The 53,793-nt window shown below is 62.9% G+C and carries 59 protein-coding genes and 2 pseudogenes (2 of these 61 only partly in view); 22 read left to right on the top strand and 39 right to left on the bottom strand.

The annotated features are described in order from the left end of the window. On the bottom strand, nucleotides 1-326 hold the 5' portion of the coding sequence (locus tag ACI2I1_RS13330) for a hypothetical protein (protein WP_404679482.1). Its footprint begins 226 nt before the window's first position; 326 of the gene's 552 nt are visible here — the first part of the coding sequence; the start codon lies at nucleotides 324-326; its stop codon lies beyond the left edge, outside the window. A gap of 13 nt (nucleotides 327-339) precedes the next feature. Then, entirely contained in the window at nucleotides 340-2,604 is a 2,265-nt protein-coding gene (locus tag ACI2I1_RS13325) for an NADP-dependent malic enzyme (RefSeq protein WP_404679481.1), read from the bottom strand. A 126-nt stretch (nucleotides 2,605-2,730) separates the two neighbouring features. Between ACI2I1_RS13325 and mutS the strand changes: the two genes are divergently transcribed. Continuing rightward, complete coding sequence (gene mutS, locus ACI2I1_RS13320) at nucleotides 2,731-5,355, top strand: DNA mismatch repair protein MutS (protein ID WP_404679480.1); 2,625 nt, start codon at nucleotides 2,731-2,733, stop codon at nucleotides 5,353-5,355. Between the two features lie 26 nt (nucleotides 5,356-5,381). After that, a complete protein-coding gene (locus ACI2I1_RS13315) occupies nucleotides 5,382-5,753 on the top strand; it encodes a hypothetical protein (protein WP_404679479.1) in 372 nt (123 codons plus the stop codon). Between the two features lie 108 nt (nucleotides 5,754-5,861). Here the strand turns inward: ACI2I1_RS13315 and ACI2I1_RS13310 are convergent, their stop codons facing one another. The 5 genes from ACI2I1_RS13310 to gluQRS are packed head-to-tail and all read right to left on the bottom strand — an operon-like array spanning nucleotide 5,862 to nucleotide 8,882. Further along, nucleotides 5,862-6,221: a hypothetical protein gene (locus ACI2I1_RS13310; RefSeq protein WP_221543615.1), complete on the bottom strand. Its 360-nt coding sequence runs from the start codon at nucleotides 6,219-6,221 to the stop codon at nucleotides 5,862-5,864. 53 nt (nucleotides 6,222-6,274) lie between these two features. Beyond that, nucleotides 6,275-7,147 (bottom strand): 3-hydroxyacyl-CoA dehydrogenase NAD-binding domain-containing protein, encoded by an 873-nt coding sequence (locus ACI2I1_RS13305; protein ID WP_221543616.1) that lies wholly within the window; start codon nucleotides 7,145-7,147, stop codon nucleotides 6,275-6,277. A gap of 60 nt (nucleotides 7,148-7,207) precedes the next feature. Beyond that, on the bottom strand, nucleotides 7,208-7,786 hold the full coding sequence (locus tag ACI2I1_RS13300; RefSeq protein WP_404679478.1) for a cob(I)yrinic acid a,c-diamide adenosyltransferase: 579 nt from the start codon (nucleotides 7,784-7,786) through the stop codon (nucleotides 7,208-7,210). A 13-nt stretch (nucleotides 7,787-7,799) separates the two neighbouring features. Continuing rightward, complete coding sequence (locus tag ACI2I1_RS13295) at nucleotides 7,800-8,030, bottom strand: hypothetical protein (RefSeq protein ID WP_404679477.1); 231 nt, start codon at nucleotides 8,028-8,030, stop codon at nucleotides 7,800-7,802. Nucleotides 8,031-8,039: 9 nt separating this feature from the next. Next, nucleotides 8,040-8,882 carry a tRNA glutamyl-Q(34) synthetase GluQRS gene (gene gluQRS / locus ACI2I1_RS13290; protein ID WP_404679665.1) on the bottom strand — a complete coding sequence of 281 codons (843 nt, stop codon included), beginning with the start codon at nucleotides 8,880-8,882 and terminating at the stop codon, nucleotides 8,040-8,042. A 128-nt stretch (nucleotides 8,883-9,010) separates the two neighbouring features. Between gluQRS and ACI2I1_RS13285 the strand changes: the two genes are divergently transcribed. From ACI2I1_RS13285 to ACI2I1_RS13270, 4 genes are all read left to right on the top strand, one after another. Further along, the gene (locus ACI2I1_RS13285; protein WP_404679476.1) at nucleotides 9,011-9,619 is read left to right on the top strand and encodes an HNH endonuclease; all 609 of its coding nucleotides are present in this window, start codon (nucleotides 9,011-9,013) and stop codon (nucleotides 9,617-9,619) included. A gap of 332 nt (nucleotides 9,620-9,951) precedes the next feature. Next, nucleotides 9,952-10,479: a hypothetical protein gene (locus ACI2I1_RS13280; protein ID WP_404679475.1), complete on the top strand. Its 528-nt coding sequence runs from the start codon at nucleotides 9,952-9,954 to the stop codon at nucleotides 10,477-10,479. 277 nt (nucleotides 10,480-10,756) lie between these two features. After that, nucleotides 10,757-10,969 carry a hypothetical protein gene (locus ACI2I1_RS13275; RefSeq protein ID WP_404679474.1) on the top strand — a complete coding sequence of 71 codons (213 nt, stop codon included), beginning with the start codon at nucleotides 10,757-10,759 and terminating at the stop codon, nucleotides 10,967-10,969. A gap of 1 nt (nucleotide 10,970) precedes the next feature. Further along, a complete protein-coding gene (locus tag ACI2I1_RS13270; protein WP_404679473.1) occupies nucleotides 10,971-11,780 on the top strand; it encodes a hypothetical protein in 810 nt (269 codons plus the stop codon). Here the strand turns inward: ACI2I1_RS13270 and kynU are convergent. The 7 genes from kynU to dksA all read right to left on the bottom strand — a co-directional run bounded on the left by kynU (nucleotide 11,773) and on the right by dksA (nucleotide 17,500). Next, nucleotides 11,773-13,017: a kynureninase gene (gene kynU / locus ACI2I1_RS13265; RefSeq protein WP_404679472.1), complete on the bottom strand. Its 1,245-nt coding sequence runs from the start codon at nucleotides 13,015-13,017 to the stop codon at nucleotides 11,773-11,775. The two genes, ACI2I1_RS13270 and kynU, sit on opposite strands and share 8 nt — an antisense overlap. Continuing rightward, entirely contained in the window at nucleotides 13,010-13,657 is a 648-nt protein-coding gene (kynB, locus tag ACI2I1_RS13260) for an arylformamidase (RefSeq protein WP_404679471.1), read from the bottom strand. Before kynB ends, kynU begins: the two co-directional genes overlap by 8 nt. Beyond that, a complete protein-coding gene (locus tag ACI2I1_RS13255; RefSeq protein WP_404679470.1) occupies nucleotides 13,654-14,445 on the bottom strand; it encodes a tryptophan 2,3-dioxygenase in 792 nt (263 codons plus the stop codon). The genes kynB and ACI2I1_RS13255 overlap by 4 nt, the downstream gene beginning before the upstream one ends. 36 nt (nucleotides 14,446-14,481) lie before the next feature. Further along, nucleotides 14,482-14,952, bottom strand: coding sequence for a DUF4112 domain-containing protein (locus ACI2I1_RS13250; protein WP_404679469.1), 471 nt, complete (start codon nucleotides 14,950-14,952; stop codon nucleotides 14,482-14,484). 5 nt (nucleotides 14,953-14,957) lie between these two features. Next, nucleotides 14,958-16,421 carry an ABC transporter substrate-binding protein gene (locus tag ACI2I1_RS13245; protein ID WP_404679468.1) on the bottom strand — a complete coding sequence of 488 codons (1,464 nt, stop codon included), beginning with the start codon at nucleotides 16,419-16,421 and terminating at the stop codon, nucleotides 14,958-14,960. A gap of 44 nt (nucleotides 16,422-16,465) precedes the next feature. Further along, entirely contained in the window at nucleotides 16,466-16,834 is a 369-nt protein-coding gene (locus tag ACI2I1_RS13240; RefSeq protein ID WP_221543627.1) for a PilZ domain-containing protein, read from the bottom strand. Nucleotides 16,835-17,041: 207 nt separating this feature from the next. Beyond that, nucleotides 17,042-17,500, bottom strand: coding sequence for an RNA polymerase-binding protein DksA (gene dksA, locus ACI2I1_RS13235; RefSeq protein ID WP_221543628.1), 459 nt, complete (start codon nucleotides 17,498-17,500; stop codon nucleotides 17,042-17,044). A gap of 277 nt (nucleotides 17,501-17,777) precedes the next feature. Between dksA and ACI2I1_RS13230 the strand changes: the two genes are divergently transcribed. After that, on the top strand, nucleotides 17,778-18,107 hold the full coding sequence (locus ACI2I1_RS13230) for a hypothetical protein (protein WP_404679467.1): 330 nt from the start codon (nucleotides 17,778-17,780) through the stop codon (nucleotides 18,105-18,107). A gap of 1 nt (nucleotide 18,108) precedes the next feature. Here the strand turns inward: ACI2I1_RS13230 and ACI2I1_RS13225 are convergent, their stop codons facing one another. From ACI2I1_RS13225 to ACI2I1_RS13205, 5 genes are read right to left on the bottom strand one after another with little or no spacing between them, the layout of a single operon-like run. Continuing rightward, the gene (locus ACI2I1_RS13225; RefSeq protein WP_404679466.1) at nucleotides 18,109-19,245 is read right to left on the bottom strand and encodes a GNAT family N-acetyltransferase; all 1,137 of its coding nucleotides are present in this window, start codon (nucleotides 19,243-19,245) and stop codon (nucleotides 18,109-18,111) included. Beyond that, entirely contained in the window at nucleotides 19,242-20,003 is a 762-nt protein-coding gene (locus ACI2I1_RS13220) for a glycerophosphodiester phosphodiesterase family protein (RefSeq protein WP_404679465.1), read from the bottom strand. Before ACI2I1_RS13220 ends, ACI2I1_RS13225 begins: the two co-directional genes overlap by 4 nt. Before the next feature lie 41 nt (nucleotides 20,004-20,044). Further along, complete coding sequence (locus ACI2I1_RS13215; protein ID WP_221543632.1) at nucleotides 20,045-20,500, bottom strand: RidA family protein; 456 nt, start codon at nucleotides 20,498-20,500, stop codon at nucleotides 20,045-20,047. Next, nucleotides 20,497-21,126 (bottom strand): HAD family hydrolase, encoded by a 630-nt coding sequence (locus ACI2I1_RS13210; protein WP_404679464.1) that lies wholly within the window; start codon nucleotides 21,124-21,126, stop codon nucleotides 20,497-20,499. Before ACI2I1_RS13210 ends, ACI2I1_RS13215 begins: the two co-directional genes overlap by 4 nt. Then, nucleotides 21,123-21,413, bottom strand: coding sequence for a DUF3572 family protein (locus ACI2I1_RS13205; protein ID WP_404679664.1), 291 nt, complete (start codon nucleotides 21,411-21,413; stop codon nucleotides 21,123-21,125). Before ACI2I1_RS13205 ends, ACI2I1_RS13210 begins: the two co-directional genes overlap by 4 nt. A 53-nt stretch (nucleotides 21,414-21,466) precedes the next feature. Between ACI2I1_RS13205 and ACI2I1_RS13200 the strand changes: the two genes are divergently transcribed. The 5 genes from ACI2I1_RS13200 to ACI2I1_RS13180 all read left to right on the top strand — a co-directional run bounded on the left by ACI2I1_RS13200 (nucleotide 21,467) and on the right by ACI2I1_RS13180 (nucleotide 25,631). Continuing rightward, on the top strand, nucleotides 21,467-21,835 hold the full coding sequence (locus ACI2I1_RS13200) for a response regulator (RefSeq protein WP_224812932.1): 369 nt from the start codon (nucleotides 21,467-21,469) through the stop codon (nucleotides 21,833-21,835). Nucleotides 21,836-21,948: 113 nt separating this feature from the next. Further along, nucleotides 21,949-22,194 carry an acyl carrier protein gene (locus ACI2I1_RS13195; RefSeq protein WP_221544132.1) on the top strand — a complete coding sequence of 82 codons (246 nt, stop codon included), beginning with the start codon at nucleotides 21,949-21,951 and terminating at the stop codon, nucleotides 22,192-22,194. Beyond that, a complete protein-coding gene (gene spt, locus ACI2I1_RS13190) occupies nucleotides 22,191-23,441 on the top strand; it encodes a serine palmitoyltransferase (RefSeq protein WP_404679463.1) in 1,251 nt (416 codons plus the stop codon). Before ACI2I1_RS13195 ends, spt begins: the two co-directional genes overlap by 4 nt. 44 nt (nucleotides 23,442-23,485) lie before the next feature. Continuing rightward, on the top strand, nucleotides 23,486-25,141 hold the full coding sequence (locus ACI2I1_RS13185; RefSeq protein WP_404679462.1) for a hypothetical protein: 1,656 nt from the start codon (nucleotides 23,486-23,488) through the stop codon (nucleotides 25,139-25,141). 58 nt (nucleotides 25,142-25,199) lie between these two features. Continuing rightward, on the top strand, nucleotides 25,200-25,631 hold the full coding sequence (locus ACI2I1_RS13180) for an OsmC family protein (protein WP_404679461.1): 432 nt from the start codon (nucleotides 25,200-25,202) through the stop codon (nucleotides 25,629-25,631). Nucleotides 25,632-25,752: 121 nt separating this feature from the next. Here ACI2I1_RS13180 and ACI2I1_RS13175 read toward each other — a convergent pair whose 3' ends face one another. Both ACI2I1_RS13175 and ACI2I1_RS13170 read right to left on the bottom strand, forming a co-directional pair. Continuing rightward, nucleotides 25,753-27,384 carry a hypothetical protein gene (locus tag ACI2I1_RS13175; RefSeq protein ID WP_404679460.1) on the bottom strand — a complete coding sequence of 544 codons (1,632 nt, stop codon included), beginning with the start codon at nucleotides 27,382-27,384 and terminating at the stop codon, nucleotides 25,753-25,755. A 94-nt stretch (nucleotides 27,385-27,478) separates the two neighbouring features. Next, entirely contained in the window at nucleotides 27,479-28,099 is a 621-nt protein-coding gene (locus ACI2I1_RS13170; RefSeq protein WP_404679459.1) for a TetR/AcrR family transcriptional regulator, read from the bottom strand. A 48-nt stretch (nucleotides 28,100-28,147) separates the two neighbouring features. Between ACI2I1_RS13170 and ACI2I1_RS13165 the strand changes: the two genes are divergently transcribed. After that, on the top strand, nucleotides 28,148-28,993 hold the full coding sequence (locus ACI2I1_RS13165; protein ID WP_404679458.1) for an oxidoreductase: 846 nt from the start codon (nucleotides 28,148-28,150) through the stop codon (nucleotides 28,991-28,993). Between the two features lie 40 nt (nucleotides 28,994-29,033). Here the strand turns inward: ACI2I1_RS13165 and ACI2I1_RS13160 are convergent, their stop codons facing one another. Together ACI2I1_RS13160 and ACI2I1_RS13155 are read right to left on the bottom strand one after the other, a co-directional pair. Then, nucleotides 29,034-29,687: a YqaA family protein gene (locus ACI2I1_RS13160; protein ID WP_224812924.1), complete on the bottom strand. Its 654-nt coding sequence runs from the start codon at nucleotides 29,685-29,687 to the stop codon at nucleotides 29,034-29,036. 65 nt (nucleotides 29,688-29,752) lie between these two features. After that, nucleotides 29,753-30,115, bottom strand: coding sequence for a hypothetical protein (locus tag ACI2I1_RS13155; protein ID WP_404679457.1), 363 nt, complete (start codon nucleotides 30,113-30,115; stop codon nucleotides 29,753-29,755). 266 nt (nucleotides 30,116-30,381) lie between these two features. Here ACI2I1_RS13155 and ACI2I1_RS13150 point away from each other — a divergent pair, with 266 nt between their 5' ends. The 6 genes and pseudogenes from ACI2I1_RS13150 (at nucleotide 30,382) to ACI2I1_RS13125 (ending at nucleotide 33,927) form a co-directional block, all read left to right on the top strand. Continuing rightward, complete coding sequence (locus ACI2I1_RS13150; protein ID WP_404679456.1) at nucleotides 30,382-31,089, top strand: hypothetical protein; 708 nt, start codon at nucleotides 30,382-30,384, stop codon at nucleotides 31,087-31,089. Between the two features lie 130 nt (nucleotides 31,090-31,219). Next, nucleotides 31,220-31,621 (top strand): annotated as a pseudogene (locus tag ACI2I1_RS13145) (terminase large subunit domain-containing protein); the annotation flags it as partial. Next, nucleotides 31,617-31,844: pseudogene (locus ACI2I1_RS13140) on the top strand (DUF2793 domain-containing protein); the annotation flags it as partial. The pseudogenes ACI2I1_RS13145 and ACI2I1_RS13140, both read left to right, overlap by 5 nt. Nucleotides 31,845-31,847: 3 nt before the next feature. Then, a complete protein-coding gene (locus tag ACI2I1_RS13135) occupies nucleotides 31,848-32,018 on the top strand; it encodes a hypothetical protein (protein WP_404679670.1) in 171 nt (56 codons plus the stop codon). Nucleotides 32,019-32,218: 200 nt separating this feature from the next. Beyond that, a complete protein-coding gene (locus tag ACI2I1_RS13130; RefSeq protein WP_404679455.1) occupies nucleotides 32,219-33,307 on the top strand; it encodes an OmpA family protein in 1,089 nt (362 codons plus the stop codon). Nucleotides 33,308-33,402: 95 nt separating this feature from the next. After that, nucleotides 33,403-33,927, top strand: coding sequence for a superoxide dismutase family protein (locus tag ACI2I1_RS13125; protein WP_404679454.1), 525 nt, complete (start codon nucleotides 33,403-33,405; stop codon nucleotides 33,925-33,927). Here the strand turns inward: ACI2I1_RS13125 and ACI2I1_RS13120 are convergent, their stop codons facing one another. The 7 genes from ACI2I1_RS13120 to ACI2I1_RS13090 form a co-directional block, all read right to left on the bottom strand. Continuing rightward, nucleotides 33,928-35,520, bottom strand: a complete 1,593-nt coding sequence (locus tag ACI2I1_RS13120) for an MFS transporter (RefSeq protein ID WP_404679453.1) — start codon at nucleotides 35,518-35,520, stop codon at nucleotides 33,928-33,930. Between the two features lie 29 nt (nucleotides 35,521-35,549). Further along, complete coding sequence (gene queC / locus ACI2I1_RS13115) at nucleotides 35,550-36,245, bottom strand: 7-cyano-7-deazaguanine synthase QueC (RefSeq protein WP_404679452.1); 696 nt, start codon at nucleotides 36,243-36,245, stop codon at nucleotides 35,550-35,552. A gap of 37 nt (nucleotides 36,246-36,282) precedes the next feature. Then, entirely contained in the window at nucleotides 36,283-36,693 is a 411-nt protein-coding gene (locus ACI2I1_RS13110) for a hypothetical protein (protein ID WP_404679451.1), read from the bottom strand. A 111-nt stretch (nucleotides 36,694-36,804) separates the two neighbouring features. Continuing rightward, nucleotides 36,805-37,710: an Hsp33 family molecular chaperone HslO gene (locus ACI2I1_RS13105; RefSeq protein ID WP_404679450.1), complete on the bottom strand. Its 906-nt coding sequence runs from the start codon at nucleotides 37,708-37,710 to the stop codon at nucleotides 36,805-36,807. Between the two features lie 48 nt (nucleotides 37,711-37,758). Beyond that, the gene (gene argF, locus ACI2I1_RS13100) at nucleotides 37,759-38,721 is read right to left on the bottom strand and encodes an ornithine carbamoyltransferase (RefSeq protein WP_404679449.1); all 963 of its coding nucleotides are present in this window, start codon (nucleotides 38,719-38,721) and stop codon (nucleotides 37,759-37,761) included. Then, nucleotides 38,721-39,911, bottom strand: a complete 1,191-nt coding sequence (locus ACI2I1_RS13095; protein ID WP_404679448.1) for an aspartate aminotransferase family protein — start codon at nucleotides 39,909-39,911, stop codon at nucleotides 38,721-38,723. The genes argF and ACI2I1_RS13095 overlap by 1 nt, the downstream gene beginning before the upstream one ends. A 134-nt stretch (nucleotides 39,912-40,045) precedes the next feature. Further along, a complete protein-coding gene (locus ACI2I1_RS13090; protein ID WP_404679447.1) occupies nucleotides 40,046-40,816 on the bottom strand; it encodes a cold-shock protein in 771 nt (256 codons plus the stop codon). 258 nt (nucleotides 40,817-41,074) lie between these two features. Between ACI2I1_RS13090 and ACI2I1_RS13085 the strand changes: the two genes are divergently transcribed. From ACI2I1_RS13085 to ACI2I1_RS13075, 3 genes are all read left to right on the top strand, one after another. Further along, complete coding sequence (locus tag ACI2I1_RS13085) at nucleotides 41,075-41,875, top strand: TerC family protein (RefSeq protein WP_221543668.1); 801 nt, start codon at nucleotides 41,075-41,077, stop codon at nucleotides 41,873-41,875. Between the two features lie 4 nt (nucleotides 41,876-41,879). Beyond that, nucleotides 41,880-42,320, top strand: coding sequence for a TIGR01244 family sulfur transferase (locus ACI2I1_RS13080; protein WP_404679446.1), 441 nt, complete (start codon nucleotides 41,880-41,882; stop codon nucleotides 42,318-42,320). A gap of 141 nt (nucleotides 42,321-42,461) precedes the next feature. Continuing rightward, nucleotides 42,462-44,048 (top strand): GMC family oxidoreductase, encoded by a 1,587-nt coding sequence (locus ACI2I1_RS13075; RefSeq protein ID WP_404679445.1) that lies wholly within the window; start codon nucleotides 42,462-42,464, stop codon nucleotides 44,046-44,048. Nucleotides 44,049-44,069: 21 nt separating this feature from the next. Here ACI2I1_RS13075 and ACI2I1_RS13070 read toward each other — a convergent pair whose 3' ends face one another. From ACI2I1_RS13070 to pheT, 9 genes are all read right to left on the bottom strand, one after another. Beyond that, nucleotides 44,070-44,594 carry a GNAT family N-acetyltransferase gene (locus ACI2I1_RS13070; protein ID WP_404679444.1) on the bottom strand — a complete coding sequence of 175 codons (525 nt, stop codon included), beginning with the start codon at nucleotides 44,592-44,594 and terminating at the stop codon, nucleotides 44,070-44,072. A gap of 67 nt (nucleotides 44,595-44,661) precedes the next feature. Further along, a complete protein-coding gene (locus ACI2I1_RS13065) occupies nucleotides 44,662-47,370 on the bottom strand; it encodes a TonB-dependent receptor plug domain-containing protein (RefSeq protein WP_404679443.1) in 2,709 nt (902 codons plus the stop codon). A gap of 301 nt (nucleotides 47,371-47,671) precedes the next feature. Next, nucleotides 47,672-49,000, bottom strand: coding sequence for an ammonium transporter (locus tag ACI2I1_RS13060; RefSeq protein ID WP_404679442.1), 1,329 nt, complete (start codon nucleotides 48,998-49,000; stop codon nucleotides 47,672-47,674). A gap of 13 nt (nucleotides 49,001-49,013) precedes the next feature. Beyond that, nucleotides 49,014-49,352: a P-II family nitrogen regulator gene (locus ACI2I1_RS13055; RefSeq protein ID WP_221543674.1), complete on the bottom strand. Its 339-nt coding sequence runs from the start codon at nucleotides 49,350-49,352 to the stop codon at nucleotides 49,014-49,016. Between the two features lie 140 nt (nucleotides 49,353-49,492). Further along, nucleotides 49,493-50,194 carry an endonuclease/exonuclease/phosphatase family protein gene (locus tag ACI2I1_RS13050; protein ID WP_404679441.1) on the bottom strand — a complete coding sequence of 234 codons (702 nt, stop codon included), beginning with the start codon at nucleotides 50,192-50,194 and terminating at the stop codon, nucleotides 49,493-49,495. A gap of 42 nt (nucleotides 50,195-50,236) precedes the next feature. Continuing rightward, on the bottom strand, nucleotides 50,237-51,106 hold the full coding sequence (locus ACI2I1_RS13045; RefSeq protein ID WP_404679440.1) for an alpha/beta fold hydrolase: 870 nt from the start codon (nucleotides 51,104-51,106) through the stop codon (nucleotides 50,237-50,239). A 36-nt stretch (nucleotides 51,107-51,142) separates the two neighbouring features. Next, nucleotides 51,143-52,663 (bottom strand): peptide chain release factor 3, encoded by a 1,521-nt coding sequence (locus ACI2I1_RS13040; protein ID WP_404679439.1) that lies wholly within the window; start codon nucleotides 52,661-52,663, stop codon nucleotides 51,143-51,145. A 96-nt stretch (nucleotides 52,664-52,759) separates the two neighbouring features. Continuing rightward, the gene (locus tag ACI2I1_RS13035) at nucleotides 52,760-53,509 is read right to left on the bottom strand and encodes an SDR family NAD(P)-dependent oxidoreductase (protein ID WP_404679438.1); all 750 of its coding nucleotides are present in this window, start codon (nucleotides 53,507-53,509) and stop codon (nucleotides 52,760-52,762) included. Further along, a protein-coding gene (gene pheT / locus ACI2I1_RS13030; protein ID WP_404679437.1) for a phenylalanine--tRNA ligase subunit beta crosses the window boundary here: on the bottom strand, nucleotides 53,506-53,793 show its final stretch. Its footprint extends 2,109 nt past the window's final position; only the last 288 of its 2,397 coding nucleotides appear in the window; the start codon falls outside the window, past its right edge — the gene reads right to left on this strand; it ends in the stop codon at nucleotides 53,506-53,508. The genes ACI2I1_RS13035 and pheT overlap by 4 nt, the downstream gene beginning before the upstream one ends.

Here is a 53,793-nt window from a genome sequence, read left to right as displayed (position 1 = left end):
GAGGGAAACTGGTCGCCCAGCGTCACCACATTCTGCCCGGCGGCAAGCGGCAGATTGGCCGCCGCCACGGCCAGCCCGTAGCTCACCGATGGCACGATCGCGATCCTGTCTGGCGAAACGCCCGCCAGCCGCCCCGCGCTTTCGCGAAAGTTCTCGGCCACGCGGAAAAAATCGGCGGGGAGGAAATTCCACGGCTGTTCCTTCAGCCGCGCGCCTTCCACCATGGCCCCGCTCACCTCGCGGGAAAGCGGAGCCATATAGGCGCAATTCAGATAATGGACGTCGTCCGGGATGGAGAAGCGATGGCGCTGGTCGGCAATGCTCATCGCTTCCGCCATCTCAGCCGACCACTCCGGCGCTGGCCAGCACGGCCAGCGTCAGCAGATCGGGCGCGATCGCGGTCATCGGCGCGATCTGCACCGGCTTCTCGCTGCCGATCATCATCGGGCCGACCATGGTTTCGCCGCCCAGTTCGCGCAGCAGCTTGGCCGACAGATTGGCCGATTGCAGCCCCGGCATGATCAGCACATTGGCCGGGCCCGACAGGCGGCTGAACGGATAGAGCGCCATGACCTTGCGGTTGAGCGCGGCATCGGGGGCCATTTCGCCTTCATATTCGAAGTCCACCGTATCGTCCGCATCCAGCAGCGCCACGGCATCGCGCAGATTGCCAAGCCACTGGCCCGAAGGATTGCCGAAGGTCGAATAGGACATGAAGGCAACGCGCGGTTCGTGACCCATGCGGCGCGCCACGGCAGCGGTTTCGCGCGCGATATGCGCCAGTTCGGCCGCGGTCGGGCGTTCGTTGATCGTGGTATCGGCCAGGAAGGTGGTGTGGTTCTTGCCGATCATCATGTGCACGCCGAAGGGCGTTGCGCCCGGCTTGGGATCGATCACGCGGGCCACTTCGCGCGCGGTCTGCGCATAGGTGCGGGTGAGGCCGGAGATCATGCCTTCGCCGTGGCCCAGCGCCACCAGCAGGGCGGCAAAGACATTGCGTTCCTGATTGACCATGCGCTGCACGTCGCGCTCGGTATAACCGCGGCGCTGCAGGCGCTTATAGAGATAATCGTTCATTGCCGGCACCTTGTCCGACACGTTCGAATTCTCGATGATCCAGTCGCTCGGATCGTCGACGCCCAGTTCCTGGAGCTTGGCCAGCACCTTCTCGGTGCGGCCGACCAGGATGGGTTCGCCGTAGCCATAGTCGCGGTACTGGATCGCGGCGCGCAAGGCGACATCTTCCTCGGCTTCGGCGAAAACCATCCGCTTGGGATTGGCCTTGGCCTGCTCGTAGATATTGGTCAGCGCGCCGGTCGTCGGGTTCAGGCGGGCCTTCAGCGCATGGCGATAGGCGTCGAAATCCTCGATCGGGGCCTGCGCCACGCCGCTGTCCATCGCGGCCTTGGCCACGGCGGAGGACACGACTTCCATCAGGCGCGGATCGAAGGGCGCGGGAATGATGTATTCCTCGCCGAACTGGTGGACCACGCCGTAAGCAGCGGCCACTTCCTCGGGCACGCGGTCGCGCGCCAGTTCCGCGATCGCACGGGCGGCGGCGATCTTCATCTCTTCATTGATCGCGGTGGCCTGCACGTCCAGCGCGCCGCGGAAGATGAAGGGGAAGCCCAGCACATTGTTGACCTGGTTGGGATAATCGCTGCGCCCGGTGGCAATGATCGCATCGGGCCGCACGGCCTTGGCATCTTCGGGCATGATTTCCGGCACCGGATTGGCCATGGCGAAGATGATCGGGCGCTCGGCCATATTGGCCACCCATTCGGGCTTCAGCGCGCCGGCTGCCGAGAGGCCGAGGAAGATGTCCGCGCCCTTCAGCGCTTCTTCCAGGCTGGTCGCATCGGTCGGTACCGCATGCGCGCTCTTCCACTGGTCCACATCGGCGCGGCCCGGCGTGATCGGCCCGGAGCGGTCGCACACGATCACGTTTTCGTGCGGAATGCCCATCGCCTTGATCAGCGCGGTGCAGGCCAGCGCCGAAGCGCCCGCCCCGTTGACCACCATCTTGCAGTCTTTCAGTTCGCGGCCCGTCACATGGCAGGCGTTGATCAGACCGGCGGCAGCGATGATCGCGGTGCCGTGCTGGTCGTCATGCATCACCGGGATGTTCATCTTTTCGCGCAGGGCCTGCTCGATAATGAAGCATTCGGGCGCGGCGATATCTTCCAGATTGATGCCGCCGAAGCTGGGTTCCATCAGCGCGACGGCATTGATGAAGGCTTCCGGGTCTTCGGTATCGAGTTCGAGATCGATCGAATCCACATCGGCGAAGCGCTTGAACAGGACGGCCTTGCCTTCCATCACCGGCTTCGATGCCAGCGCGCCCAGATTGCCGAGGCCGAGGATCGCGGTACCGTTGGAAATCACTGCCACGAGGTTGGAGCGGGCGGTATAGCGTGCCGCATCCTTGGGATTGGCCGCAATCGCCTCGACCGGGGCCGCAACGCCCGGCGAATAGGCCAGCGCCAGATCGCGCTGGGTCGCCATCGGCTTGCTGGCAACGATCTCGATCTTACCGGGACGGATCGTTTCGTGATAGAACAACGCTTCGCGCGTGTTGAAACCGTTCTGCTTTTCTTCGGCCATGCTTGTCCTTTGGGCGGGTCTCTGAGGTCTTGTGCCCGCCCCTAAGAGCATTTTGCGCGAAGTCATAGGGGAAACACCCGCTGCGCCGCTTCCCGAATCGCAAAGCGGGCCGCTACGGCATGGCCCATGGCCGACTCACCCACTCCGATGATGCAGCAATATCTCGCGCTCAAACGCGAGGCTGGCGATGCGCTGCTGTTTTACCGCATGGGCGATTTCTTCGAACTGTTCTTCGACGATGCCAGGGTGGCCGCGCAGGTGCTCGACATCGCGCTGACCACGCGCGGCGAACATTGCGGGGAACCGGTGCCGATGTGCGGCGTGCCGGTCCATGCGGCGGAAGGCTATCTCGCCCGGCTGATCAAGGGCGGCTGCCGCGTCGCGATTGCCGAGCAGACCGAGACCCCCGACGAAGCCAAGGAGCGGACGAAGCGCGAAGGCAAGCCGGTGTCCAAGGCGCTGGTCTCGCGCGATATCGTGCGCTTCGTTACCGCGGGCACGCTGACGGAAGAGGCGCTGCTCGAACCGCGGCGCGCCAATCTGCTGGTCGCGGTGGCCCCGGTGCGCGACGGGGTGGGCCTTGCGTCCTGCGATATTTCCACCGGGCGGATGGAGCTGGAAGACTGCGCGGCCGACCGGCTCGATGCCGCGCTCGCCCGCCTCGGCGCCAGCGAGGTGGTGGGGCCCGATGACTGGGACGATGCCCCTGCCGATGTGATTGCCCGCCCGCGCCCCGATTTCCGCAGCGAGGACGGCGAAGCGCGGCTGAAGGATATTCACAGCCTCGCCACGCTCGATGGGCTGGGCGATTTCTCGCGCCCGATGCTGGCGGCCGCCGCCGGGCTGATCGCCTATCTCGACCATGCGGGGCGCGGCCAGCTGCCCTTCCTCCTGCCGCCTGTGGCGCGCGGCAGCGAAGCGCATCTGGCGATGGATGCCGCCACGCGCAGCAGCCTGGAAATCCTTGCCGCGCAGAACGGCGGGCGCGATGGCAGCCTGGTCGCCTGTGTCGATCGCTGCGCCACCGGTGCGGGCGCGCGCCAACTGGCCGAAGACCTGTCCGCCCCGCTCGCCGACCGGCTTGCGATCGAACACCGGCTAGCCAGCGTGCGCCATTTCCATGACGATCCGCTGCTGCGCGGCGATATCCGCGCCGTGCTGCGGCAGGCACCCGATATCGGGCGCGCGCTGGGCCGGATCGTGGCGGGGCGCGGCAGTCCGCGCGATCTGGGGCAGATCCGTGATGGCCTTGGCGAAGCGCGGCGGCTGCGTGGCATGCTCTCGGCCGGGGTCGACCTGCCGCCGCTGCTGGCGCAGGCGGTGGAAAGGCTGGGCGGGCACGGCGCCCTGACCGATCATCTGGACCGCGCGCTGGTCCCCTCCCCGCCGACCGAACGCGGCCAGGGCGGCTTCATCGCCGCGGGCTATGACCACGCGCTCGACGCTTTGCGCGAAACCAGCGGCAATGCGCGCAAGGCCATCGCCGCGCTGGAGGCGAAATACCGCGAGGAGACCGGCACGCCCTCGCTCAAGATCAAGCACAACAAGGTGCTGGGCTATTTCATCGAAGTGCCCGCCAAGCATGGCGACAAGCTGATGGCCGCCGACAGCGGCTTCACCCACCGGCAGACAATGGCCGGGGCGGTGCGCTTCAATTCGGTGGGCCTGCACGAGGAAGCCAGCCGCATCGCCGAAGCCGGGGCCCATGCCCTCGCCGCCGAAGACAGCCATTTCGAAACGCTGGTCGGCGAAGTGGTCGCCTGCCGCGAAGCCATCGCCGCAACCGCTGCCGCGCTGGCCCGGATCGATGTATCGGCCGCGCTCGCCGAACGGGCGGCGGAAGGCGACTGGTGCCAGCCGGACATGCTCGACGAACCTTGCCTCGAAGTCGTCGCCGGTCGGCACCCGGTCGTGGAACAGGCGCTGATCAAGACGGGTGATCGGTTCCGATCAAACGACTGTTCGGTGGGTTTTTCGGAACGTTTGTGGCTCATCGGCGGGCCAAACATGGGCGGCAAATCGACCTTCCTGCGCCAGAATGCGCTGATACTTTTGCTCGCCCAGGCCGGCAGTTTCGTCCCCGCAACCAGCGCGAAAGTGGGCATTGCAGACCGCCTTTTCAGCCGCGTCGGCGCCTCCGACAACCTCGCGCGGGGCCGCTCCACATTCATGGTGGAAATGGTCGAAACCGCCGCAATTCTAAGCCAGGCGACCGATCGCAGCTTCGTGATTCTCGATGAAGTGGGCCGCGGCACCTCGACCTATGACGGCATGGCCCTCGCCTGGGCTGTGGTCGAGGCGGTGCACGAACAATTGAAGTGTCGCTGCCTCTTCGCGACGCATTACCACGAACTCTCGCGCCTCGCCGAAACCTGCGACGCACTGAGCCTCCACCACGTCCGCGCCCGCGAATGGAAGGGCGATCTGGTCCTCCTACACGAACTGGCGAGAGGCGCGGCCGACCGCAGTTACGGCCTCTCGGTCGCCAAGCTGGCAGGTGTTCCGCCGCCGGTGATCAAGCGCGCCAAGGCCGTGCTCGACCGGCTTGAAAAGGGCCGCGCGGAAACGGGCGGACTGGCAGCGGGGCTGGGAGATCTGCCGCTTTTCGCGGCCACGGCGCAGGCGGAAGACGAAAAGTGCGATACCCTGCGCGATGCGCTGGAGGCACTCGACATCGATTCCCTGTCCCCCCGCGAAGCCCTGCACGAGCTTTACCGCCTCAAGGCCGAGGCCTCGAAGAGCAATTATTAACCATTCGGCGGCTAGGGTTGAAGGCTATGTCGTTACGCAACACTTTCTATTGGGTCGCGGGAATGCTGGTGGGCCTGGGCGTCCTCCTTTACGCCGCGAAAAGCTTCTTCCCCGATGCCGGTGAAGACACTTACGTAGTTGAAAGCGACGATCAGCCCCCGCCTCCCCCTTCGGAATTGGGTCCGCCTGTCATGGCAGGAAGCCCCTACTCCGAGTACCAAGGGCCGAGCGAGCGCGAAGACCCCGATCTCGATAGCTGGTATGCCGAAGCGGGAAGCGAACAGAGCAATACGTTCGATGACATGCCGGAAGGGCCCGCTCCCGGCGGTTCACCGTTCGATGCGCCTCCGCCGATCGACAGCCAAGGACGTTTCATAGGGCCCCCCGAAACCTACTGAACACAACCTTGGAAGACAGCGCGAGGTCTTTTACAAAGACATGAAAAAAGCGGGCACCCCTCGTTGGAAGGGTACCCGCCTGAATTGGTGCAAGCCTGTCGGCTTGGCTCAGGTGCCGTCGCCGCGCAGACCGTCGGGCTTGTGCTCTTTGCCGTATTTATCGACGTTGTCGTCGTGATTGGGCTCGCCCTTATAGGCGTCCATATCGATCCGGCCCGAGCTTTCCATGTCCCGCATGTGATCGATGGTATCCTGCGTGGAATCGCCCATCAGGCCGGACTTGTTGTCGCCCTTCCCGCTCTCGGTCGGCGACACCGTCTCGGTCGTCACGCCCTTGGCTTCCTCGGCAACTTCCTGCGCCTGGTTGCGGTGATCGTCCTGCTCGTCATTATGCGTTTCAGGAGCGAGGCCTGCCTGCCGCGCTTCCTGGCTTTCGCCGACGGGGGTGTTTGTCTTGCTATCGCTCATGGCGTAAAATTCTCCTTTGCCCATGAACGAGCGGGCCTCGCAGGCCGTTCCCGTCAGCGGGTGGGAACCGGCTCCTCGCCCGCATAATCGTAGAACCCGCGGCCCGTCTTGCGGCCGAGCCAACCCGCTTCGACATATTTCACCAGCAGCGGCGCAGGCCGGTACTTGGTGTCGCGCGTGGTCTTGTAGAGCACCATGAGAATATCGAGGCAGGTATCCAGCCCCACGAAATCGGCCAGCTGCAGCGGACCCATCGGGTGGTTGAGACCAAGCCGGCACCCCTTGTCGATATCCTCGATGCGGGCGGTCGACTGGCCGAGCACGAAGACCGCTTCGTTGATCATCGGCAGGAGGATGCGGTTGACGACGAAGCCGGGTTCGTCTTGGCTCAGCACCACTTCCTTGCCCAGCGCTTCGGCCAAAGCCCGCGTGCGTTCGGTCGTGACTTCGGCCGTGGCGAGGCCGGGAATGACTTCGATCAAGCCCATGACCGGGACCGGATTGAAGAAATGCAGGCCGATGAACCGCGCGGGATCGGGCGCATAATTGGCCATCCGGGTGATGGGGATCGAGCTCGTGTTCGATGCCATGATCGCATCCGGGCCAAGCTTTTCGCCAGCCTTTTCGAAGATGGCCTTCTTGATCTCTTCTTTCTCGGTTGCCGCCTCGATGATGAACTCGGCTTCATCCATCCGGCTGTAATCGCCGACCGGCGTGATCCGCTTCAAGGCGCTTTCGGCATCGGAGACTTCGATCTTGCCGCGTCCGACAAGCTTGCCCAGCGCCTTGTCGATCTTGCCGACGGCCTGCTCGGCCACGTCCAGGCTGACATCGGCCAGCAGCACATCCATTCCGTTCTGGGCGAATGTTTGCGCTATGCCCGAACCCATCTGGCCCGCGCCGATTATGGCGATCGTCTTGCTCATCGAGAAATCCCTTCGCATGTGCAGCAAAACGCGGCGTCTAGCGGGGCGAAGGAGGCTTGGCTAGCGGTTAGCGCCGGGGACCCATTTGACATCGCCCTTGCCGTCATCGTTGGCCACCCGGGCCAGCACGAAGAGATAGTCCGACAGCCGATTGATGTAGGAAAGCGCCTGCGGATTGACGGGTTCGGCAGCAGCCATGGCAGTCATCGTGCGTTCTGCCTGCCGCACTGCCGCGCGGGCGAGATGGACGCGGGCCGCGGCTTCGCTGCCGCCGGGCAGGACGAAGCTGGTGAGTGGCTCGAGCCGCGCATTCAGCGCATCGATCGCCGTTTCCAGCCAGGAGACCTGCGCCGCAACCACGCGCAGCACCATGTCCGAGGGCGCGAAATCGTCTCCCTCTTCGGCCGGGGTCGCGAGATCGGCGCCCAGATCGAAAAGATCGTTCTGGATCCGGTAGAGCGGTTCTGCGTGCGGGCCGCCGGCCAGCGTTACCGCCGCAAGGCCGAGCGCGGAATTCGCCTCATCCACCGCGCCGATGGTGTCGATGCGCGCGGCGTGTTTGGGCAGGCGCGAACCGTCGACTAGGCCCGTGGTGCCATCGTCACCCGTGCGGGTGTAGATCTTGTTGAGCTTGACCACGCCGGGGCGAAATTCAGGTCGCGACGCCGAGCAGGAGGGCGATGATCAGGATCGCGATCGCCTGCCACTTCACACGCGCCATCATCGCCTTGTTCTGCTTCAGCTGCATTTCCGTGGCGTCCTGTTGCTCGCCGGTCTCGAGATCCACTTTCGTGCTCTGCAGGAAGGCGACGACGCCGCGCACGAGCGAGAGGAGAACCATGGCCATGGCCGCGATCAGCAGGATGACGAGAAATGTGTTCATGATCCCTATCTAGGCGCTCGCCAGCGTAATTCCAGCGGGGAATTCGCCGCGGCGCAGACGCTCGGCCAGCGCGCGCCCATCCTCACCCGCAGCGCGCCGGTCCGCCAGGCTGGGCGATTTGCGGCGCTTGGCAAGCTTTTCGCCTTTCTCGTCGAGCAGGATGGGATGATGGTGCCAGGTCGGCACCGGCAGGCCGAGCAGTTCCTGCAGCAGGCGGTGGATATGGGTCATGGCGTAAAGGTCCTGCCCGCGCGTGACCAGCGTCACCCCGTCCGCGGCATCGTCCAGCGTCGCAGCGAGATGGTAGCTGGCCGGGGCATCCTTGCGCACCAGCACCACGTCGCCGAAGGGGCGCGGGTCGGCCACCTGGGTTCCGCAGATCTCGTCCTCCCAGAACAGGTCGCCGGCAGCTGCCCCCACCTGCGCAAGCGCGCGGTCGACATCGAGCCGCAGTGCCGCGGGCCGCGACGGATCGAGGCGGCTTCCCTTGCAGGTGCCCGGATAGACTGCCCCTTCGGGCCCGAGACGCGGTTCGAGCGCGGCGATCTCCTTGCGGGTGCAGCTGCAGGGATAGAGCAGCCCTTCGCGCAGCAGCCCGCGTGCGGCCTCTTCATAGCTGGACAGGCGGGTGGACTGCGCAGGCACTTCCTCCCATTCCAGCCCCAGCCAGGCGAGGTCTTCGCGGAACTCCGCCGCCTTTTCGGGCAGCGAGCGTTCGCCGTCGATATCCTCGATCCGCAGGAGGAAACGCCCGCCGCGCGAACGCGCGATATCGTGGGCGCAAATGGCGGAATAGGCATGGCCCAGATGCAGCGATCCGTTCGGACTGGGGGCGAACCGCGTAACGACCATGTTCATACTCTAGCCCGCATGATCGGCAGATCAACGGGACAAGTCTGTGGAAATCCTGTCCGTAACACACTTGACGCTTTGGCGTGCAAGTGGATGTATCCGGAACAGGAGTATCGGGAGGACGCAACGTGTTCAGGGCCGAACTGCTTGAAAGAGCCGCCAGGTTTCGCAGCGCCGAAGGGGATCCGACGCGCAATCTGCAATCCTGCCCCAGCCTCGTGCTGAATGCAGATTACACGCCGCTGTCCTATTACCCGCTCAGCCTGTGGCCGTGGCAGACCGCGATCAAGGCGATCTTCCTCGACCGGGTCGATGTCATCGCGACTTACGAGCGCGAGGTCCATTCGCCCAATCTCGACATAAAGATCCCCAGCGTGATCGCGCTGAAGCAATATGTGAAACCTTCCGAATTCCCGGCCTTCACGCGCTTCAACCTGTTCCTGCGCGACCGCTTCGCCTGCCAGTTCTGCGGGTCGATGGAGAACCTGACCTTCGACCATGTCGTGCCGCGCCGCATGGGCGGGAAGACGACGTGGGAGAACATCGCCACCGCCTGTGCGCCCTGCAACATGAAGAAGGGCGGCCGCACGCCGAAACAGGCGGGCATGAACCTCTATGCCGAACCGATCCGGCCGACGCACTGGCAGTTGCAACAGCATGGCCGCCAGTTTCCGCCCAACTACCTCCACGAAACCTGGCGCGACTGGCTTTACTGGGACATCGAACTGGAAGAGTGATTCGTTCAGCTTCGCCATCGCGGGGCTGAATGATCGAGCGCCTGGAGCAGTGTCCTGGGCAAAAAAACTCCGGCCGCGTTCCGGCCCCGTGAGGGCGGTCGGGAGGAATGTAATGCGCTGGGCCATGCCGGGTCAACGGCATGGGCGGGAGCGTGTAGGACAGCAGCTTTTCGCTATTACCAAGCGGCGATCGCGGCTCTTTTCGTAAGGCTCACTGAAAAAGCGTTTCTATTTCACGCTTTGCAACGAATCCCTATCGACAAAGAAGAAGTCCCCAGTAAAACCTGCTTGTCTTCGATTGAAGGCAGGGGTCATTACTAACAGGGGAAATCATGAAGAAGTATTATACCGCTCTTGCGGCCATTGCGGCCGTGGGTCTTTCGGGCTGCGCGACTGTCGTGAACGGGCCCAATCTGGACTATGCGATCGACACCACGCCGGGCGGCGCAGAGGCGACCTTCCTCGATGGTCGCAGCTGCACCACTCCGTGCGAACTGGTGATGCCGCGCAAGACCTCCAGCCGCGTCGATATCGTGCGCGAAGGCTACGAGCCGACTTCGGTTCTCGTGTGGAGCAAGACCGGCGCAGCGACGATCGGCAATGTCCTGATGGGCGGCGCCATCGGGGCCGTGGTCGACGGATCGAACGGATCGGACCGCTTCCTTTCGCCGCGCCCGCTGATCGTGCGCCTCGCGCCGCTGGGTTCGGGCGAAGAAGCCGTCCTGCTCGACAAGAAAGGCGAAGTCAGCATGACCGTGGCCGAGCATAATGCCGAAGCTTACGAGAAGGTCGCCAAGCAGATCGGCGATGCTGCCGCTGACGTGCCGATGGCCGCCAGTGTGGCGGTTGAAGCCGACTAAAGAGGATTTAGGGGGGCGGCCCTGCCCCCGCGTGAATGTGAGAGGCCCGGGGAGCGCAAGCCGCACTTCCGGGCCTTTTCGTACGCGATCTGGCGGGACTGGCTTTGGGGGGGCATCGAGCTGGAAGAATGAGGCTAGGGGGTAATGTCTGCTAACGACCCCATTGCGGCTATTCCGGAATTGAAATTTGGGTCCGGAAGAGGTCACAAACCTGATCCTCGGCATAAAGGCGATGAACTAATCCGGCATCTCACTCTGTCCTGGAGCGAACAAACCAATGATAAGCATTTTCGCCGCCGCCACCACAGCGGCTCTCATGGTCATTCCGACGCGATCGGACCGCGAGATGATCGCTGAAGCGCAATCGATTGTCCGCGAACATGGCGACCGGGTGTGGGATGGTTTCTCGCAAGTACCTCTACCCATCTTGTTAATAGATGAGGAGCAGGAAACGCTCTTCTGCGGGATTCGACGCCGTTACCAAGTGTAATATGCAGTTTCGGCCACGCGAATTGCCGATTGATCTATCAGCGGCAACCGATCTCGGCGAACATCAAGTCATTATGATGGGGACTGCATCCACGCTGGAAACGACGCCGGCCGAATGGGTGGTGATCGTGCTTCATGAAGCTTTTCATCAATATCAGTCCATGTTGCCAGCGTATGTCAATGCGACCAACAAAGTCCGGCTAAACTTCGAGGACGGCAACGAACCCGACGCCCGCTGGATGCTTGATTATCCATTCCCCTATGCCGATCCACAGGTACGGACAATTTATGCTGACATGACGGGCAGCGCCCTGCAGTTTCTTGAAGCGTCATCTGAACAGCAGAAACTAGCTGCGATTGCGGATTATCTTGCTGCCCGGGAGAGGGCGAAGAGGAAGGTCGGAGCAAAGAACTGGACTTATTTCGAGTTTCAGACTGGTCAGGAAGGCGTGGCTCGATGGTCCGAAATGATGCTCGCTGCCGCTGCGGGGACTGCCGATTCAGACTTCGCCGCAATTGCGCAAGAAACAAGACTCGGCCTCGCGACTAGTCTGCGCGCCATAGATCGTGACGGAATAAGCATGTGGAGGCGCAGTGCCTTCTACGTGCTCGGCGCTGTTGAAGCAGAGATGTTGGAGCAGACGGGACCGAGTTGGCGTCGGGAGTATCCAAGGCGCCCGTTTGAGCTGGGTGCAATGCTGAACACCGCTTTAGCTGAGCAAGCAAGTGCGACAGGCAGACAGAGCCAGTTGGAACCTGAGTTTGCCAGAAGCAGACTTTCCACTCCCCACCCCATAGCGGGCCTCAAGTAACCGCCGCGCGCTCGCGGAATTCCTCGCGCTGCCATTCGTCGGTTTCGATCACTTCGGTCAGGTGGCGCACCGCCTCGGCCATGTCGGTAAACCGCAAATAGGCGGGTGCGAAGCCGAAGCGCAGGATATCGGGATCGCGGAAATCGCCGATCACCCCGCGTGCGATCAGCGCCTGGCAGATGGCATGGGCTTCTTCGTGGCGGAAGGAGAGCTGGCTGCCGCGCTGCCCCGGGTCCGCCGGGCTGACGAGTTCGAGTTCGAGCCCGCTTTCAGCCAGGCACTGGCGGAAGAATTCCGACAGTTGCTGTGACTTGGCATAGAGCAGCTCGACCCCGATTTCGGCGATGATTTCGACGCCCACTTCCAGCGCGGCCAGGCCCAGAATGCCGGGCGTGCCGCACATCAGCCGCTCCACCCCCGGTGCGGGACGGTAATCGTCGCTGAAGGCGAAGGGCGCGGCATGACCCATCCACCCGCTGAGCGGTTGCTGCGTCGCTTCCACGTGCCGTTCGGCGATGAAGGCATAGGAAGGCGCACCGGGGCCGCCATTGAGATATTTATACCCGCAGCCGACGGCGAAATCGGCATGAGCGCCATTCAGATCGACCGGCAGCGCACCGCCCGAATGCGACAGATCCCACAGGACCAGCGCGCCCGCGTCATGCGCGGCTTTGGTGAGCGCGGGCATGTCGAATAGTTCGCCGGTCTTGTAATGCGCATGGGTCAGCAGCAGCAGGGCGACGTCATCTCCGAGCGCATCCATCATGACATTGCGATCGGCCAGCCGCCGTTCGGCCAGCCCCTGCTTTTCCAGCCCTTCGATCATGTAGATATCGGTCGGGAAATTGCCCGGCTCGCTCAGCACGACCTTGCGGCGCGCCCCATGTTTTTGGGCCTGCATGGCGAGCGCGGCGGAAATCAGCTTGAACAGGTTTACCGAAACGCTGTCGGTCGCGATCACTTCATGGGGCTGCGCCCCGATCAGCGGGGCGATTTTCGCGCCCACGCGCTTGGGCATGTCGATCCAGCCCGCGCTGTTCCAGCTGCGGATGAGATCGCGCCCCCATTCCTCCCGCACCACCTCTTCCAGTCGCGCGGGCGTAGCCCGGGGCAGACAGCCGAGCGAATTGCCATCGAGATAGATCACCCCGTCGGGCACATCGAAACGGTCGCGATACCGGGCCAGCGGATCACCGGCGTCGAGGATGCGCGCGCGTGCGCCAAGCGGCTCAGTCATTGCCCAGCTCCCGCAGGATGGCGCGGCACAGCCCGGCATCCCCGCCGCCCACTTTCAGCGGCAGGGCAATCAGCTCGTAGCGGCCTTCGGGCACATCATCGAGCACCAGCCCTTCGAGGATGCGCATGTCGTGTTTCAGCACGGCTTTATGGGCGGCCATGGTCTTGCTCTCCTGCGGATCGACGCTGGGCGCGTCGGTGCCGATCAGCTTGACGCCCTGAAGCGCCAGCCATTCGATCGTTTCGTCCGCAATCGGCAGCCAGTCGCTGCGCCATTCGTCATGCGGGAAGGCGTCCCAGGTGCGGAACAGCACGCGGTCGACGCTGTCGATATGCGGCAGGTCGGCCACGTCGACTTCTCCGTTCACGCCGCGCGCATCCACCACCAGGCAGGTGCCGATATAAGGGTCGAGCTCCATGCTGGCGGCATCCATCCCGTCTGCGGCATAATGCAGCGGCGCATCGGCATGCGTGCCCGAATGCGTGCTCATGGTCATGCGGCCAACATTGACGGGCGAACCTTCGTCCATCCGCCAGGTCCGCTCGAAAGCGAAGTGGGTATCGCCGGGCCAGACCGGCAGTTCGGGGCGCAGGACCTGGCTGATGTCCCAGATGCGGCGCTTGCTCTTCCAGGAACTCATAGGGCCGTCCTCACGCTGAGCAGTTCGGGAAAGAAGGCGGCCTTCAGCACGCCCGCCAGATAGGGCACGCCGGGGGTGCCGCCGGTGCCCTTCTTGAAGCCGATGATGCGTTCGACCGTTTTCAGATGGCCGAAGCGCCAGCGCTGGAAATGGTATTCCAGATCGACCAGTTTTTCGGCGAGTTCGTAAAGGTCCCAATATTCCTTGGGATCGCGGTAGATCTGCGCCCAGGCCGCCTCTACAGCGGGCACATGCTCCCACGCGCTGCCGTGATCGCGCTCCAGCACCTCGGCGGGAATGTCCAGCCCGCGGCGGGCGAGCAGCGCGATGGCTTCGGCATAGATGCTCTTGCGGGTCAGTTCCTCGCGCAGCCCCGCGGCCACTTCAGGCGTCGCCTTGTGCATGGTGATCATGTCGGGATTGCGCCCGCCCAGCAGGAATTCCATCATCCGGTACTGCGCGCTCTGGAACCCGCTCGACCCGCCGAGGAAGGGGCGGATGGTCGAATAGTCATGCGGAGTCATGGTGCTGAGTACGTCCCAGCTCTGGATCAGCTGCCCCTGCGCCCGCGCCACGCGCGCCAGCATCTTGAACGACGGGCGCAGGCGATCCTCGCGGATGCATTCGCGCGCTTCGGTGAGTTCGTGGAGGCACAGCTTGAGCCACAGCTCGCTGGCCTGGTGGACGATGATGAACAGCATCTCGTCATGCGCATCGGATGACGGATGCTGGGCCGACAGGATGCGGTCGAGATCGAGATAGCTCGAATAGGTGATATCGGAAGCCATGTGCGCTGCCCTAGCGCGCGCGAACCGACAAGCAAACTACTGGTCGATGACCTTCGTTTGGGGATGGTGCTTGTCGAGATGCTTGAGGATGGTCTTCAAATTCCTGGTGTTCGACCGGTAGACGAGGTCGAACGCGTCCCCCACCAGCGGAACCGCGCCCACGGCGGTATCGAAACCGATGCGCCCCATCATGTGCCACAGCTTCCATTTCGGCAGGCCGAGATTGCGCGCTTCCCAGACGATATAGCTGCCCATGGCCGCGGTGATCAGATCGCCGAGAACGGGGACGAGGCCGATCACCGTGTCGAGGCCGATGCGGTAATTGGTGCCCGGCAGCGTCATCGAACGTTCGAGAATGATTTCCATCGCTTCGACCCGGCGGCGGATCGATTGCGGATCGCGGCCGCCCGGAAAATCGAAACGGAGAGGGGCTGCCCCGCCCTGCGGTCCGAAGGTTTCGTCCTGTCGGGGCTGCGGCTCGATCGGCGTGAGGCGTCTGTCGTCCATACGCTCTAGATGGGGGCTTTGGACAGCGGGAACAAGGGATGCGCCGCCCAGCCGTTTTCGGAGAAACCTTCCACCCCGGCGCGCGCCTGCGACCAGCGGATCGGCGTGCCCAGCGGGATGTACAGATTGGTCGCCGTCAGCGTCTGTTCGGCCTCGGCAAGGTAGGAGGCTTCTTCCGCCGGATCGGCGGCATCGAGCGAGAGTTCGACCAGATAATCGGTGTCGGGCGAACAGACCGGGGCGGAAAATGCGCAGTTGAACTGGTTGAGGAACCAGCGCGCCCCGGCAAACCGCGCCGTGCTGTCGCGCAGGGCGAGGTCCGCGCCATCGCGCTGCTCGGCGCGCTGCAAGGTCACGCCCACCGAGGCCAGATCTTCGGCTAGGGCGGCGAACAGGAAATCCGATCCCGGCCCCTGCGGCAGATAGACCGATACCGCCGCTGCGGCGCCGTTCTGGACCTGCCACTGGCGCACGCGCAAGGCGGCTTCGCTACGGCGCTGGTCGAGCGAGAGGGTGGTCCAGCGCTCGGCCACGCTCCCGTCGTCGCCCGGCATGTCGGCGGCCACGATGCGGTTCGACCCGGTCCAGCCCGAGAGGTTGAACTGCGCCACCAGCGAGGGGCGATCGATCGCCAGCGCCAGCGCCTCGCGATTGGCGGGGGTGGCGAGAAAGCCTTCGGGGCGCAGCACGTCCAGCCCGAACAGGCCGATCGCCGAATCGAGCCGAACGGTGCCGCGCGACAGCGCCCCGGTAATGGCGAGCGGGAGGGTTTCGAGACGGCCGCCAAGCAGCAGGTCGACCTGGCCTTGCTCGAATGCCCGCGCGGCAGCGCGCGGCGCATAGGGCGCCAGCTGAACCCGGTCGACGATCTCGAACCAGTTCCTGCGCGGGGACTGGCCGCGGAACTCCGGCGGGATCGGCACCAGGACAGTGGCATCGCCTTCGCGTTCGGCCAGCATCGGTCCGGCATTGCCCTCGTCCAGCGCCACGCCCAGTTCTGGCTGGGCGATGAGATGGAGGAACCCCGGCATGGGGCTGCGCAGGCGGATTTCGATGACCCGGCCCGTCATCACGCGCACTTCCGAAATCTTCGCCAGGTCGAGGCCGAGGCTGGTGCCCTTCACCCGTTCGATGCTTTCCTCCAGCCCTTCGGCCACGGCGCGCGCGGTCAGACGGGTGCCGTCGGGCAGATCGAATTCGGTGATGCGGAAAATATAGCTGCGGCCGTCATCAGTGACGATCCAGCGTTCGGCCAGCCCGGGGACAATCTCGCCAGCGGCGTTGAATCTGACGAGGCCCTGCTGCTGCGCGCCGTGAAGCAATTGCGCGCCGGGGGCCAGTTCCGGACCTACCGCATAAAGCGACGCTGCATCTCCCATATGGGCGACCCTGACCAGGCCATCATCAGCCGCCCCGCCGCAGGAAGCCACGAGCGCGGCGGACAACAACAGGGCAGAATGGCGAAGCATGCGTGTGACCTAGCAGCGCGGCAGGCACACGCAAGATTAACGGCTTAGACGCTGCGCGGCTTTCCGTAGCTTTCGCGCGGCGTGATCGCGGCGCGGGCATAGCGGGGCGCTTCGGGCATGTCGCCGACAAGGCTGGTGCGCGCGGCGTCGGCCTTGATCGGCTCGTCAAAACGAATGCCGATTCGCGCGCTTCTGGTCCAGGTCACCGTGCCGCCGACATCGCCGATCTGCCGGATGGAAACAACGGCGCGCTGCCCCTCGCCGGCCAGGACCGGGCCTTCGACCTGGATCCCCGAATTGGACAGATTGCGGATCTTGACCCTCTCGCTCGCGCCAGCACCTTCGACCGTCAGCTGCGCCATCATCAGCACGCTGTCGCGTTTTTCGTTTCGCAAGTCGGTGTCAGGCATCATTCTGGCCTCCAGCGAGCAGTGGGCGTTATCCATTGGCTGAAAGGGCATTACAGGGATCGGCTTAAAAGATAAACTGCGGTTAACCTTGTTCGTTAACGACCGTCGGGTCCCACGCTGCCCTGCCCGGTCAGACGGCCCGAAAGCGCAAGGATCCGCCGGAGTTACGATCCGCCAGTGAACAGGTTCGTCAGCGCGAGGCGGGACGCCTCACTCGTCGCGCGAAACCTTTTCGCGGCGCTCGTGCGCTTCCTGCGCTTCGACGGTCATGGTGGCAACCGGCCGTGCAATAAGACGGCGCAGGCCGATCGGATCGCCCGTCACTTCGCACCAGCCATATTCGCCCTGATCGATCCGGCGTAGCGCCGCATCGATCTTAGCGATCAGCTTGCGCTGGCGGTCACGCGTGCGCAGTTCGATCCCCCAGTCGGTTTCCGACGAGGCGCGATCGTTGAGGTCGGAATCGCGGATGGGTCCGTCCTGGAGCGATTGCAGTGTCTGCCCTGCCGCGTCGTGGATCGACTTCTTCCAGTCGAGCAGCAGCACGCGGAAATAATCCAGCTGCGTGTCGCCCATATATTCTTCGTCGTCCGACGGGACGTAATCGGGATCGACGGCAGCTTTTGCCTGGGCAAGTTTTTCCGAAACATTCGATGCCGATGAGGCCATTGAGCGTGGTACCTTCTTCCCAACTCTCGAGTGTTCGGCGAGCCGCCATCCTGCTGGGCCGGATTTTTCCGGTCCCTGAAGCCCTCCGAAAGCGCGGCCTATAGAAGCGGGGCGGTAGGCCCGCAAGCGGCTTTCGGGCGATTTACCCGAAAGTTGCGACCCGTTCGCAAGCGCGGTTAACGCCTATTGCACCGAAGTTAACCATATGTTGACCAAGAGATCGCAGTCTGGGCCTTGCTGGCAGCCGAGCTGGCGTTCGAAACGGGGAGTTCGGGATATGGTTTTCAAGGCAATCGACGGAGGCGCAGGCCGCATCGAACAGAGTGACCGGGGCATGGTCACGATTGCGGAATATCTGACCAATTACGAGCAGGGCAGTGTGGACGCGCTATACGATCTTGGCGTCGCGCTCTCCACGGGCAGCCACGGCTGCATCGTCGACATGATCGAAGCGCACAAATGGTTCAACATCGCCGCATCGATGTATCACACGGAAGCCGCCTGGGCGCGCGCCGACGTGGCCGACGAAATGACGGCACGCGAAATTCACGAAGCCCAGCGCCGTGCGCGCAGCTGGCTGGATGCGGATCAGCGCAAAGTTGCGTGATCTAGGCCTGCCGCTTGAAGGGCGTTCGACGCTCGAGATAATTGCGGTCGGCGGCCACGCCTTCGCGCTCGCGCTCGAGGAACTCCGCCACCGCCGCGCGGAAGCCGGGATCGGCAATCCAGTGGGCGGAGACGGTTTCGACGGGCTCGTAGCCGCGGGCGAGCTTGTGCCCGCCCTGGGCCCCGGCCTCGACACGCGCGAGGCCTAGCTCGATCGCGACATCGATCGCCTGGTAATAGCAGAGCTCGAAATGAAGGAAGCGCACCTGCCGGGTGCAGCCCCAATAGCGCCCGTATAGCGCATCGCCGCCGATGAAATTGAGCGCACCGGCAATCGGTTCGCCATCATCGAGCGCCAGCACCAGCACGATGGCATCGCCCATGCGCTCGCCCATCAGGTCGAACGCGGCGCGGGTCAGATAGGGCTGGCCCCATTTGCGCGCGCCTGTGTCCTGATAGAAATGCCAGAAGGCATCCCAGTGTTTGGGCTTGATCCCGCCGCCCGTGAGCCGCACGATCTCCAGCCCTTCCTGCGCCGCGGCGCGTTCCTTGCGCAGATCCTTGCGCTTGCGCGAGGTCAGCGTGGCGAGGAAATCGTCGAAGCTGCCGAAACCCTGGTTGACCCAGTGGAACTGGATGTCGGTGCGCAGCAGCCATTCGGCCTCTTCGAACAATGGCACCTGATCGGGCTCGATGAAAGTGGCATGGGCGGACGAAAAGCCGTTCTGCAGGCAGACCTGCTGCGCCGCCGAGAGGAGCGGTGCGGCCAGCGCCGGATCGGACAGGAGCAGGCGCGGCCCCGTGGCGGGCGTGAAGGGCGCCGCGATCTGGAGCTTGGGATAATAATTGCCACCCGCTCTTTCATAGGCATCGGCCCAGGCGTGGTCGAAGACATATTCGCCCTGGCTGTGACCCTTGGCATAAGCGGGCATGGCGGCGAGCGGCGGCCCGTCGTCCGCCGAGATCACCAGCGGCACGGGCTGCCAGCCGGTACCCGGCCCCACGCTTCCCGAATCTTCCAGCGCGGTCAGGAATTCGTGGCGCATGAAAGGATTGTCCCCGGCCAGCGCATTCCACGCCGCCGCGTCGAAAGTCCCGACCGAACCGGACATGCGCGCGGCAAGACCTTCCCCGCTCATGCCAGCCCTTCCCCTTCGGCGATGAGCGCATCGGCATGCGCCGCGCCCTGTTCGCGCCGTTCGGGCGAATCAACGGTCCAGGTGAGGACGGGCATTCCGCGGGCGCGGAGCGAGGCGACCATGGGATTGGGCAAGGCCACGACATGATAGGCGATGAATTCGGGCCGCGCGAGCCAGAGCGCGAGATGCCGCTGCCAGGCCTTCTGGGTCATACCCACCTCATCCTCGCGCATGACGAGGCCGCGCACGGTCTGCGGCGAATGCTTCGCGAACCAGATGCAGACGCGCGGATCGAAGCTCATTACGGCGTGCGGACCGGCATATTGCTCCAGCGTCCGGGCGACAGCGCGGCAGCTGCGTTTCACATCGTAGCCGCGCCGCGATTTCACCTCGATCAGGATGGGCACCTTGCCTTGCACCAGCGCCAGCAGATCGTCCAGCCGCGCCAGCTTGTGTTCGCTGTCGAGGAAGGCAATCTGAGCCAGTTCTTCCGCGCTATGCGCAGACAGCGGCCCTCTGACGCCGGTGAGCCGGTCGAGTTCCCAGTCGTGCACCAGCATCGCCTGGCCATCGCGGCTGCGCTGGATATCGCATTCCACGCCCAGCCCGCGCTCGACCGCCAGGGCAAAGCCTGCGAGCGAATTTTCCGGCACGCCGGCCGAATGCAGCCCGCGGTGGGCATAGGTCCAGTCGCGCAGCCACCCGACCCGCGCGGGATCGGGCGGCCGGACGACAAGCCGGTCAAGCAGCGAGAGCACGCCCGCTCACCGCTGCCAGCCGTGCCGCAAGTGGCGCAAGATCAGTCCTTGAGCGCAATGATCGCGTCGACTTCGACCGCCGCATCGAGCGGCAGGACCGGCACGCCGACCGCGCTGCGCGCATGGCGGCCCGCGTCGCCGAAGACTTCGAACATCAGATCGCTGGTGCCGTTCACGACCTTGGGCTGGTCGGTGAAACCGGGCACGCTGGAGACGAACCCGCCCAGCTTGACCACCTTTTCCACGCGTTCGAGCAGACCCGCCGCCTTGAGCTGCGCCAGGATCATCAGCCCGCAGGCGCGCGCGGCCTGCTGACCGCGTTCCAGTGTGACGTCCTGCCCCAGCTTGCCGGTCACGAGCGTCCCGTCGACGAAGGGTAGCTGGCCCGAGACATAGGCGGTGGAGCCGGACACGACGAGCGGCTGATAGCTGGCAACCGGTGCCGCTGCTTCGGGCAGCGTGATGCCCAGTTCTTCCAGTTTGGCCTCGATAGTCATGCGTTTTCCTTCTGCAATTGTTCTTCCAGCCAGGGCAGCGCCTTGTCCCAGGTGTCGATCCGCGCATCGGCGTGGCCCGCAGTATGGGCGCAGTCGATATGCGGAGCGAGTTCGGGTTCGCCGCACAGGTGGAGCGTGGTGATCTGGGCGACAGTCTCGCGCGCGGAGCGGTGATGCTGCGGCAGATCGTCGATGAAGATAGCTTTCGACGGCTGATATTCGTCGAGAATGGCCTGCAGCGCCGGGCCCTTGGGGCCCTGGTTGGTGAAGACCCGCGCATCGAGGCCATGCCCGGCCAGCTGTTCGGTGCGCATCTGCTGGCGCTTGTCGACCAGATTGGTGAGGATCACCACATCGGCCTGGTCCGACAGCGAATTGAGCCCGTCGATCGCGCCGGGAATGGGTTCCTGCCGGTGCATTTCGGTATCGAAGAACATTCCCAGCTTGCGCCAGATCTCTTCCTGTTCGAGCACCGCGCCGCTGTCCTGCCAGCGCAGCGCCTGCGAAAAATCGTTGCTGCCCATGTGGAAATCCACGCCTTGTGTCTCGGCAAGCCAGGTCCGGAAGGGCGACACCATGTAGAGCAGCACCTCGTCGCAGTCGGAGATGATCAGCGGGCGGTTCATGTGTTCAGTTCCCTTGCAGCGGCGACCAGAGTTTCGGGCGTCGTGTTCAAAGCGTCTGCGGCCAGAATAAGGTCCGGTTCGTGATTGGCGAGGAATTCCAGCACCGCCGCCTGCACGCCGCGATCTTCCAGCCCGTGGCGCAGCCGCTCCGGCGTGAGGCCGGTGAGAGAGAGCAGCCGTTCGGCCCGCTTTTCGTCGGTCAGCGCCCAGCCGAGCGCTTCGAGCGCCAGCACTTCGGGCGCGCGATCGTCTCTACCCGCCGATTTGTACCCGCTCGTAATTGTCAGTCCTTCCGCATCTCTATAGGGGGTCACCCCTAGTGGCAGGAGTGACAGGGCAAGTGGCAAAGAGAATCCTCGTTGTCGAGGACAACGACCTCAATCGTAAGCTGTTTTGTGACGTTCTGAAGGCGAACGGTTACGAGGTCGTGCCGGTTGCCGATGGCAGCAATGTCGTGGGCACGGCAAAGAAATCCGAACCGGCTCTGATTATCATGGATATCCAGCTGCCCAATATCAACGGGGTGGAGCTGATCGCCCAGCTCAAATCCGACAAGGCCTTGAAACATGTGCCGGTTCTGGCCGTCACCGCCTATGCCGGAAAGGGCGATGAAGACCGCATCCGCGAAGCGGGCGCGCAGGATTATCTGGCCAAGCCGGTGTCCATCGGGCCCTTCATGAACTCCGTCCGCCAGCTGCTGGATGACTGAGCACAGCGCCGCCAAGCTTGACAAGCGGGGCCGGAAACCGCTTTGCCGCCCCATTCGTTAGGGCCTGCAATACTGCAGGTCGCACCCGCATTTTGAAAGAACTGGACCAAGCCATGGACCGTGCCGAGGTAGACGCGAAAATCCGCGAACTCGCAGAACCCTTCAACAAGAAGGGCATCGAGATCAAGGAAGACACCACCTTCCAGAACGATCTCGAATTCGACAGCCTGACGGTGATGGATTTCGTTGCCGAGATCGAGGATGAATTCGACATCATCATCTCGATGAACCAGCAGGCCGAGATCGAGACCTATGGCCAGCTCGTCGATGCGGTTCACAAGCTGCAGGCCGCCGCATGAGCGAAGGCATCATCCAGGCCGACCAGCCGCAGACGCTAGAGGGGGACGGCAAGGACCTGTTCTCCAAGTTCGACGACATCATCAACTTGCGCGAAAACCTGCTCGCCAGCGGGCAGGAAGATCCCTTCAACCTAGTGATGGAAAAGGTCCTCTCGCCGACCCGGGCGGTGTGCAACGGGCGCGAGACGATCCTGCTCGGCACCTATAATTACATGGGCATGACCTTCGATCCCGACGTGATCGAGGCGGGCAAGCAGGCGCTGGCCGACTTCGGATCGGGCACGACCGGCTCTCGAGTGCTCAACGGCACCTATCAGGGCCACAAGGAGTGCGAAGACGCGCTGCGCGAATTCTACGGCATGGACCATGCCATGGTGTTCTCGACCGGCTACCAGGCCAATCTGGGCATCATCTCCACCATCGCCGGCAAGGGCGATTACATCATCCTCGATATCGACAGCCATGCCAGCATCTGGGACGGCTGCGCGATGGGCCAGGCCGAAGTGGTGCCGTTCAAGCACAATGACATCGAAGCGATGGAAAAGCGTCTCAAGCGCGTTCCCGAAGGCGCGGGTAAGCTGGTCATCCTCGAAGGTGTCTATTCGATGCTCGGCGATGTCGCACCGCTGAAGGAAATGGTCGCCGTCGCCAAGAAATACGGCGCCATGGTGCTGGTCGACGAAGCCCATTCGATGGGCTTCATCGGCGATAACGGCCGCGGCGTGGTGGAAGATGCAGGCGTGATCGACGATGTCGATTTCATCATCGGCACCTTCTCCAAGAGCGTGGGCACCGTGGGCGGTTTCTGCGTCTCGAACCATCCCAAGTTCGAAATCATGCGGCTCGTCTGCCGCCCCTATGTCTTCACCGCCAGCCTGCCGCCATCGGTGGTGGCAACCGCCGCGACCTCGATCCGCAAGCTGATGCACGGATCGAACAAGCGCGCGCATCTGTGGGAAAATTCGCGCACCCTGCACAAGGGCCTGCGCGATCTCGGCTTCAAGCTGGGGACCGAGGAACCGCAGAGCGCGATCATTGCGGTGATCATGCCCGACCTCGAAAAGGGCGCGGCCATGTGGGAAGCGCTGATCAAGGGCGGCCTTTACGTGAACCTCGCCCGTCCGCCGGCAACGCCTGCCAATATGACCCTGCTGCGCTGTTCGCTCTGCGCCGAGCATAGCGAGGAAGAAGTCGGCAAGATCCTCGACATCTTCGAGACGGCGGGCAAGGAAATCGGGATCATCTGATCGGCACGCGATGACGGCAGGCGGATGACAGCGGGCATGGCGACATGAAGGCCCTGCTCGGCTGGCTGGGGCGCACCGGGGTGCTCTACCTCGCGCTGTGCCTCGCCTTTGCCTTCTACATCCTCGTCTGGCCGCGGCTCGCGTCCGAATTTTCGAGCGAGAGCCTGCGGCAGGACACCATGTCGGTCGCGGATATCCGAGACACCATCGCGCAGGAAAGATCGCGGCTGGAAGCCGATCTGCGCCAGCGCGAGGCGGGTATTCGCGAGCTCGGCAAGGAGCAGCTGGATACGCGGATTGCCGCGGCCCGGGAGCAGCGGGCGGATTTGCAGCGCGAGCTCGAAGAGGGCGGCGGGCTGCTCGACACTGTGCGCCCGTCGCGCTTGCTCGCGGCGCAGCGGACCCGCCTGCAGATCGCCGCGCTCGATGCCGAGCTTGCCGCGCTGACCTCGGCACGCGAGGCGAAGCTGTCGGAGATCGCGGTGGAGGCCGCCGACCGGCAGTTCGACCGCTATCGCCGCATTCCCACCGATAACGCCGTTACCGTATCCTATCGCCTGTGCCGCGAAGCCGAGGGCCGGCTCGCCGAATTCGAGCGGCTCAACCAGGTCGAGCAGCAGGCGCGCGACATCTTCCTGCGCGAGCGGCAGCAGCTCGAGGACCGGCGCGACACGCGCTGCGAGGCCGCCCGGACGCGCGAGGCCCGGCGCGAGGCCGGCATTTCCGCGCGCGAGCGGCTGGCAGAGGCGCAGCGGGCCTATGCCGCGGCGCAGGACTGGACCACCGCGGCGCTCGGCGACACGACCGAGGGCATGGCCGATACCACCTTGCGCGATGTGCTGGTGGCAGCCGCATGGGCGCTGCTGGGCATCTTGCTCACCCCCTATCTGATCCGCGCTTTTCTTTACTATGTCGTCGCCCCCTTTGCCGAACGGCGCCGCGCGATCCGCATTGCGGTGCCCGGTGCGGAGATTGGTGCAGGCTCCGGCAATCGGGTGGCGGCGGCAGAGCAATCGCGCGCTTCGGTCGCCATCACGCTGACCCCCGGCGAAGAGCTGCTGGTGCGGCAGGGTTTCCTCCAGTCCAGCCCAGCGGGCGCGGAACTGCGGACCAGAGGAATGCTCGACTGGAAGAGCCCGCTCACCAGCCTTGCCAGCGGGATGACCTTCCTCACCAGGGTGCGGGGGCCGGAGACGACCACCGTCATTTCCGCCGACGAGGATCCCTTCGCCGAAGTCACCGCCATCGACCTTCCGGCAGGCGCGGCGATGGTGTTGCAACCCCGCGCGCTGGCCGCCGTGGTGCAGCCGCAAGCCCGCCCGCTCCGCATCGAGAGCAGCTGGCGCATCTTCAATCTCAACGCCTGGCTGACGCAGCAATTGCGCTTTCTCGTCTTCCACGGCCCGGCGCGGCTGGTGGTCAAGGGCGGGCGCGGCGTCCGGGTCGAGCCGGTCGATAGCGGCCGCCGCTTCGGGCAGGACCAGCTGGCGGGCTTTTCCGCCGATCTCAGCTATTCGGTCGCCCGCAACGAGACTTTCGTGCCCTATCTGCTCGGCCGCGAACCGCTATTGCGCGACCGCGTGGAAGGCGGCAGCGGCGTGCTGGTGCTGGAGGAAGCGCCCCATGCCGGCCGCCGCAAGGGAGTTCGCGCGGGGCTGGAAGGCATGATGGATGCCGCGCTGAAAGCCTTCGGGATCTAGGCCGCGCGGAACGATTGGCCCGCCCTGGTCTTCTCCTAAGGGAAAAGGAGATTTCATCATGGCAATCACGAACAATGGCAGCGCAACCTACGAAGGTCTCGGCAAGGACGGCAAGGGCCATGTCAGCACCGGATCGGGCGCGCTTTCGGCCCAGCCCTATGGCTTCAACACCCGCTTCGAGGATGCGCCGGGCACCAATCCCGAAGAGTTGATCGCGGCCGCCCACGCCAGCTGTTTCACCATGGCGCTGAGCTTCAAACTGGCGGAAGCCGGCTATTCCGACGGCAATCTGACGACCGATGCCAAGGTCAGCCTGGAGAAGCAGGATGGCGGCTTCACGGTCACCAAATCGGCGCTGCACTGCAAGGGCAAGATTGACGGCATCGACAAGGCGAAGTTCGAGGAAATCGCCGCCGACGCCAAGGAAAACTGCCCCATCTCGCGCCTGCTCGACTGCGAGATCACGCTGGAAACCACTTTCGAAGGCTGAGCCTTCCATTACGCAAAAGGGAGGGTGCCGACCCATCGGCGCCCTCCCCTTATTGTTCCGGATTGGCGCCCGAACACCCGCTTGATCGGTGGGCGCGGGCCCGGAACGCCGGATTCCCGCGCTATTCGCCGTAATAGATCGGACCCAGCGCATCGATCACCGCCAGCGCATCCACTGCCTGCGCGGAATTGGCCCCGCCATCATCCAGCAGCGCGATCGTCATCACGGTCTTGTATCCGGTCAGCGTGCGGGAGCGTTCGACGCCATATTGCGACTGGGTCAGATAGCGCTGGTAATCCTCCCGCCCGGCGATGTGGAAATGGGTCTTGCCCGCTTCCTGCGCGATTTCGGCGGCGCGCAGCAGGGTCATTTCCTGCACCATCGCGCCCGAGGTGGTGTTGCCGGTATATTCGACCTTCACCGTGCCATCCGGCAATTCGGTCTGCTCGAAGCCCGAGGTGCGCGGGATGCCATTGAGCAGGCCGACCCCCATCGTCACCGCAGCGCCCGCCAGCGCGGCGAGCACATTGGGGCGCGACTTCTTGTAATCGATCAGCTTGCGTTCCGATTCGGGCCGCATCAGCAGGTCCGGCGCCAGCGCCGCCAGCTTGGGCGATGTGCGTTCCGGCGCATCGCCCAGCGCGGGCAGAGCGGGCGCGTCGCTATCCGCCGTGGCGGCGGCATAGGCATCCCACAGATCGTCGGTGATGGGCGAGTGCTTGAAGTTCTTGCCCTCCAGCGCGGCGGCGGCATCGGCAAAGCGTCCCTCGTTCACCGCAATGCGCGCCTCGACCATGTCGGCATAGGGGTCGAACGCTCCGACCATGGACAGCTTGCGCACCAGCGTGTCGAGCCCGCCGGGCTTGGCCTCATCGCCCTTTGCCTCCGTAGACAGCGCCGCGCGCGCGGCTTCGACCCAGCGCCGCGCCGTCTCCGCATCGCCGGTGGCGGCATGGGCATAGGCGGTCCGCATCACCTTGCCGGTCGCGGCGAGCCATTTGCCCGCAAAGGCTTCGGCGCCGCCGCCCCGCATCATCTCCTCGAGCGTCGGCGGCGGCGGCATCTCCACCACCGGCTCGCCCGAGGTCGCCGCCAGCATGCGGAAATCGTCGAGAGTGCCCGCCAGCTGGCTCGTCAGCGAGCGGGTCGCCGGGTCGATCTGCGCCAGCGTCTGCCACAGCGCCGGGTCTGTCGGCGCGTCGCCATTGCCCGCGCGCAGGAAAGTGGCCACCCGCTGCACGGCGAGCGCATAGGGCCGCTTGGCCAGCGCCGCATCGGACAGCGCCAGCGCTTCCTCGCGCCGCCCCAGATCATTGAGCGCAATGGCGCGCAGCAGGTCGAGCGAGACCCCCATCGAGCGTTCGTAGAAGAAGTCGCCGTCATATTCGCGGCCCGCCGCACGCGCGGCCTCGAAATCCGCCAGCGCCTTGGCATATTCGCCCAGCTGCAGCTGCGCCGCCCCGCGGGCGCGCAGGACATGCGCCCGGCGCAAGGTCTGTTCGTCCAGCAGCTTGCCGCTGTCCAGCGCGCGGTTGCAGGCATTGACCACCGTGATCGGCTGAGCGCCTGGATTCTGGCCCGGCCAGCCGCCCCAGGAGGCGATCGTCGCCTCCCCCCGCATGCCGTCATCGCTGCGCTTGGGCTTGCGCAGCCCGTCGCAGCCGGCGAAATCCTCGCTCACCCCGGCCTGCGCCGGCACAGCCAGCACCAGCGCCAGCGACGCGAGGCCAAGCCCCGCCCATAAATTTTTCATGAATTCGATCCCCCCAAAGGATTGCCCAGATCGGCTTTATCCTAAGTGCCGAATTTTGAAATATGGTTTAAGAGGGGACACATCACGACGCGCCCTATCCCTCCGGCATCAGCGCACCCGCCATGGCGTGGGCGGCGGGGCGCAGGGTTTCGTCGGGCAGCTCGCCTGCGGTCCAGAAGGACAGGACGCCGCGGAAGGCGAAGGCCAATCGCTGGGGCAGGTCGGGATCGGCGGGAGACGCATCTGCCCCCACCGCCTTTTCCCAGAGCATCGTGGAATGATCGAGCACACGGACTGCCGGCTCATCCTGCCCCGCGGGCGGTGAACCGATCGCGCCCATCACCGCGCGGTTGACCTGCGGCTGGGCCAGCATGGTGTCCACCGCGATGTCGATCGCCAGCGCCACGCGGGTCGGCAGATCAGGCGGCACATCACCGGCGGGCGCTTCTGTCCCATAGCGGGCGATCATCGCGTCGATCCGCCGCGCCGACAGGGCGCGCATGATGGCCAGCTTGCTGCCGAAGCGGTTGAAGGGCGTCGCAAAGCTCACCCCCGCCTCCGCCGCCAGATCGCGCATGGAGAAATCCGCTTTGCCGGTGCGCAGCAGCCGCTCCGCCCCGTCGAGGATTTTCGCGCGCATCGCATCAGCGCGATCCGGGGTGGGGGCCGGGGCGCGCGTCGGGGTGCGGGTGGAACTTGTGTCTTTCTCTGCCATTGTTTATTTATATCATGATATATCTAAAAGCACAGGACGGAGTTTCGCATGACCACCCCGCAAACCAAGACATTTTTCATCACCGGCGTCAGTTCGGGCCTCGGCCGCGCCTTTGCCGAGGCCGCGCTGGCCGCCGGGCACCGCGTGGCGGGCACGGTGCGGCGGGCAGAGGACGGCGCGCAATTCGCCGCGCTGGACGGGGAGCGCGCCTTCCCCGTGACGCTGGACGTGACCGATTACGCGGCGATCCCCGCCGCCGTGGCTGCAGCCGAAGCCGCGCTCGGCCCGATCGACGTGCTGGTGAACAATGCGGGCTATGGGCACGAGGGCGTGCTGGAGGAATCCTCGCTTGAGGAGCTGGAGCGCCAGTTCGCCGCCAATGTCTATGGCCCGGTGGCGCTGATCCAGGCGGTGCTGCCTTCCATGCGCGCGCGGCGCAGCGGGCATGTGGTCAATGTGACCTCCATGGGCGGTTTCATCACCATGCCGGGAATCAGCTTCTATTGCGGCAGCAAGTTCGCGCTGGAAGGGATTTCGGAGGCGCTGGGCAAGGAGGTGGCGGCGCTCGGCATCCATGTCACCGCGCTGGCGCCGGGCCAGTTCCGCACCGACTGGGCGGGCCGCTCGATGCAGCGCACCCCGCGCACCATCGGCGACTATGATGCGGTGATGGATCCGCTGCGCGCCGCCCGCAAGGAAAAGAGCGGCAATCAGCCCAACGATCCCGCCAAGGCCGCCGCCGCGCTGCTCGAACTGGTGGCGAGCGACAATCCGCCCGCGCGCCTGCTGCTGGGCGAGGATGCGCTGGCGTTGGTGGAGCAGAAGCTGGACGCCGTGCGCGAGGAAATCGCCGCGTGGGAGGATGTGACCCGCTCCACCGGTTATGCCGGATGAAGTGAGGATTGGCGGCTGGCCCTTTGGCTGGCCGCCCTCTTCAGGCCGCCGGATTGACCTCGGTCGCGCCCGCGCAGACGCCGCCGTCCTCGTCGCTGCTGCCGCCCAGCTGGGTCAGCACCAGCACGCCGCCCACCACCAGCACCACGAAGACCGTCGTCACCGTGCCGAGGTACTTGTCGATCACGCGCTTGATCGGCGCGCCGAAGACGCGGAACAATATGCCCACCGTCATGAAGATGAGCGCGCGGGCGAACAGGCTCGACAGCACGAAGGTGACGAGGTTCATGCCCACGAAGCCCGCCGTGATCGTCAGCAGCTTGAACGGCACCGGCGTGGCGCCCGCGATCAGGATCGCCTCGAAATCATATTCGCGCAAATGGCAGGCGGCGACGGGGAAGGCCTCGGTCAGGCCGAGCGCGTCTATCAGCCACACGCCCACCGTATCGTACAGTCCCCAGCCGATCGCATAGCCCAGCAGCGCGCCCGCGACCGAGGCCAGCGTGGCGACGAGTGCGAACTTCACCGCCTTCTTCGGCTCGGCCAGGCACATGAGGCCCAGCAGCGGATGCGGCGGGATCGGGAAGAAAGAGGATTCGACGAAGCAGAAGAACGCCAGCCACCACACCGCATAGGGGTGCGAGGCCTTGTCCATGGTCCATTCGTAAAGCCCGCGAAGCGGTTTCATCAGCATGGCGAGGCGTTTAGGGGCTGATGCGGGGCCGGGCAAGCGGGTGTGTTCACTCGGAAATGAAGATCTTATATCGCTCTAAGCGTGAAATTGATCTGATTGTCTCGGACACGCCCGATCGTGTAGGACCAATTTTGCTCGTCCAGGAAATTGCAGTAATCGAGGCTGGCGCAGGAGATCCCAAGCCTGCTGCTTATTTCCGCGATCAACTGATCTTCGCAGCGTTGATCCATGGTGATGTTCACCGAGTAAGTGAAATCAGTCTCGAAATCGTATTCGCCCACGGTCTGGTTCTCAATCCGGGCGCTCGAGCATAGCGGAAGGCCGGTCTTCTTCTCGAAGAACGCCGGGGTTTCCAGCCGGACTTCGCCGCAAGCCATCAAGCCACATGCGCCAAGGACGGCTATCATGTTGAAAACAGACTTCATCATTCGAGTTCTCGGTTGCTGTCGCCGGGACAAGGACGAACACTGACACAGGCCGCTTGGGATACAAGTCGAAAGAAGTGGGTGTATTGGGGACGAATACCTCGCTGCCGAGGACGACCCAACCGATTATAACCCATTTGGTTCTTTGTGCTTGACATCGTCACGCTGTTCTGGCACATAACAGGAACATCGCGATGGTGTGATTCGAACGGGCGGGGCCTTCTCAAAAGGCTGCCGCCCGTTTTGCGTTTTCGAGCAGATGGAGGACGATGATGAGCAGGCCGGAGGAGATCGGGGCCGGGGCGGCGGCAGCGTGGCCCGTGTGGATGGAGCCGTTCCTGGCCGCGCTGCGGGCGGGGCACGGGGTGCGGCGCGCGGCGGGCATGGCGGGGGTGGCCCTCTCCACCGCCTATGACTGGCGGCGGCGCGATGCCGAGTTCGCCTTCGACTGGGACGATGCGCGCGGCCGGCCCGTGGTGGGCGCGGCCTGCTGGGGCGGCGCGCGGCGCACGGGGCCGCGCAAGGTCGCGCTGTTCCTGGAGGCGCTGGCCGAAAGCTCCAACGTGCGCGCGGCGGCGGCGGCGGCGGGGCTGGCGGTGCGGACGGTCTATCACCTGCGCCGCACCGATGCCGATTTCGCGCGCCAGTGGTATGCCGCGCTGGCCGAGGGTTACGACAATCTGGAGATGGAGCTGCTGGCGCATCTGCGCGCGGGCGGGGAAACCGGTGGGGACGTTCCGGGCAGCGAGAGCCAGAGCGCGCCGGTGCGCAAGTTCGACACCGCCGCCGCGCTGCGCAGCCTGGCCGCCCACCGCGAGAGCGTGGCGCGCGAGAAAGGCCGCCGCGCGCTGGCCGACGAGGCGGCGACCATCGCCTCGATCAACCGCAAGATCGACCAGCTGCGCCTGCGCGGTCAGGCGAATGAGGAGGCCATCCGCGCCTCGCGCAAACGGGCGGCGAAACGTGCCCGGGGCTGAGGGCATGGACGGGGGCGTGGGCGCTCCAGATGCGCCGCCCTCCCCCATTCCTTCTCCCATCCCGTCGAGGGGCGTGTGGCTGCGGCGCGGCGGGCGTGAGGGCGAGCGGGACCGCGCCATTCTGGGCGACATGCTCACCCCGCACGAACTCGCCGCGCTGGGCAGCTATTACTGGGAAGGCTGGGCGCGCGACGAGCAATTGCCGCCGCAGCGCCACGCGGACCAGCCCTGGCGCATCTGGCTGATCTGCGCGGGCCGCGGCTTCGGCAAGACGCGCGCGGGCGCCGAATGGGTGCGCGATGTGGCGCGCAGCGATCCCGCCGCGCGCATCGCGCTGGTCGGGGCGACGCTGGCCGAGGTCCGCAGCGTGATGGTGGAAGGCGACAGCGGCGTGCTGGCCGCCGCGCCCGGCGCGCTGCCCCCGCATTACGAACCCAGCCTGCGCCGCCTGACATGGGAGAACGGGGCCACGGCCTGGCTCTATTCCGCCGGCGAGCCCGAGGCCCTGCGCGGCCCCCAGCACAGCCATGCTTCCGGGCCAGGCCCAGAAGGAATTCACGTTCAACGAAGCCATGGCCCGGATCGACATGCTGCTTCATCCGGAAGTGACCGGCGAGCGGTCGCAGGAACCCGCCGATCCCGTGGCAGGCGAAACATTTCTCGTCGGCAGCGGTGCGGACGGCGTTTTTTCCGGCCGTGCCGGATCGTTGGCCAATTGGGATGGCGAACAGTGGACATTCATCGCACCGCGGGCGGGAATGATGGCTTTCGACCGTGAGAGAGCGGCGCTGCTGCGCTTTTCCGAGGGGACATGGGCACATGTGCAAGCGCCTGCTCTCCCTGAAGGCGGCGCGGTAATCGACCAGGAGGCCCGCCAGGCGATCGAGGAACTGGCGGCTGGATTGAAACAATCCGGCATTTTTTCTTGAACTGTCCGGAACCAGCAATGACCCGCGACGTTACGCATCCGACACGGAAGGGGGTTACCGCCCGGAAATCCTTGTTTACACTTTGGGAATTGCGGCATTCTTGCAACAGTTCCCGACTATTGCCCGCTTGCCAGCGTGGTGACGCAGTTCTAAATACGCGGCACTCGGTGGCTCCAATTCGCAAAAAGGGGAAATAACTAATGCGGAAATTAGTCATAGGAATGGCGATGGCCTCAACGGCCCTTGCATCGCCAGCCCTCGCAAGGGATAATTCTTGGTACATCGGTGGCGAATTCGGCCCGATGCTTGCCGAAGACATGACCCTGTCGGACAGCAACGATGGTACGGCGCCTGCGCTCGACATCGATTATGAATATGGTTTCGATGGCGGCGGCTATGTCGGTTACGATTTCGGCGCTTTCCGTCTGGAAACCGAAGTCAGCTACCGCGATGCTGACCACGACGAAGTTCAGGTTGAAGGCCTGGGTTCGTTCCCGACCAGCGGTTCGACCAACTCGCTCGCATTCATGCTCAACGGCATGTTCGACTTCGGTCCCGACGACGGCCTCCAGGGCTACGTCGGTGGTGGTGCCGGTGTTGCACGCACCAGCCTCGAAGGCCAAATCGCAGTACCGGGCGCAGCCGACCCGTTCATCGACGATTCGTCGACCGACTTCGCTTGGCAGATCCTTGCCGGCATTCGCGCTCCGCTGACCGACAATGTCGACGTTGGCCTGCGCTATCGCATGTTCACTGCCGAAGACGTGTCGCTCGTCGACAACACCGGCGCAGAACGTGACGGCAAGTTCCGCACCCACTCGCTGATGGGTACGCTGAGCTACAACTTCGGCGCACCTGCTGCGGTAATCCCGCCGCCGCCGCCGCCGCCGCCGCCGCCGCCGCCGCCTCCCCCGCCGCCGCCGCCGCCGGCTCCGGTCTGCCAGCAGGGCCCGTACATTGTCTTCTTCAACTGGGACAAGTCGGACATCACGCCTGAAGCAGCAACGATCCTCGACAACGCGGTTTCGGCTTACGCCAACTGCGGTATGGCTTCGGTCATGCTCGCTGGCCACACCGACACCTCGGGTTCGGCGCAGTACAACATCGGCCTCGCCGAGCGTCGTAACTCGTCGGTTCGCGACTACCTCACCTCACGTGGTGTTCCCGGTGGCCGCATCTCGAGCGAAGCCTTCGGTGAAACGCAGCTTCGCGTTCCGACCGCCGACGGCGTCCGCGAACTCCAGAACCGCCGTGTGGAAGTTACCTACGGTCCGGGTTCGGGCATGTAATTCACTCTTCGGAGTTGAAACATCGAGAAGGGGTCGGAGCAATCCGGCCCCTTTTTCGTTGGTTGGGCGTGATCACAACCAAAAGGATAGAACATATGCGTATGATGCTCGCCGCTCCGCTAGCCGCAATGGCCTTGGCGGGATGCTCCACCATGGACAATTTCTCCGCCAGCCCGCTCGCTGAGGCCCAGCTGACCCGTGCAAATGGCGTGCCAGTGGGAACCGCCCAGCTGGTTTCGGACGGCAGCACCCTGTCGCTTGCAATGGTCGCCACGGGGCTCGAGCCGGGAGCGCATGGTTTTCACCTCCACACCACCGGTCGCTGCGAAGGGCCCGATTTCAAAAGTGCAGGCGGGCATCTCAACCCGCTGAACCGCGAGCATGGCTCGCTCAATCCCGAAGGCAAGCATGTCGGGGACATGCCCAATCTGGAAGTTGGGACGTCGCGCACCGCCAGCACGACGATCGACATCGGTCCGGATACCGCCGCCTATCGCAACTATCTCTTCGATGCCGACGGCACGGCGATCGTCATCCACGCCGGTCCTGACGACTACCGCACCGATCCCGCAGGCGACGCAGGCTCGCGTGTAGCCTGCGGCGTTCTTACGATGAGCTGATCAGGAAGCTATCTCTTCGCCTGCCGCGCGGGCCCGGTCGAGCAGCGTACGCTCCGCCTCGGGCACTGTGCGGTGGGCAATGAAGAGCAGGACGAGGCCGATGGGTACGGCGATAAGCAGGCTCAGGCCACCTGTAGAAAGGCTGCCGGTCATGCTGGAGACCTGCCCCGCCATGTAGGGCCCAAGTGCCAGACCCACGAGCGTTGTCGACAGGAAGAAGGTCGCCGTTGCCGTGCCGCGCATGCGGGGCAACACCAGATCCTGAGACGTGGCGGCCGCAGCCCCGAGGGCCGAGCTGCCGAACAGCGATTGCAGGAAAGCGACCACGTAGAACACGAGCGGATCGGTCGTGGTGAACATGGTGTAGAGGAAGGGCGCCGCGCCCACGAGCCCGATGCCCACCACCAAAAGGCGGCCCGTTGCATGCTTCTGACGCAGGCGGTCTGCCAGCCACCCGCCGCTAATGATGCCGAGGAAACCGCCGAGAGCGCCCGGCCCGCCGATCCAGAAACCCGCTGTCGAGGGGGCCTCTTCCAGTATGCGGATCGCATAGGGCGCCGCCCAGAAGGAGGCGGCGTAGGACATGAAGGCGACCATGCCGTAAGCAAGGATCGTGCTCAGGAAAGCGGGCGTCCCCCAGATCAGCGTGAAGGCCGGTTCATCGCGGCGCTTGAGCGTCGAGGCCCAGGAGAAGATGGCATAATAGCCGATGCCCACCGCAATCCATTGCTGCGCATTGCCGGTTATCCGGGTCAGCACATAGGCAAGCGCGCCAATGACCACAGCCCCTGCGATATTGAGCGCGATGCCGCCAACTCCCGCCCTGGCCGCGCCGATTAGCGTGAAGGGCGGAATCACCGCAATCAGTTCGCGGAAGAAGCCGCGGAAAGGCTCTTGTGAAGGAGGGGTGATGATGCCGTCGCTCTGGCCGCGAACCGGTTCCTTCAAGGTAAAGACCAGCAATGCGAGCAGAAGTCCGGGAAGGCCGACGATAATGAAGGCCGCCTGCCATCCGGCGAGGCCCAGCGGCGGGTTGTCGGGGAAGCTGGAATTCCAGTTCTCGACGATTGCGCCGCCGATGAGAAGCGAGATGCCGCCCCCGATATAAAGCCCCGAAGAATAGATCGCGAGCGCGGTCGCGCGCATCTTTTTCGGAAACCAGTCGGAAATGAGCGAATAGGCGCTGGGGCTGGCCGTGGCTTCGCCGACGCCCACACCGATGCGCGCGACGCTAAGCGTGGTGAAATTACGCGCGAATCCAGACAGGGCAGTGAAAGCCGACCAGATCGCAAGGCCCGCGGTCATCAGCCGGATGCGGTGCCAGCTATCCGCCAGTTTGCCCAGGGGAATGCCGAACAGGGCGTAGAAAACACCGAAGGCCGTACCGTAAAGGAAGCCGATCTGATCATCGCGCAAACCTAAATCCGCCTTGATGTCCTCCGCCAGGATGGAAATGATGTTGCGGTCGACGAAATTGAGAACATAGACCACGACAAGTACGCTCAGCGCATACCAACTATAGGCCGGGACCTTGTCCAACCCCGCAGTTTCTCTGGGATTTTCGACGGTCTCCGGACGTGCGTTCTGATTCAATGTTCTACTCTCCCGAGCCTTTGCGGCCCTTATGAGTAGACAGTCGTATCGACAACTCCGGCTTCTTCAAACCCTTTTTGCCGCAGGCGACAGGAATCGCATTCGCCGCAGGCCAGCCCTCCCGGGGTCGGATCATAGCAAGACCAGCTCCAGGCTGGATCGAGGCCGAGCCGCGCGCATTCGCGGGCAATGTCGGCCTTGGTCATGTATTGCAGCGGCGCGTGGATCGTGAATGGTGAGCCCTCCACACCCTGTTTCGTACCGAGACGGGCCGTTTCCGCAAAGCTCTCGATAAATTCGGGGCGACAGTCCGGATAGCCGGAATAATCGAGCGCATTCACGCCGATAAAGATATCACGCGACCCCGAAGTCTCGGCAAAGGCCGTCGTCAGGGCGAGAAAAACCAGATTGCGCGCCGGGACATACGTAACCGGAATGGCATCCTCTTCCACCCCGGACTTTGGCACGTCGATATCGGCGGTCAGCGCCGATCCGCCGAATTTCCTGAGGTCGAGGGGTAATTCGACGTGGCGCTCCACGCCCAGCATTTCCGCGATCGCCTTGGCCGATTGCAATTCGCGGCTGTGGCGCTGGCCGTAATCGATGGTCAGGGCGTGGACAGCATGGCCGCGCTCGCGCGCAAGGGCAGCGGAAACCATGGAGTCGAGCCCGCCTGAAAGCAGCACGACCGCAGGGCCCGGAGCTTCTGAATTCACCTTGGTCATGGCTTGTCCGCTAGCGTTAGCGCACCTGCCCTGCAAGTCAGCGGCAGGATCCGGTCCGGCGCGCTTCAGCGGAAAACTGGAACGGGCGCCCGTCTGCGATGCCCTGACTGTCGACCTGGACCAGGCCGGAATTCTCACGCCGGATATTCGTGCGACCATATCCATTGCCGCGGCAGGTGTACTGCACAGTCACTTGCGCTTTTCCGTCTTCGACAACGAAGCGATTGCAGCTGTCTCCGGCATGGCGCAGCTGGATGAACTCGCGGCCGCTCCGCACGCAGATATTCCGCGGTGCGCTGCCGTCGCGATACCGAAGTTCCCAGCCGCCACGATCAAGCGTGTCGAGCATGGCAAGCGATGCCTGCGCAACGACCGGCGCGCCAATTGCAAGCGCACCGAGTGCGAAAAGGCCGGCAACAGTTCGGTATGGTTTCTTCGATTTCATCATGATCTTCTATCTATCAAACGCCGCGCGTTGTTGCGGTTCTAGTCCCTTGGCGGTGAACAGCACCATAACATCGCCGAAACGAAATTGCTTCTTTGTTTTTAGAGGGTCCGTTCAGGCCTCGATCGGGAACTGGCGAGAACAGAATGCGCAATCCACGCTAATGATCCCGTCGGCGTTGCGCATTTCTTCGCGGTCGGCCTCAGGAAATTTCATCAGCACGTCGCGGTAGTGTTCGACCGAACAGCGACACCCCTTCCCGATTGCCTGACCCTGTTCCACCAGCACTTCGCTTTCCTCGTGGAACAAGCGCCAGACGATCGCTTCGAGCGAAAGGTCCGACGAGAGAAGCTCTTCATGCTTGAGCGACCCTCCCAGAATAGCGACATGCTCCCATTCCGGATGGTCGAGCCGCGCATGCAGGCGCTCGCGCCCCTCTTCGCCATCGGGCAAGTTTTGTAGCAGCATGCCCGCGGCAAACGATTTGCCGCCGTCGGACCGGATGGCTGTGCGGATAAGGGTCGGAACCTGCTCGGATTGCAGGAAATATGTCTCGCACGCCTCGGCCAGTGTTTCCCCTTCGAGCGGCACGATACCCTGATAGCGGCCCTTGCCGGTGGCAAGGTCGAAGGTGATCGCGAGATAACCTTTGCCGAACAGCGCGAAAAGCGAGGGATTGGCTCCCAGTGCAGCCAGCCGATCTTCGTCGAAATCGACATAGCCGCGAAGTTCGCCGCCCTTGTAATCGCACACGAGCAGATTGATCGCGCCGGCTTCCGTCTGGGCCTGCATGGTGACCTGCGATCCGTCTTCCTTCACCAGCGAGCCCATCAGCGTGATGAGCACGAGCGCTTCTGCAAGAATATGCGTGATCGGAGCAGGATAATCATGCGCCGACAATATATCGTCGAGCGTGCTGTCCAGCCGCACCAGACGTCCGCGCGCATCGCGCGAAGGGATCGTGAATTTCAGCGTGCGACCGGCGAAGGTTTCTTCATTGGCGTGTGTCGTAGAAGTCATGGGCGCACATATGGAGAGCGTAGCGGCGGTTTTACAGACCCCCGCGCATCAACCAAGCAAGCCGAAGCTCCAGAGCAACACCGACTTTTGCGCATGAATGCGGTTTTCGGCTTCGTCGAAAACGACCGATTGCGCGCTTTCGAACACATCTTCGGTTACCTCGTCACCCACATGGGCCGGCAGGCAATGGAGGAACCGCGCATCGGATTTGGCGAGTTCCATGAGCTGCTTATTGACCTGGAAGGGCGCCATGGCTGCGATCTTGTTGTGGGCATGATCCTGCCCCATCGAAACCCAGGTATCGGTCACGATAATGTCTGCCCCGCGCGCTGCCTCCGAAGCGTCGTGCGTAAGCGTGACCTGAGCGCCGCCCTGACGCGCCATCTCCACGAATTCTGCTTCCGGCTCATATCCGCTGGGCACGCCCACCCGCACATTGAACTTGAAGAGCCCAGCCGCCTCGAGAACGGAATGGAGAACATTGTTGACATCGCCAAGCCAGGCCAGTTCCAGCCCCGGCAGCGCCTTGCCCTTTTCGACCACCGTCAGCAGATCGGCGACGATCTGGCACGGGTGGGACCGGTCGGTCAGACCGTTGATCACTGGGACATGCGCGTAGTGGGCCAGCTCCTCGGCCTTTGCATGATCGTCCGTCCGGATCATGATGGCATCGACCATCCGGCTCAGCACCCGCGCGGTGTCGGCTATGCTTTCCCCCCGACCGAGCTGGCTCGTCCCTGAATCGAGGATGAGAGCCGATCCACCGAGCTGTCGCATCCCGATGTCGAAGCTGACGCGGGTCCGGGTGGAGTTCTTCTCGAAGATCATGCCGAGCACATGACCGGCAAGCGGAGCATCGGCATCGGGCTTGCCCTTGGGCCATCCCTGACGCGCCGTCTTCCTGTCCTGCGCATCCGCCAGCATGGCGGCGATCGCATCTCCGCCCGCATCCGACAGGTCGAGAAAATTCCTCACCGCCGGAGCCAGATCGAGCGCGTCGCCGCCCGCCATCAGTTTGCCGCCGGATCGAAGCTTGCCGCGCCGGCAGAAAGCTTGTCGAAGAATTCGTCGAATTCTGCATCATCGGCCACCAGCGGCGGCAGGACGCGCAGCGTCTGGTCGCCCGCAGCCACGGTCAACAACTGGTGATTGTCCCGCAGATGGACGAAGAAGGGCCGGCTCTCGACCTTCATCCGAAGGCCGAGCATCAAGCCCTTGCCCCGCACGAAATCGAACAATTCGGGATAATTGCCGATGAACTGCTCGAGGCGGCTACGCAGACGCTCGCCCTTTTCGGTGACTTCCGCGAGGAATTCATCATTAGCTACGGCATCCATCACCGCCGTTCCTGCAGCCATGGCGAGCGGATTGCCGCCATAGGTCGAACCGTGCGTGCCGAACCCCATGCCCCGCGCAGCTTTCTCCGTCGCCATGCAGGCACCTAGCGGGAAACCGCCGCCGATACCCTTGGCAGTTGCCATGATGTCCGGTTCGACGCCGTAATGTTCATAGGCGTAGAGCTTGCCCGTACGCGCCACCCCGCACTGCACTTCGTCGAATACGAGCATGAGGTCATGCTCGTCACAAAGAGCCTTGAGGCCGCGAATGAATTCATCCGAAGCGGGACGGATGCCGCCTTCGCCCTGGATCGGTTCGACGAGGAAGCCGGCGGTCTTGTCGGTTACCAGGGCTTTCGCGCTTTCGAGATTGTCGAACTCCGCATATTGGAACCCGGCCAACAGGGGCATGAAGCCCTTGTGCATCTTTTCCTGATTGGACGCGCTGATCGTCGCCATCGTCCGGCCGTGAAAGGCGTTGGTGAAGGTGATCAGTTCGGTGCGGTTGGCGTCCCCGTCTTCGTGCTGGTGATAGGCACGTGCGGTCTTGATGGCAGCTTCGACGGCTTCCGCACCCGAATTGGTGAAGAAGACGGTGTCCGCGAAAGTCTTGTCGACCAGCCGCTGCGCCAATGCTTCGCCCTGCGGGCTTCCGTAAAGATTGGAGACATGCATCAATGTCTCTGCCTGTTTCTGGATCGCGCCGATCAGGCCTTCGTGGCTATGCCCGAGCAGATTGACTGCGATGCCGCTGGCGAAATCCAGATAGCGCGTACCGTCCTCATCGATCAGATGGCAGTGATCGCCCGCGACAGGGCGCACGCCGCAACGGGGATAAACGGGCATCAGCGGGCTGATCGACATTCTCAGGACTCTCCTCACGAGTATCAAAGACAAATGGCGGCCCCGGAACGGGAGCCGCCATCTGCGTGTTTGCCAGCGATCTATTCCTTCATGCGGCGTTGGTCAAACGGCAGCGGAAGGAGTGGTCATCTACCTTATTCGGCAGGAACCAGATTGACCGCGGAATATTTGCCGCGTCGGTCGACCTCGAGGTCGAATTCGTAGCGCTCACCCTCATTCAGCGTGGAGAGGCCCGAACGTTCCACGGCGCTGATGTGGACGAATGCGTCCGGCTGGCCATCGTCGCGCGTCAGGAAGCCGAAGCCCTTCATCGAATTGAAGAACTTTACCGTACCGCTCGCTCTTTCGCCGGTCAGTTCGCGGCGCGGTGCCGCTGCCTTCTGTTCGACTTCGATCACGTCACCGACAACCTGAAGATCCTGCGCCGACACCTTGCCGCCGCGATCCACGAGGTTGAATTCCAGTTCCTGACCTTCGGCGAGACCTTCGAGGCCCGCGCGTTCGACAGCGCTGATGTGGACGAAGATATCTTCACCACCGGTTTCCTGCTGGATAAAGCCGAAGCCCTTCTGCGAATTGAAGAACTTTACCGTACCCTTGCCGGTGCCCACGACCTGTGCGGGCATGCGGTTGCCGCCGCCACCGCCGCCACGAGGGCCGCCGCCGAAGCCGCCGCCACCGCCGCGATTACCGCCGCCGAAGCCGCCACCGCCACGGTTGCCACCGCCGAAACCACCACGCTCACCGCCGCCGCCGAAACCGCCGCCGCCATAGCCGCCGCGGTCACCACCACCGAAGCCGCCACCCTGATCGAAACCGCCGGGAGAACCACCGAACGGATCAAAATCTTCGCCGATATTGTCCCGCTTGTCCCGTCCCCGGCGCCGCCCTTTGTCGTAACCCATAAGTCGTAAAATACCTTGTCGCGCAGCCGAGTAATCATTCACTCGGGCACGCAGGCTGCGAGGCGTACCCGGCGTTTGCGCATGAGAGAATCTGGAAAATCCCCCCCGCATTACTCGCATGCATAGCGTGAAAGATCGCTTCTTGCGAATATTTTAGCGCACAATCGTGTTCTGACGCACGAATGTGACATTTTAGCATGGTGAAATCGGGTAGAATTCGCCCTTGCCAGCACATGACGGGTTGGGCATCGGTGGCTCATGGACCTGATTGCACTGTTTTCCGATCCCGCCGCCTGGCTGGCGCTGCTTACTCTCATCGCGCTGGAAGTGGTGCTGGGGGTGGACAATCTCATCTTCATTGCGATTCTTTCCAACAAGCTGCCCGAACACCAACAGCAGAAAGCACGCAGAATCGGGCTTTCTCTCGCCCTGGTGATGCGCATCGGCCTGCTGATGCTCATCGGCTGGATCGTCACTCTCCAGGAGCCGCTATTCGATCTGGGCATTCAGGGCGCGCCGAGCGCCTATGGTGAACCGACCTTCGAAACCGCTTTTTCAGGGCGGGATCTGATCCTTCTGGTGGGCGGACTTTTCCTGCTGTGGAAGGCAACGAAGGAAATCCATCATTCGATGGAGCCGGAAGACAATTCCGGCGATCTGCTCGACAAAACCCCCGGCACCGGAGAAGCTGTGACTGCGGCATTCGGTACGGTCATCGCCCAGATTGTCGCAATCGATCTAGTCTTTTCCGTCGATTCGATTCTCACAGCCGTCGGCATGACCGATGAGATCGCAATCATGGTCATCGCCGTGGTCATAACCGTGGGCGTCATGATGATCGCCGCCGACCCACTAGCGAGATTTATCGAGAAGAATCCGACCTTGGTCATGCTGGCGCTCGCTTTCCTGGTCATGATCGGCCTCGTGCTCATCGCCGATGGTTTCGGCTTCCACGTGCCCAAGGGGTATATCTACGCCGCAATGGGATTCTCGGTCGGTGTCGAATTGCTCAACATGGTGCAGCGAAACCGGCGGGCCAGAAAAGCCAAGGAGGCGTAAGGCAATGGTCGAATTCAAGCAACTGCGCGAGGGAATGCTCGCATCGCCCCAGATCGAGGCCGGGGACGTCGCGCGTGCCAAAGAGGCTGGCGTAACCCTCATCATCAACAACCGACCCGATGGCGAGGCCGGCGATCAGCCTGCCGGAGCGGACATCGAAGCAGCGGCCCAAGCCAATGGCATCGCCTATCGATCGATCCCGGTAAGTTCGGCCGGCTTCAGCCTGCCGCAGATCGAGGAGATGAAGGCCGCTCTGGATGAGGCGGACGGCACGGTTCTGGCTTTCTGCCGCTCAGGTACACGCTCGACCATCCTGTGGGCTCTTGCGAAAGCCAAGTCCGGCGCGCCCGTCGATCAGCTCTCCGATGACGCTTCAGCCGCCGGTTATGACCTTTCAGGCATCCAGCCGACCATGAAAATGTTGAGCCGTCAGTCCGGCAGCTAGGCTCAATCGATAAAAACCAATTGCTGCCAGCGGCAGCGGTTGCTCGTCCATCAATCGTGCCTCACGCAACAGGTTGCAGTTGAAAACCCGATTGCAGGCATCGCCGCCTCTGCCTAACCTCCCGACTCGGGAGAAGAGAGTATGGGCGAATTCGACGTTGTCGTTATCGGCGGTGGAAGTGGTGGAAGCGCTGTCGCCGGCAGGCTGGCGCAATCTGGAAAGACGGTGTGTCTGCTGGAAGCCGGAGGCCGGAACACCGGCTTGCGCGTAACCACCCCGGGGCTGTTCGCAGTACCGAACCCCAAAGCCAATTACATGTATGAAACCGTGCCTCAGAAAGGGCTCAACGGACGGATCGGATACCAGCCGCGCGGCAAGGGGCTTGGCGGCAGTTCGGCCATCAATGCCATGGTCTATATTCGCGGCAATCGCTGGGATTACGATAATTGGGCATCCCTTGGATGCGATGGCTGGGCCTATGACGACGTCCTACCCTATTTCAGGAAAGCGGAACACAATACGCGCGGGCAAAGCGAATATCACGGCGGGGATGGCCCCCTCTGGGTGAGCGACCAGCATTATGCCAACCCCGCCAGCCATGCCTTCGTCGAGGCGGCAACCCAGCTGCAATTGCCGCGCAACGACGATTTCAACGGTGCGCGTCAGGAAGGCTTCGGAATTTTCCAGGTCACCCAGAAGGATGGCGAGCGCTGGTCGTCATCACGGGCCTATATCGAGCCGCTGCGGGGCTCGAAAAACCTGGATGTCCGTATCGGCGTCACCGTCCAGAAGCTGGAGATCGACAATGGGCGCATAACCGGTGTCACTTATTCGGTCGGGAAGCGCAGCCGCACGGTGAAAGCTCGCGGGGGCGTGGTGCTTTCCGCAGGCACCTTCAATACGCCGCAAATCCTCATGTTATCGGGCATTGGCCCGGCAGAGCATCTGAGAGACCACGGCGTAGAAATTGTCGCGGACAAGCCTGCGGTCGGTTCGGATCTGCAGGACCATATAGACTACGTTTCAAGCTGGCAGTCCGAGGATGCGCAGCTGATCGGCAGCACGTTCGCCGGCACACTGCGCATGGCCAAGGCGCTGATCGAGCATCGTCGAAAACGCACCGGCATCATGACAACTCCCTATGCCGAAGCAGGAGGGTTCTGGACTGTTATGCCCGATGCGCCCGCCCCGGACATTCAATGGCATTTTGTTCCTGCGATGCTGGAGGACCATGGCCGCACCAAGGTGAAAGGCTATGGCTTCTCCCTGCATGCCTGCGTTTTGCGGCCGGAAAGCAGGGGGACAGTGCGGCTGACAAGCCGGGATGCATCAGATGGCCCACGCATCGATCCCAATTTTCTGGCCGACGATCGCGATATCGCCACCCTTCGCGAAGGAGTGAGATTATCGCATCGCATCGCCGGCTCACCCGCGCTTCAGGCTTTCGACCCGCGTGACCGCCACCCGGTCGATCTCGACGACGATGCTCAGCTGGATGAGATGATCCGCAACCGCGCCGACACGGTTTATCATCCGGTGGGAACTTGCAGGATGGGGCCGGACGAAAGCGATGTCGTCGACCCGCAATTGAAACTCAGAGGCCTTGAGAACCTCTGGATCGCGGATGCCAGCATCATGCCCAGAATCGTGTCCGGCAATACCAACGCGCCCAGCATCATGATCGGCGAGCGGTGCGCAGAGTTCGTCAATACTGTTTTGGATCGCTGACTTCCGACGAGCCGTTCGGCATCAAAGCCGTTTTGTCATCGTGGCGAGCGGGAATGCCACCGGACCATTGGTGTCCTCCCACTCGCTTTCCACCGTATAGCCACAGCGCAGGTAGAACGGCTTTCCCGCCATGGTGGCTGCCATTTCGAGAGCCTTGAACCCTTCTTCGCGTGCTGCGGCCTCGGAGCGTTCCAGGATCAATCTGCCGACGCCTTTACGGACATGGTCTGGGTGGGTGTACATCGCTCTGATGCGGGCGCGCTCGGTCGAGGGGTCCAGCAAGCGCGGGTCCCTTCCAACGGTATGATTTCCTCCGTAAAGCGTCGCGCGGCGCGACCAGCCACCGCACCCCGCCAGCGCGCCATCCGCTTCCACGACGAAATACGTGCCATCCGCGATCAGCATGGCATCCAGCCCCATCCCGCCTTTGGATGCCTCGATCTGCTCGGGCTTCAGATAGCCGCTCTGCAGCTTTTCTATCGCCAGGGCCATGAGTTCGGAGATCGCGTCTTCGTCGTCGTGCCGGGCAAGCCGGATAGTCAGCATGGTATCTCTCGCAAAAAAGAGGCGACCGTTACGGCCGCCCCTCTTCTTCAGCAAAATGGCTTTACTGTTACCATTGAAAGCGTGCGCGGAGGTAATAGCTTCCACCGTTGAAGCCGAATGGCGAACGTTCGCCGTATTTGCCCCCCGCAACTCCCGAATAGGGATTCAAGTCGGGATAGTTGTCGAGCAGGTTCTGGGCGCCAGCGGCGATTTCGAGACCGTCGATAACTTCGTAGCCCAGCTCTGCATCGAAGGTCACTTCCGCACCGGCATCGATCGGTAGTGTCGAGTCCTCGAGATAGGCTTCGTAATAGCTGCCGAAATAATTGGCTCGCAGCAGCCCCCGGAAACGCCCTTGCTCGTGCGTCAGATTGAGGAAGCCCTTCCATTTCGGAAGACCCTCTTCCAATTGGCGTACGCGCGTATCGGAGATGGTTTCGCCGACGTCGGTCACCGAAGTATCGGTATAGTTGATGGCCAGGGTCGCCCGCGTAGTGCCTCCTTCAATCGGATAGAGACGGGCGTTGGCCACGAAATCGAGACCCTGAGTGCGGGTGTCGAAGTCGTTGTTGAAATAGGTGAACGCCACCAGATCCTCGAAACCGGTGAAGTCGGCCCGGTTCAAAGATCCTGCCGCATCCAGCTGAGTGAGCAGTTCAGCAGGTGATGGAAGGTCCGCGTCCGCCGCGTTGTAATCTGCCGGACAGTTCGTGGCCACACCATCCGCCTCTGCGAGATAGCAGAGTGCGGCAGGGAAATTGATGGTGGAAGAGCGAGAAATGCGATCTTTCAGCTTGATGTTGAAATAGTCGAGCGTGACAGTGAAGTCCCCGAAATCGCCCGCGATACCCAGCGTGAAGCTGTCCGCTTTTTCGGGCCCAAGGGTTGGCCGATCGAGCCCCAAGCTGTTCTGTACATAGTCCGCCGCGATCAAGCCGGCGGGGCTGTTGAGTGGGAAGGTACCTTCGTCCTGCAACGTTCCGCCCGAGAACTGCGTGGTAACATTGATGACATTGGCCTGCCCAGCCGTCGGCACGTGGAAGCCGGTTGAGTAGGTCCCGCGCAGACGAAACGCATCGCTGAGCTTGTAAAGTCCGCCGAGTTTCCAAGTCACGGTGTCGCCGAAGCTCTTCGTGTCTTCGTAGCGAACGGCCCCCTGGAGCGTCAGCGCATCGACAAGGTCTGCTTCGATGTCGATATATGCCGCCTTGTTGTCTTCCTTGCTCGAACCTGCTGCATTCGTCGCAAAGCCGGGGAAACCGTTCGAACTGGTCGAAAAGCCCTGGCCGATCGGATAGGCTGCCGTAGGCTGTGCCAATGGGCCCAGTTCGAAGGATTCCGGATCGCCCGCGGTGATCGTGAATTCCTCGTCTCGGTACTCGGCCCCAGCCGCAATGTAGACGCTGCCTTCGCCCAGCGGAACCTCATAGCCCAGATCCAGATTCACGACGTTTTCCGTCTGCGTATAACCGCCCGGATTGAAGGTAGTCGGAGTGTTGGGGCCTAGGGACGCGTTGACGGTATTCCTTATCTGGAAAGACGTCTTGTTTCGTCCGTGGCGATAGCTGAGATCATAATCCAGTCCGCCGAACAGCTGCCCGCGCAAGCCGGTTGCTACCGAAAAATCCTCGACGTCGCCCCCGAAGCGGGGCGTGAAACCGCCCGGAAAGATCTCGACGAAGCTGAAGCAATTATCGTCCGCCTGAACCTGCGCAAGGATCGTCGGGTCAGGAATAAGACCGCCGCCCGCAGTCAAAGGAATTCCGGCGGGACAGTCGCCAGCGGTATCGATCGATAGATCCCCGACGAGTACCGAGGGCACCCCGCCGTCCTCTTCTGCCAGAGGCTGACCGGTAGCGGGATCGACAGTCGGCCCCGCATAAACGCCCCCGCGATTGGTCGGGTTGCGGAAATAGAAACCCCCATCGACATTCCGTTCGGCATAGTTGCCGAAGGCGTAAAAATTGACCGCAGGGCTGAATTCGTAGCCAATGTTGGCATAGAATTTCGTGTCGTCGTTGACGTTTGGCTGACCCCAGATCTGCGCGGGATCTGCAACGGCCGTGTTTCCGGCGGCAATGAGCGCAGCCGCATCGTCACGCTGTACCGAGCGGGAGGTGGCGTCGGATTCGCCATATTCCCCTGACAGATTGATAAACCCGCCGGTTCCAAGGCCGAGGCCGATGTTGGCGCCAATCGTATACTGATCCCCATCGCCTTCATAGGTCTCACCCCATTGAGCGGAAATCGTTCCCCCTTCCGGTGCATCCTTGAGGATGAAGTTGAGGACGCCGGCAATGGCGTCGGAACCATATTGCGAGGACGCGCCATCGCGCAGAACTTCAAGTTGCTTGATTGCGATCGCCGGGATGACCGAGATATCCGGCCCCTGCGAGCCGTCGGATATCCCGCCTCCTAGAAACGCAATGACCGCGGCGCGGTGCATGCGTTTGCCATTCACCAGAACGAGCGTGTTATCGGGAGAAAGCCCGCGCAGGTTCGCAGGCCTGACGAGAGTAGCCGCATCGGAGATCGGCTGGGTGCCCACGTTGAATGATGGCACCGACACCCGGAGCACATTCCCGATGTCACTGCTTGCCGTATTGTTCAGTTCATCTGTCCCGACCACATCGACAGGAGCCACCGTATCGGCCGCGGATCGGTTGGTTTGCCGCGTTCCGGTGACGATGATCGCCTGAGAATCGGCCTCGGGTACGGCAACGGCATCCGAGGTGACCCGTGCTTCCGCATCCTGGGCCAAGGCGGGTGTACTCATCCCCAACCAAGCTGCTCCTGACAATAGGGTAGCTCGGTAAAGTACGTGTGCATGTATAGATCTAATTGTCATCAAATCCTCCTTGATGAGCGCGCTGTAACCCCAAGTATCAGCGGGCGATTCTACACTTATACCTGTATTATAATATGCACAATTGACTTATTTATCATTCTGTTAGTTAAAAAAAGGGCCGAGAGTATTTCATCTCGGCCCGTTCAATAGTCGGTGTTCGCAGGAGGAACATAGGTAGGCGAGGCCGCCCGAAGCTGGAGAGAGGTGGCGGCCCCGCCAAACTGGTTGATCATGTAGTGCGGGTGAATTCGGGATAGGCTTCGATACCGGTCTCCCCGAGGTCCAGGCCCGCCATTTCTTCCGCTTCGCTCGGACGAAGGCCGATGGTCGCTTTCAGCGCAAACCAGACCAAAGCGGAAACAATGCTGACGAAGATACCGGTCGCGGCCACACCTGTAATCTGGGCAACGAAGGGCACCTCGGTATTGGTGAGCGGCACTGCGAGCGTCCCCCAAATTCCGGCCATGAGGTGGACAGGGATGGCGCCGACCACGTCGTCGATCTTCAGCTTGTCCAGGATGGGGACAAAGATGACGGGAAGCGCGCCGCCGATGCCGCCGATGATGATAGCCATGCCCACATTGGGAGTGAGCGGCTCGGCGGTAATCGCGACAAGCCCTGCCAGCGCTCCATTCAGCGCCATGGTCGTGTCAGCCTTGCCATAGCGAAGCTGAGTGAAGATGATCGCGACCACCACCCCGGCGCAAGCGGCCATGTTGGTATTCACGAATATCTTCGACACGTCGGAGACATCGCCCACCGTACCCATGGCGAGTTGTGATGCGCCATTGAAACCGAACCAGCCGAGCCACAGGATGAAGGTGCCAAGGGTCGCCAACGGAATGCTGGAACCGGGAAACACTGCCATCTTGCCATCTTTGGCGTAGCGGCCGAGCCGCGGGCCTATGATCAGCGCGCCCATGAGCGCCGCCCACCCACCGGTCGAATGGACTAGCGTCGAGCCGGCAAAGTCGGAAAAGCCCATGGCATCCAGCCATCCGGCACCCCATTCCCAGCTTACGATCACAGGATAGATGAAGCCGGTCAGGATCGTCACGAAAACGAAGAAGGGAACCAGCTTGACCCGCTCGGCAACGGTACCCGACACGATGGAAGCGGTAGTGGCGCAGAACACCATCTGGAAAAACCAGTCCGAAGCGACCGAGTATCCCGTACCTGTGTCGGCTTCACCCACGCCCTGCATGGCGTAAGGGAAATTGGCGATACCGAAGTAGCCGCCCTCAAAACCGGGATAGGCGATCGAATACCCGATGACCCAGAACATCAGTCCGGCGATGGCATACAGGCCGATGTTCTTCAGACACTGTACCGAAACGTTCTTGGAGCGAACCAGTCCTGCCTCGAGCATGGCGAAACCTGCCGCCATCCACATGACAAGAAACCCGCCAATGAGAAATAACAGCGTGTTGAAAATATAGGCGGTGCCTCCACCGACGGCTTCTGCGGCAGCCGGCGCAGCTTCCTGGGCAAGGGCCGGTTCGGCCAGCACAAACCCGGCAAGCGCCAGCGGGGCGATGCGATGAAGCGAGCGTTTCATGTCTGAGAATCCCTTAAAGCGCGGTTTCACCGGTTTCACCGGTACGGATGCGGGTTGCGCTGGCGAGGTCGAAGACGAATATCTTCCCATCGCCGATGGCTTCGGTGCTGGCGGTCTGCTGGATCGTTTCGACAGCCTGGCCGGCCAGATCATCAGCTACGGCGATCTCAAGCTTCACCTTGGGCAACATATTGGTCGAATATTCGGCGCCGCGGTATATTTCCGTCTGGCCCTTTTGCCTGCCGAAACCCTTGACCTCGGTGACCGTCATTCCGGCCACGCCGATACCCCCAAGCGCTTCACGCACCTCGTCAAGCTTGAACGGCTTGATGACTGCGATGATGAATTTCACCCGCTCACCCCCTGCTAACCTCCCGGCCCAAGCACCGGTCAGAACTTAACAGCAAGACGCATGCCAAGACGGAAATGGCGTAAAGTTACAAGTTCGAAGCCATAATCGAGACATTTGTTGCCCTATATTTGGGCAACTGATTACTTTTTAGTCAAATCGAGGGTCGCAGTTATTGGTAGATGGTCGGATGCCGCGGATGACAGACCGGTGCGATGCACGCCGTGGTCGCTGCAGGACCAATGGTGCGTGGCGACAATGCGATCGAGCGTGGCGAGAGGCTGACGCGAAGGGTAGCTCCTACCTGGAGTAATGACGGTCCAGCGCTTCGAGAATTCCCGCATCGCCCCCGTGGCGCGGCCCCATTGATTGAAGTCGCCCATGATCACGGTCGGCAACCCCCTCTCGCATTTCTCCACATACCGCACGAGAGTTCTGATCTGATCGCGGCGGCGAAGGCCGGACAGGTCGAGGTGGGTTCCGATAATCCGGATACGCGATCCGTCCACCGTCACTTCGCCGCACGCCGCACCTCGCGGTTCCAGCGTGGGCAAATCAAGCGCCTCAGCCCCATTTACTTCGAACTTGCGCCGCACCAGCAGGGCATTGCCATGCCACCCAATGCTCCGCGGCCGCTTTGCCACTTCGATGAGGCGCCATGGGCTGTCATCAATTTCGGAGCGGGGAATACATGACTCGCGCGCACCAATGCGGCGATCGGCCTCCTGCAGCGCTATGATATCTGCATCTACTTCGTGCAGAACAGACAAAATCCGCTCGGGATCGCGCTTGCGATCCAGGCCCACGGCCTTGTGAATATTATAACTGGCAAACGTCAGACGCACAGTTAACCCAATGCGCGTGATGACTTTCTGGTGCCAGTATCGTCAAAGAAAATCGCGAATGGTCTTCATGAAGCGATCGAACTGGTCATGATGTAGCCAGTGTCCGGCGTTTTCGAATTCAACCACTTCTGCATGGGAGAAATGATCGAGCCTGCCGTCGCCTTCCGGATTGGAAGCCCAACTGTCTGCCCCGTAAAGGAGCAGTGTGGGCGCGGAAATCGCCGACCAGGTCTGGTGGATGAATTCATCCGCGACGTCCTCGACCTGCCATACGTTGAGGTGCGGATCGAACTTCCAGCTATAGGTGCCGTCTTCATTGCGGTTCACACCATGGATCGTGAGGTGGCGCGCCTGCTCCTCGGAAAGATAGCTGTTTTCCTCGATCATCCGGGCGAATGCCGCCTCGATGCTTTCATATTTGCGCGGGGTCCGGCCCGAAGCGGCGCGTTTCTTGCCGATCCATTCGGCCATGCGTTCGGGATAGCTTTTCTCCCGCGTTTCGGCCTGCCGCTTGGGGCTGGGCCCCAGCCCCTCGATAGCCACGATCTTGCGGACCATCTCGGGCATGGTCCCGGCATATCGGAGCGATACGTTGCCGCCCATCGAGTGACTCACGATCGTTACCGGACCGACACCCAGCTGGTGAACCAGCTGGGCAAGATCGTAGACCATGTCGCTGACCAGGTAATTGCCATCGGAAACCCAGTCTGAATCGCCGTGACCGCGGTGATCCATCGCCACAACATGCCAGTCGTCGCGCAATTGCTCTGCCACCCAGTCCCAGCTGCGCGCGTGATCGCGGCCGCCATGCACCAATATCAGCGGAGGCTTGCCGCGATTGCCCCAGTCCAGATAATTCAACCGCAGGCGTTGCGAGACGAAGGTTTGCGAAGTGGGGCCGGTCAGCGTCATGCCTCGCTTTGCAATGGCATCACGAATGATTCAAGCTCACCGCTCCTTGGTGGCGGAGAAGGTGAGCTCGGGATTCTTCTCTTCCTGGTAGTTCACGTCCCACGGACTTTTCGCCATGAACACAAGATCGCCATCGCGGTCCTTTGCGAGGTTCGAGCGGTTGAATTTCTCGAATTCGGCCATCGCCTTGGCATCACCCCTGAGCCAGCGAGCGGTGGAAAAAGGAGACGCTTCCAGCCGCGCTTCGACCTTGTACTCGGCCGCGAGCCGGCTGATCAGCACGTCTAGCTGGAGCTGGCCGACCACGCCGACGATCCACTGCCCGCCAATCTCAGGATAGAACACCTGGATCACACCCTCTTCGGACAGATCGTCCAGCGCCTTGCGCAATTGCTTGGTCTTCGTGGGATCGGCCAGCTGGACGCGGCGCAGGATTTCCGGCGCGAAATTGGGCAGGCCGGTAAAGCGGAGCTGGTTCTTCTCGCTGAGAGTGTCCCCCACTCGCAGCGTGCCATGGTTGGGAATGCCGATGATATCGCCTGCCTCGGCGGTGTCGGCCACTTCGCGGTCCTGCGCGAAGAACAGAATCGGCGAATGGATCGCGATGGGCTTCCCCAATCCCGACGGCGTTAGCTTCATCCCGCGTTTGAAGGTGCCGGACACCTGCCGCATGAAGGCGATGCGGTCGCGGTGGTTCGGATCCATGTTGGCTTGCACTTTGAAGATGAACCCGGTCACCTCGTCGCGATCCGGATCGACCTGTTCTTCACCGGCCGGCTGCGGGCGCGGTGGCGGGGCATATTTCGCAATCGCCTCGATCAATTCGGTAACGCCGAAATTCTTCAGCGCCGATCCGAAATAGACCGGCGTCAGATCGCCGTTTCGATATACTTCAAGGTCGAACTCGGGATATCCGATCTGTGCCAGTTCGACGTTTTCTTCGATTGTTTCGGGGAGATCAAAATTCTCGACCCGCTTGCCCTTGAATTCCTTCGACGGGCCTTCCGGCACCACGACTTCGCCGCTCGAAAAATCGAGGATGCCCTGGAATTCGCCGCCCATGCCGACGGGATACATCTGGGGCGACACGTCCAGCGCCAGCATATCGGCGATTTCGTCGAGCAGCTCGAAAACCGGGCGGCCTTCGCGATCCACCTTGTTGACGAAGGTGATGATCGGCACGCTGCGCAAACGGCAGACCTCGAAGAGCTTGCGCGTCTGTGGTTCGATCCCCTTGGCCGCGTCGATCACCATGATGGCGCTGTCGACCGCGGTCAGCGTACGATAAGTGTCTTCGGAGAAGTCTTCGTGACCCGGCGTGTCGAGCAGGTTGAAGGTGATCCCGTCACGCTCGAAGGTCATGACCGAGCTGGTCACCGAGATGCCGCGCTGCTGCTCGATCTTCATCCAGTCCGACCGCGCCCGCCGCGCCGCGCCGCGCGCCTTGACCTCGCCCGCCAGATGGATGGCGCCGCCGGTCAGCAGCAGCTTCTCGGTCAGCGTGGTCTTACCCGCGTCGGGATGCGAGATAATGGCGAAGGTACGGCGGTTGGACATTTAACTTTCCTCGTCATTCCCGCGAAAGCGGAAATCCAGATCACTTTTCAATTGGCGGAAAGGTCAGCCGGACCCCCGCCTGCGCGGGGCTGAAGGTTAGCGATGTTCCCGCGCCACCCGGAAGCCGGCGAAATCCTGGCTCACAGGCATGGGTTCGAGCCGATTGATATTGAGATGCGGCGGCAGCTCGGCGACCCATTTGATCATTTCGGCGATGTCTTGGCCCGTCATCGGATCAGCGCCGCGGTAGAGATCGTCAGAAGCTTCCTGGCTGCCGGTGCGGACCTTGGTGAATTCGGTTTCTACCATTCCGGGCTCGATGCTGGTCACGCGCACACCGGTGCCGTGGAGATCGGCGCGCAGGGCCAGTGTAAAGTGGTTCACGAAGGCCTTCGACCCGGCATAGACGTTGCCGCCCGGGTAAACGTAATTGCCCGCGACCGAGCCGATCGCGATGATCGCGCCCTTGCGCTCGATCAGCGTCGGCAGCAGCCTGCGGGTCAGCACGACCATGGCCGTCACATTGGTGTCGATCATGGTATGCCAGTCATCGAGACTTGCCTCCTGCGCCGGGGCCAGGCCCTGCGCGAGACCGGCGTTGTTCACCAGCAGGTCGATGCCGGCGAACTCTTCAGGAAGCCCGGCAATCGCCGCATTCATGGCCTCGCTGTCGCGCACGTCGAACACGGCAGGATGGACCTTGTCTGCACCCAGTTCATCGACCAGCGCCTCAAGCCGCTCCTTGCGCCGCCCGGTGGCGATGCAGCGCCAACCGCTCGCCACCAGCGTGCGCACGGTTGCCTCGCCAATGCCTGCCGTGGCGCCGGTTACAAATGCAGTCTTCATCCGCGCAACTCCGCTCCCTGTTTGGCCGCAGCGGCCACAATCTTGTCCGAGGCCGCCTTGATCTCGGCATCGGTGAAGCTCTTGTCGCCCGGCTGCAGCAGTACTTCCACAGCGACCGAGAGCTTGCCTTCAGGGACACCCTGCCCGGCAAATACATCGAAGACGCGTGCATCGACGATGGCCTGCTTGTCTGCGCCCTTCACCGCGCGCACCAGGTCGGCGGCTGCAAGATCGGCGGGCACGAGGAAAGCGAAGTCGCGCGTGATCGCCTGCAAGGCGGGCGG

The organism is Qipengyuania sp. NPDC077563, from assembly GCF_044901345.1.
GTDB lineage: Bacteria > Pseudomonadota > Alphaproteobacteria > Sphingomonadales > Sphingomonadaceae > Qipengyuania > Qipengyuania aestuarii.
The sequence above is the reverse complement of the archived record's forward strand: the minus strand, read 5'-3'. Positions and strand labels throughout refer to the sequence as shown.

Bases quoted from the DNA above. Each gene is read 5' to 3' on its own strand.
- ACI2I1_RS13165 (WP_404679458.1), top strand. From the start codon at position 28,148: ATGACCACCCCGCAAACCAAGACATTTTTCATCACCGGCGTCAGTTCG.
- ACI2I1_RS13080 (WP_404679446.1), top strand. From the start codon at position 41,880: ATGGTCGAATTCAAGCAACTGCGCGAGGGAATGCTCGCATCGCCCCAG.
- ACI2I1_RS13185 (WP_404679462.1), top strand. From the start codon at position 23,486: ATGAAGGCCCTGCTCGGCTGGCTGGGGCGCACCGGGGTGCTCTACCTC.
- spt (WP_404679463.1), top strand. From the start codon at position 22,191: ATGAGCGAAGGCATCATCCAGGCCGACCAGCCGCAGACGCTAGAGGGG.
- ACI2I1_RS13070 (WP_404679444.1), bottom strand. From the start codon at position 44,594: ATGCTGACTATCCGGCTTGCCCGGCACGACGACGAAGACGCGATCTCC.
- ACI2I1_RS13045 (WP_404679440.1), bottom strand. From the start codon at position 51,106: ATGACGCTGACCGGCCCCACTTCGCAAACCTTCGTCTCGCAACGCCTG.
- ACI2I1_RS13195 (WP_221544132.1), top strand. From the start codon at position 21,949: ATGGACCGTGCCGAGGTAGACGCGAAAATCCGCGAACTCGCAGAACCC.
- ACI2I1_RS13310 (WP_221543615.1), bottom strand. From the start codon at position 6,221: ATGAGCGATAGCAAGACAAACACCCCCGTCGGCGAAAGCCAGGAAGCG.
- ACI2I1_RS13085 (WP_221543668.1), top strand. From the start codon at position 41,075: ATGGACCTGATTGCACTGTTTTCCGATCCCGCCGCCTGGCTGGCGCTG.
- ACI2I1_RS13155 (WP_404679457.1), bottom strand. From the start codon at position 30,115: ATGATGAAGTCTGTTTTCAACATGATAGCCGTCCTTGGCGCATGTGGC.
- ACI2I1_RS13210 (WP_404679464.1), bottom strand. From the start codon at position 21,126: ATGAACCGCCCGCTGATCATCTCCGACTGCGACGAGGTGCTGCTCTAC.
- ACI2I1_RS13035 (WP_404679438.1), bottom strand. From the start codon at position 53,509: ATGAAGACTGCATTTGTAACCGGCGCCACGGCAGGCATTGGCGAGGCA.
- ACI2I1_RS13130 (WP_404679455.1), top strand. From the start codon at position 32,219: ATGCGGAAATTAGTCATAGGAATGGCGATGGCCTCAACGGCCCTTGCA.
- ACI2I1_RS13315 (WP_404679479.1), top strand. From the start codon at position 5,382: ATGTCGTTACGCAACACTTTCTATTGGGTCGCGGGAATGCTGGTGGGC.
- ACI2I1_RS13305 (WP_221543616.1), bottom strand. From the start codon at position 7,147: ATGAGCAAGACGATCGCCATAATCGGCGCGGGCCAGATGGGTTCGGGC.
- ACI2I1_RS13090 (WP_404679447.1), bottom strand. From the start codon at position 40,816: ATGGGTTACGACAAAGGGCGGCGCCGGGGACGGGACAAGCGGGACAAT.
- ACI2I1_RS13125 (WP_404679454.1), top strand. From the start codon at position 33,403: ATGCGTATGATGCTCGCCGCTCCGCTAGCCGCAATGGCCTTGGCGGGA.
- ACI2I1_RS13295 (WP_404679477.1), bottom strand. From the start codon at position 8,030: ATGAACACATTTCTCGTCATCCTGCTGATCGCGGCCATGGCCATGGTT.
- ACI2I1_RS13280 (WP_404679475.1), top strand. From the start codon at position 9,952: ATGAAGAAGTATTATACCGCTCTTGCGGCCATTGCGGCCGTGGGTCTT.
- ACI2I1_RS13075 (WP_404679445.1), top strand. From the start codon at position 42,462: ATGGGCGAATTCGACGTTGTCGTTATCGGCGGTGGAAGTGGTGGAAGC.
- ACI2I1_RS13275 (WP_404679474.1), top strand. From the start codon at position 10,757: ATGATAAGCATTTTCGCCGCCGCCACCACAGCGGCTCTCATGGTCATT.
- kynB (WP_404679471.1), bottom strand. From the start codon at position 13,657: ATGAGTTCCTGGAAGAGCAAGCGCCGCATCTGGGACATCAGCCAGGTC.
- argF (WP_404679449.1), bottom strand. From the start codon at position 38,721: ATGGCGGGCGGCGACGCGCTCGATCTGGCTCCGGCGGTGAGGAATTTT.
- ACI2I1_RS13060 (WP_404679442.1), bottom strand. From the start codon at position 49,000: ATGAAACGCTCGCTTCATCGCATCGCCCCGCTGGCGCTTGCCGGGTTT.
- ACI2I1_RS13270 (WP_404679473.1), top strand. From the start codon at position 10,971: ATGCAGTTTCGGCCACGCGAATTGCCGATTGATCTATCAGCGGCAACC.
- ACI2I1_RS13240 (WP_221543627.1), bottom strand. From the start codon at position 16,834: ATGATGCCTGACACCGACTTGCGAAACGAAAAACGCGACAGCGTGCTG.
- ACI2I1_RS13170 (WP_404679459.1), bottom strand. From the start codon at position 28,099: ATGGCAGAGAAAGACACAAGTTCCACCCGCACCCCGACGCGCGCCCCG.
- ACI2I1_RS13150 (WP_404679456.1), top strand. From the start codon at position 30,382: ATGATGAGCAGGCCGGAGGAGATCGGGGCCGGGGCGGCGGCAGCGTGG.
- ACI2I1_RS13250 (WP_404679469.1), bottom strand. From the start codon at position 14,952: ATGGACGACAGACGCCTCACGCCGATCGAGCCGCAGCCCCGACAGGAC.
- queC (WP_404679452.1), bottom strand. From the start codon at position 36,245: ATGACCAAGGTGAATTCAGAAGCTCCGGGCCCTGCGGTCGTGCTGCTT.
- ACI2I1_RS13325 (WP_404679481.1), bottom strand. From the start codon at position 2,604: ATGGCCGAAGAAAAGCAGAACGGTTTCAACACGCGCGAAGCGTTGTTC.
- mutS (WP_404679480.1), top strand. From the start codon at position 2,731: ATGGCCGACTCACCCACTCCGATGATGCAGCAATATCTCGCGCTCAAA.
- ACI2I1_RS13040 (WP_404679439.1), bottom strand. From the start codon at position 52,663: ATGTCCAACCGCCGTACCTTCGCCATTATCTCGCATCCCGACGCGGGT.
- dksA (WP_221543628.1), bottom strand. From the start codon at position 17,500: ATGGCCTCATCGGCATCGAATGTTTCGGAAAAACTTGCCCAGGCAAAA.
- ACI2I1_RS13255 (WP_404679470.1), bottom strand. From the start codon at position 14,445: ATGGCTTCCGATATCACCTATTCGAGCTATCTCGATCTCGACCGCATC.
- gluQRS (WP_404679665.1), bottom strand. From the start codon at position 8,882: ATGGTCGTTACGCGGTTCGCCCCCAGTCCGAACGGATCGCTGCATCTG.
- ACI2I1_RS13175 (WP_404679460.1), bottom strand. From the start codon at position 27,384: ATGAAAAATTTATGGGCGGGGCTTGGCCTCGCGTCGCTGGCGCTGGTG.
- kynU (WP_404679472.1), bottom strand. From the start codon at position 13,017: ATGACTGAGCCGCTTGGCGCACGCGCGCGCATCCTCGACGCCGGTGAT.
- ACI2I1_RS13230 (WP_404679467.1), top strand. From the start codon at position 17,778: ATGGTTTTCAAGGCAATCGACGGAGGCGCAGGCCGCATCGAACAGAGT.
- ACI2I1_RS13110 (WP_404679451.1), bottom strand. From the start codon at position 36,693: ATGATGAAATCGAAGAAACCATACCGAACTGTTGCCGGCCTTTTCGCA.
- ACI2I1_RS13225 (WP_404679466.1), bottom strand. From the start codon at position 19,245: ATGAGCGGGGAAGGTCTTGCCGCGCGCATGTCCGGTTCGGTCGGGACT.
- ACI2I1_RS13105 (WP_404679450.1), bottom strand. From the start codon at position 37,710: ATGACTTCTACGACACACGCCAATGAAGAAACCTTCGCCGGTCGCACG.
- ACI2I1_RS13245 (WP_404679468.1), bottom strand. From the start codon at position 16,421: ATGCTTCGCCATTCTGCCCTGTTGTTGTCCGCCGCGCTCGTGGCTTCC.
- ACI2I1_RS13135 (WP_404679670.1), top strand. From the start codon at position 31,848: ATGATGGCTTTCGACCGTGAGAGAGCGGCGCTGCTGCGCTTTTCCGAG.
- ACI2I1_RS13065 (WP_404679443.1), bottom strand. From the start codon at position 47,370: ATGAGTACACCCGCCTTGGCCCAGGATGCGGAAGCACGGGTCACCTCG.
- ACI2I1_RS13180 (WP_404679461.1), top strand. From the start codon at position 25,200: ATGGCAATCACGAACAATGGCAGCGCAACCTACGAAGGTCTCGGCAAG.
- ACI2I1_RS13095 (WP_404679448.1), bottom strand. From the start codon at position 39,911: ATGTCGATCAGCCCGCTGATGCCCGTTTATCCCCGTTGCGGCGTGCGC.
- ACI2I1_RS13160 (WP_224812924.1), bottom strand. From the start codon at position 29,687: ATGCTGATGAAACCGCTTCGCGGGCTTTACGAATGGACCATGGACAAG.
- ACI2I1_RS13215 (WP_221543632.1), bottom strand. From the start codon at position 20,500: ATGACTATCGAGGCCAAACTGGAAGAACTGGGCATCACGCTGCCCGAA.